Origin of the sequence: Myxococcus sp. AB025B (genome assembly GCF_006518215.1) — a bacterium.
Lineage (GTDB): Bacteria > Myxococcota > Myxococcia > Myxococcales > Myxococcaceae > Myxococcus > Myxococcus fulvus.
The window spans coordinates 1-47,284 of record NZ_SRLW01000034.1; the positions used below are offsets into that span (position 1 = coordinate 1).

At 69.1% G+C, this 47,284-nt stretch carries 35 protein-coding genes and 1 pseudogene; 18 read left to right on the plus strand and 18 right to left on the minus strand.

Going from position 1 to position 47,284, the window contains the following annotated elements; all coding sequences use genetic code 11:
• The 3 genes and pseudogenes from FL311_RS08030 to FL311_RS08040 form a co-directional block, all read right to left on the minus strand.
• Positions 1 to 473 (minus strand): annotated as a pseudogene (locus FL311_RS08030) (sodium:proton exchanger); the annotation flags it as partial.
• 32 nt (positions 474 to 505) lie between these two features.
• On the minus strand, positions 506 to 844 hold the full coding sequence (locus FL311_RS08035; RefSeq protein WP_141324347.1) for a hypothetical protein: 339 nt from the start codon (positions 842 to 844) through the stop codon (positions 506 to 508).
• Positions 845 to 882: 38 nt separating this feature from the next.
• Entirely contained in the window at positions 883 to 1,332 is a 450-nt protein-coding gene (locus tag FL311_RS08040) for a general stress protein (RefSeq protein ID WP_141324348.1), read from the minus strand.
• Positions 1,333 to 1,644: 312 nt separating this feature from the next.
• On the opposite strand from FL311_RS08040, the gene FL311_RS08045 reads away from it, so the two are divergent.
• Positions 1,645 to 2,427, plus strand: a complete 783-nt coding sequence (locus FL311_RS08045; RefSeq protein ID WP_228556748.1) for a TVP38/TMEM64 family protein — start codon at positions 1,645 to 1,647, stop codon at positions 2,425 to 2,427.
• 55 nt (positions 2,428 to 2,482) lie between these two features.
• Here FL311_RS08045 and FL311_RS08050 read toward each other — a convergent pair whose 3' ends face one another.
• The 3 genes from FL311_RS08050 to FL311_RS08060 all read right to left on the minus strand — a co-directional run bounded on the left by FL311_RS08050 (position 2,483) and on the right by FL311_RS08060 (position 5,566).
• The gene (locus FL311_RS08050; protein ID WP_141324349.1) at positions 2,483 to 3,694 is read right to left on the minus strand and encodes a proprotein convertase P-domain-containing protein; all 1,212 of its coding nucleotides are present in this window, start codon (positions 3,692 to 3,694) and stop codon (positions 2,483 to 2,485) included.
• A 60-nt stretch (positions 3,695 to 3,754) separates the two neighbouring features.
• The gene (locus FL311_RS08055; protein ID WP_141324350.1) at positions 3,755 to 4,492 is read right to left on the minus strand and encodes a hypothetical protein; all 738 of its coding nucleotides are present in this window, start codon (positions 4,490 to 4,492) and stop codon (positions 3,755 to 3,757) included.
• A 129-nt stretch (positions 4,493 to 4,621) separates the two neighbouring features.
• Positions 4,622 to 5,566: a patatin-like phospholipase family protein gene (locus FL311_RS08060; protein ID WP_141324351.1), complete on the minus strand. Its 945-nt coding sequence runs from the start codon at positions 5,564 to 5,566 to the stop codon at positions 4,622 to 4,624.
• A gap of 287 nt (positions 5,567 to 5,853) precedes the next feature.
• Between FL311_RS08060 and FL311_RS08065 the strand changes: the two genes are divergently transcribed.
• The 6 genes from FL311_RS08065 (at position 5,854) to FL311_RS08090 (ending at position 16,274) form a co-directional block, all read left to right on the plus strand.
• Positions 5,854 to 8,736, plus strand: coding sequence for a carboxypeptidase regulatory-like domain-containing protein (locus tag FL311_RS08065; RefSeq protein WP_141324352.1), 2,883 nt, complete (start codon positions 5,854 to 5,856; stop codon positions 8,734 to 8,736).
• 316 nt (positions 8,737 to 9,052) lie between these two features.
• Entirely contained in the window at positions 9,053 to 12,322 is a 3,270-nt protein-coding gene (gene fdh / locus FL311_RS08070; RefSeq protein WP_255510324.1) for a formate dehydrogenase, read from the plus strand.
• Between the two features lie 3 nt (positions 12,323 to 12,325).
• On the plus strand, positions 12,326 to 13,123 hold the full coding sequence (locus FL311_RS08075) for a 4Fe-4S dicluster domain-containing protein (protein WP_141324353.1): 798 nt from the start codon (positions 12,326 to 12,328) through the stop codon (positions 13,121 to 13,123).
• The gene (gene nrfD / locus FL311_RS08080; RefSeq protein WP_141324354.1) at positions 13,120 to 14,274 is read left to right on the plus strand and encodes an NrfD/PsrC family molybdoenzyme membrane anchor subunit; all 1,155 of its coding nucleotides are present in this window, start codon (positions 13,120 to 13,122) and stop codon (positions 14,272 to 14,274) included. Before FL311_RS08075 ends, nrfD begins: the two co-directional genes overlap by 4 nt.
• 111 nt (positions 14,275 to 14,385) lie before the next feature.
• On the plus strand, positions 14,386 to 15,492 hold the full coding sequence (locus tag FL311_RS08085) for an isopenicillin N synthase family oxygenase (RefSeq protein WP_141324355.1): 1,107 nt from the start codon (positions 14,386 to 14,388) through the stop codon (positions 15,490 to 15,492).
• 347 nt (positions 15,493 to 15,839) lie between these two features.
• A complete protein-coding gene (locus FL311_RS08090; protein WP_141324356.1) occupies positions 15,840 to 16,274 on the plus strand; it encodes a hypothetical protein in 435 nt (144 codons plus the stop codon).
• Positions 16,275 to 16,419: 145 nt separating this feature from the next.
• Here the strand turns inward: FL311_RS08090 and FL311_RS08095 are convergent, their stop codons facing one another.
• Genes FL311_RS08095 through FL311_RS08105 form a run of 3 tightly spaced genes read right to left on the minus strand, consistent with a single transcriptional unit; the run spans position 16,420 to position 21,236 of the window.
• Entirely contained in the window at positions 16,420 to 18,432 is a 2,013-nt protein-coding gene (locus FL311_RS08095) for an acetyl/propionyl/methylcrotonyl-CoA carboxylase subunit alpha (RefSeq protein WP_141324357.1), read from the minus strand.
• Positions 18,433 to 18,441: 9 nt separating this feature from the next.
• Positions 18,442 to 20,049, minus strand: a complete 1,608-nt coding sequence (locus FL311_RS08100; protein ID WP_141324358.1) for a carboxyl transferase domain-containing protein — start codon at positions 20,047 to 20,049, stop codon at positions 18,442 to 18,444.
• 11 nt (positions 20,050 to 20,060) lie between these two features.
• Positions 20,061 to 21,236 (minus strand): isovaleryl-CoA dehydrogenase, encoded by a 1,176-nt coding sequence (locus tag FL311_RS08105; RefSeq protein ID WP_141324359.1) that lies wholly within the window; start codon positions 21,234 to 21,236, stop codon positions 20,061 to 20,063.
• 168 nt (positions 21,237 to 21,404) lie between these two features.
• On the opposite strand from FL311_RS08105, the gene FL311_RS08110 reads away from it, so the two are divergent.
• The gene (locus tag FL311_RS08110; protein WP_141324360.1) at positions 21,405 to 22,397 is read left to right on the plus strand and encodes an AraC family transcriptional regulator; all 993 of its coding nucleotides are present in this window, start codon (positions 21,405 to 21,407) and stop codon (positions 22,395 to 22,397) included.
• Between the two features lie 4 nt (positions 22,398 to 22,401).
• On the opposite strand, the gene FL311_RS08115 is transcribed toward FL311_RS08110, so the two are convergent.
• Positions 22,402 to 23,196, minus strand: a complete 795-nt coding sequence (locus FL311_RS08115) for a LytTR family DNA-binding domain-containing protein (protein ID WP_141324361.1) — start codon at positions 23,194 to 23,196, stop codon at positions 22,402 to 22,404.
• Entirely contained in the window at positions 23,189 to 24,244 is a 1,056-nt protein-coding gene (locus tag FL311_RS08120; RefSeq protein WP_194869109.1) for a sensor histidine kinase, read from the minus strand. Before FL311_RS08120 ends, FL311_RS08115 begins: the two co-directional genes overlap by 8 nt.
• A 218-nt stretch (positions 24,245 to 24,462) precedes the next feature.
• On the opposite strand from FL311_RS08120, the gene FL311_RS08125 reads away from it, so the two are divergent.
• From FL311_RS08125 to FL311_RS08140, 4 genes are all read left to right on the plus strand, one after another.
• Entirely contained in the window at positions 24,463 to 26,286 is a 1,824-nt protein-coding gene (locus FL311_RS08125) for an ATP-dependent endonuclease (RefSeq protein ID WP_194869110.1), read from the plus strand.
• 105 nt (positions 26,287 to 26,391) lie between these two features.
• Entirely contained in the window at positions 26,392 to 26,895 is a 504-nt protein-coding gene (locus FL311_RS08130; RefSeq protein WP_141324364.1) for a hypothetical protein, read from the plus strand.
• A gap of 317 nt (positions 26,896 to 27,212) precedes the next feature.
• Positions 27,213 to 27,659: a CsgG/HfaB family protein gene (locus FL311_RS08135; RefSeq protein ID WP_141324365.1), complete on the plus strand. Its 447-nt coding sequence runs from the start codon at positions 27,213 to 27,215 to the stop codon at positions 27,657 to 27,659.
• On the plus strand, positions 27,656 to 29,098 hold the full coding sequence (locus tag FL311_RS08140; RefSeq protein WP_141324366.1) for a FlgO family outer membrane protein: 1,443 nt from the start codon (positions 27,656 to 27,658) through the stop codon (positions 29,096 to 29,098). The genes FL311_RS08135 and FL311_RS08140 overlap by 4 nt, the downstream gene beginning before the upstream one ends.
• 3 nt (positions 29,099 to 29,101) lie before the next feature.
• On the opposite strand, the gene FL311_RS08145 is transcribed toward FL311_RS08140, so the two are convergent.
• Both FL311_RS08145 and FL311_RS08150 read right to left on the minus strand, forming a co-directional pair.
• On the minus strand, positions 29,102 to 29,464 hold the full coding sequence (locus FL311_RS08145) for a hypothetical protein (RefSeq protein ID WP_141324367.1): 363 nt from the start codon (positions 29,462 to 29,464) through the stop codon (positions 29,102 to 29,104).
• 3 nt (positions 29,465 to 29,467) lie between these two features.
• Positions 29,468 to 30,964, minus strand: a complete 1,497-nt coding sequence (locus tag FL311_RS08150) for an SBBP repeat-containing protein (RefSeq protein WP_141324368.1) — start codon at positions 30,962 to 30,964, stop codon at positions 29,468 to 29,470.
• 255 nt (positions 30,965 to 31,219) lie between these two features.
• Between FL311_RS08150 and FL311_RS08155 the strand changes: the two genes are divergently transcribed.
• Positions 31,220 to 32,485 carry an MFS transporter gene (locus tag FL311_RS08155; RefSeq protein WP_141324369.1) on the plus strand — a complete coding sequence of 422 codons (1,266 nt, stop codon included), beginning with the start codon at positions 31,220 to 31,222 and terminating at the stop codon, positions 32,483 to 32,485.
• 10 nt (positions 32,486 to 32,495) lie between these two features.
• Here the strand turns inward: FL311_RS08155 and FL311_RS08160 are convergent, their stop codons facing one another.
• A complete protein-coding gene (locus FL311_RS08160; RefSeq protein WP_194869111.1) occupies positions 32,496 to 33,854 on the minus strand; it encodes a cytochrome P450 in 1,359 nt (452 codons plus the stop codon).
• Between the two features lie 132 nt (positions 33,855 to 33,986).
• Here FL311_RS08160 and FL311_RS08165 point away from each other — a divergent pair, with 132 nt between their 5' ends.
• Positions 33,987 to 37,490 carry a pyruvate carboxylase gene (locus tag FL311_RS08165; RefSeq protein WP_141324371.1) on the plus strand — a complete coding sequence of 1,168 codons (3,504 nt, stop codon included), beginning with the start codon at positions 33,987 to 33,989 and terminating at the stop codon, positions 37,488 to 37,490.
• Positions 37,491 to 37,555: 65 nt separating this feature from the next.
• Positions 37,556 to 40,357 carry a M20/M25/M40 family metallo-hydrolase gene (locus FL311_RS08170; RefSeq protein WP_141324372.1) on the plus strand — a complete coding sequence of 934 codons (2,802 nt, stop codon included), beginning with the start codon at positions 37,556 to 37,558 and terminating at the stop codon, positions 40,355 to 40,357.
• 188 nt (positions 40,358 to 40,545) lie between these two features.
• Here the strand turns inward: FL311_RS08170 and FL311_RS08175 are convergent, their stop codons facing one another.
• Together FL311_RS08175 and FL311_RS08180 are read right to left on the minus strand one after the other, a co-directional pair.
• Positions 40,546 to 41,574 (minus strand): hypothetical protein, encoded by a 1,029-nt coding sequence (locus tag FL311_RS08175; protein WP_141324373.1) that lies wholly within the window; start codon positions 41,572 to 41,574, stop codon positions 40,546 to 40,548.
• A 101-nt stretch (positions 41,575 to 41,675) separates the two neighbouring features.
• Complete coding sequence (locus FL311_RS08180; RefSeq protein ID WP_141324374.1) at positions 41,676 to 42,518, minus strand: helix-turn-helix domain-containing protein; 843 nt, start codon at positions 42,516 to 42,518, stop codon at positions 41,676 to 41,678.
• Positions 42,519 to 42,602: 84 nt separating this feature from the next.
• On the opposite strand from FL311_RS08180, the gene FL311_RS08185 reads away from it, so the two are divergent.
• Positions 42,603 to 43,586, plus strand: a complete 984-nt coding sequence (locus FL311_RS08185; protein WP_141324375.1) for a PD40 domain-containing protein — start codon at positions 42,603 to 42,605, stop codon at positions 43,584 to 43,586.
• Between the two features lie 2 nt (positions 43,587 to 43,588).
• On the opposite strand, the gene FL311_RS08190 is transcribed toward FL311_RS08185, so the two are convergent.
• On the minus strand, positions 43,589 to 44,548 hold the full coding sequence (locus FL311_RS08190; protein ID WP_141324376.1) for an AraC family transcriptional regulator: 960 nt from the start codon (positions 44,546 to 44,548) through the stop codon (positions 43,589 to 43,591).
• A gap of 157 nt (positions 44,549 to 44,705) precedes the next feature.
• Here FL311_RS08190 and FL311_RS08195 point away from each other — a divergent pair, with 157 nt between their 5' ends.
• Together FL311_RS08195 and FL311_RS08200 are read left to right on the plus strand one after the other, a co-directional pair.
• A complete protein-coding gene (locus tag FL311_RS08195; protein WP_141324377.1) occupies positions 44,706 to 45,575 on the plus strand; it encodes an NAD(P)H-binding protein in 870 nt (289 codons plus the stop codon).
• Between the two features lie 5 nt (positions 45,576 to 45,580).
• Positions 45,581 to 46,060 carry a DUF1772 domain-containing protein gene (locus FL311_RS08200; RefSeq protein ID WP_141324378.1) on the plus strand — a complete coding sequence of 160 codons (480 nt, stop codon included), beginning with the start codon at positions 45,581 to 45,583 and terminating at the stop codon, positions 46,058 to 46,060.
• Between the two features lie 4 nt (positions 46,061 to 46,064).
• On the opposite strand, the gene FL311_RS08205 is transcribed toward FL311_RS08200, so the two are convergent.
• Positions 46,065 to 47,284 (minus strand): N-acetylmuramoyl-L-alanine amidase (locus FL311_RS08205; protein WP_141324379.1); only part of this gene is annotated, 1,220 nt, incomplete at its 5' end.

The following is a 47,284-nucleotide window of genomic DNA, read 5'->3' on the forward strand; positions in this document are numbered from 1 at the left end:
CGGTCCATCCGCCCGCCCCGGTACGCCAGCACCGCGAAGTGTCCGGAGGACAGGCTCGCCGCCGCACCCAGGAGCGACGCCGCGCCCACCGCCGCCACCACGGACGGCCGCGACGTCAGCATCAACGGCACCACCAGCGGCACCGCCACGAACAGGAACGCCGTGCCCGAGTGCGCCAGCGCCGCCGCGTACACCGGCCGGGGCAACAGCCGCAGCAGCCGGGGCTCCAGGTTCAACCCCAGGATGACGCCCGCGGTGCCCAGCCCCAGCGCCATCACCGGGCGCATCAGCTGCACGTCCTCCGCGGACAGCACCCCCGCCGCCGAGGGCCCCAACACCACGCCGAACAACAGGAACAGGAAGCCCCCCGCCGCCAGCCGCGCCAGCGCGGGGAAACGCCCCGGGTCCAACGCCGGACTCGATGCGAGCAGGGAGAGCGCCGCGATGGCGAGGAAGACGAGCAGCGCTTGCACGGGGCTTGCTTACACCGGCCGCGCCCCGCTCGTCACGAGCGCCGGTGGGTGGGTGCGGCGATCACCGGCAGGGCCACCAGCCGACCCATCGGGGGATCATCCGCGTCCATCTCCAGCTGGACCCGCTGGATCAGCCGCTCCATCTCCTCGGCCGACACGCCAGGCAGGGTGCTCACCAGCAACACCCGGTCCTCGTCCGCTCCGAGGGCCAGACTGCGAAGCCCCGCGAACACGGGGACTTCGGCGGACAGCGCCGCGGCCGCGCTGCGAGCTCGGACCACCAGCGGCTCCGGGATTCCAAACTCCCGGAGCCGACGGATGGCTCGCTCGGTGCCTTCCACCTGCTCGAGGAACGTGATGACCAGGTACACGCGGGCCGTCTTACCGGGTCCGCGTGCCGTTGGCCACGCTACTCGTTCTGGCCGGGGCCCGCCGTCTCACCGGAGGGAGCCGCCGGAGGCGTGGAGCCCTCCTGCTGCGGCGCGGAGCCCTCCGGCGTCGCCGCCATCGCGGCCCGGGCCGCGCGCTTGCCCTCCTCGATGAGCTTCTTCACCTTCTGCCCACCCTTGCGGCCAATCTCCTCGTAGAAGTTCGGCCCTCGGGTGGCCTTGACCCGGTCGCCACCCTTCTTGCCGATCTCCTCGTAGAACTTGGCGCCGCGCTCGGCCTTCACCGTCTCGCCGCCCTTGCGGCCAATCTCCTCGTAGAACGAGCGACCTCGCTCCGCCTTCACCGTCGCTCCGCCCTTGCGACCGATGGTCTCGTAGAACTCGCGACCTCGCTCGTTCCGGACCGTCTCGCCACCCTTACGGCCCGCCTCGGCCACCGTCATGCTGCCCTTGTTGTCCTTGTCCGACATTGCGCCCTCTCCTCTCTTGGCTGCCTGCCCCCATCCCTCACCGCGATTGCCCCTTGCCTGAAACCTTGGGACGGAAGCGCCCCGATGCAAGCAAGCTCCGTACACCGCCAGCCGTTCTCGCCTGACCCACCACACCAAAACCCCAATGATTCCGGTGGGTTCGTCAAGCTCGCCCTGCTTACTTTCCCGGCGGAGGCATGCCCGGCAGGACGCTCTCTTGTTGAAAACAATTCCCTCCGCATTGCCGATTCCCGAACCGACACTCACTTTCATGCCCGCGGCGCGCGTTCTCGTGCCGCGGGGAGGCGTTGCGTGGCGCAGGGTGCGAAGACATGGCTTCGGGTCCTGGCCCCGATGCTCGTGTCCGTGGGTGGACTGTTGACGCTCCGGCTCCTGGGGCCGGACTTCATCGACCAGCGACATCTCTCGGAGCTGCTGGCCCCACTGGGTGATGCGGCGCCTTTGGCATACATCGCCTTCCTCGCCGTACGTCCCCTGACGTTGCTGCCCGGGCAGCTCATGACCGCCGTGGGCGGGATGATGTTCGGGACGCTCGCAGCGACCCTCTATTCACTAACGGGCAGCTTCCTGGCCGCCATGTTGCTCTTCGTGCTGGCACGAAAGCTGGGGACCCGGCCGATGAGGCGCCTGGCCGGCGGCAAGTACCCGGCGCTCGTGCGCGCGGCGAAGCGCAACGATTTCCTCTTCTCATTCACCATGTGCATCAACCCGCTGTGCCCCACCGACGTGATGCTGGCCGCGGCCGCCGCCAGTGGCGCGCGGTTCTGGCCCTCGGTGGCCGGCGTGATGCTCGGCACCATTCCCGGCACCTTCCTCACCGCGCAGTTCGGCAGCGGGCTGGCCCAGGGACGCACGGTGATGACCGCGGTGTCCGCCGCGGGCCTGGTCCTGTCGTTGGTGTTGGGCGTGTTCATCGGCCGTCGCTTCTACAAGGAGCTCAATGAGGCTCCGGAAGTCCCTTCACCGCCATCTGATGCGCGAGGGGATTCGACGGTTCCCGAGCTGCGGAGCGCGACGGCCGCGGCGGTGCCTGCCGCTCAGGCCAAGAGCGGCGGCGTCCCTGCCACGTATTGAGTGGAGGCGCGCGCGGGCGCGGACACCCGCGCGGCCCCGGACGTTCCCTCCGACCTCAGTCCCAGCGGCTGGTGAGCTTCACGGACCACGAGCGGAGCGTGCCGCTGCCCTGCCCCGTGGGGTTGGAGATGCGCAGGAGCCACTTGCCGTTGATGGTGCCGTCGCGCGGGATGCCCCGCGTCACGGGGATGCGCGCCGGGGGCACGCCCTCGTTGGGGCCGTCCCACAGCAGGGCCGTCTCACCCCCCGGGTCCTCGAGCGTCAGCACCAGCTTCGACGGCTGGGCGTGCACCAGGTCCAGCTCCACGGTGATGTCCTCGGGCACGGTCGCGAGCCCCACCACGCCCACCGTGGACACCCAGGGCGTCGTCGTCGAGGACGGCAGCGACAGGTCCGCGTGGTTCGTGAAGGTGCCCGCCATCCACGACGGACGGCAGAGCCCGTCCTCCGCGCCGGACTGGGGCCCCGAGCACGTCAGGCCCGCGGCGCACGGGCGCAGCACGGAGCAGCTGTCGCCGTCACCCGGCACGTACGCCGTGTTGCGGCAGCGGCCGTAGGCGATGGGACCGCCGAAGGCCAGGCCCGTGCACGACAGGCCCGCCTGACACGTGTTCGGCCCGGTGCACGGGTCACCTTCCGGCGCGAGCGCGACGTGGTTCTTCAGCGACTGGAGCCCCGCGCCATCCATGAACGGCAGGCGGGACAGCTCCACCAGGTGGTCGATGCGGCGCGCGTCGATGATGGCCTGTGCCTGGGCCGCGCTCAGGCCCACGGTGCCCTGCAGGACGTTGAGTGGCGCCGTGTTCGCGGCGGCGAGGACCCGGCGGGCCTCGGCGAGGTTGAACGCGATGCCGTGGAAGATGCCGACCTGCTCGTCCAGCGGCATCTCCACCCGGCCGGTGCCCCGGACATAGGCCTCCAGCGCCTCCAGCGCGGCCGGGCCCACCTGCGGAACCGCGTCCACCTGGGCGATGGAGACGAAGTGGCGATCATCCGCCGTGGACTCGATGCCGTCCGGCCCGTTGCGGTACGCGACCAGGCTCTGCGCGGTGAGCGCGTTGAGCGGCACCTCGTTGTCCAGCACGGCCACCGTCGTCGAGCGGCTGTTGAGGAACGCCAGCACGCCCGTGGACGCCGGAGTCCCCGTCATCAGGGCCTGCGCGCGCGTCATCAGCACCGCGGCGGGCTTCTCTTCGGCGGGGGTTCCACAGCCCAACAGCATGGGAAGAATGGAAAGCGGCAGATACCGCATCAAGTTGAAGGTCATGGGAACCGTGTACATCAGGTGTCCGACGTAATCTTCAACAGAGACGTCACGAGTCGCCCGTCACTCGCCCCTGCAGGTCGGCTTCAATTGGTTGGCGCAGAGGAAGGCGCCCGCGGCGGCGGTGAAGGTGGTGGCGGCGATCCACCCGTTCGCGGGGAGCTGGAACAGGGCCATGGCCGCTCCGACTCCGGCCAGCGTCAGGAAGACGCGTCGCGCGCGTGCCTGGCCTCCGCGCCGCCGGCCCGCGGTCACCGTGTAGACGAAGGCCGCCGCGCCCGCGACGAACTGGGCGAACAGGAACCGGTAGGCCGAGTTCCGCACGAGCTCCGCATGGAGCTCCAAGAGGGTGGGCGGCGCCGGGGGCTCGCCGGACAGGGCCCGGAGCGTCGCATGGAAGCGGACGACGAGCGCGTTCTCCGAGCCCATGGTCAGGAGGAAGACCTGAACGAGGATGACCATGAACAACGTCACGAGGAGGACGAGCCAGGGGACCGCGAAGCGCTGCCGCTGCCATTGGCGCAGGGCGTCGAGCTCCTCGGGTGTCAGCGTGAGCGCATCGGGGTAGCCCAGGCTCAGCAGCGCCTGGGTGGCGGCGATGGTCGACGGCATCGTCGGCGTGCCGAGCCCCGCGAGGGCATGGGACTCCAGATAGGAGCGCACCAGCGTCGCGCCGCGCTGGGGGTCGGGCGCGGAGGGCAACTGGAGCAGCAGCGTGTTGATGTCCTCGGCCAGCAGCCCTCGCTCCTCCTCCGACGCGCCTTGCGCCCGACGGACCAGGACTTCGAGGCGCTCGGTCACGGAGTCCTCCGCGCCAGGTCCGGTCACCGCCACACGCTGAAGCTGACCCACCGTGTTCCTCCCGCGCCCCGGTTGCGGCAGGGCGGGAGGCATCGTAGCGCCCCTCCCCCACATTCGGGAAACGCCGGCTCAGGAATGGAGGATGGGCTCCAACTGGGCGGCGATGCGCGGCGGCATGCGCTCCCCGGGGCCCACGCCCGTCGGCCGCATCACCGCGCGGGCCCGGTCCTCGCCGTGGCGCAGGCGCATGCGAATCATCTCTGGCGAGAAGTCGAGCGTGTCGCCCAGGGGCGCGGTGGGCTCGATGACGGTGATGCGGCAATAGACATACGGCTTGCCGTCCGGGGCGCGGAGCGACGTCCCCTGCTCATGGGCCTGTCTCACCATGTCATTGATGCGCACGAAGACATCCACGTCGTTCATCAGGATTTCGTTGAGGGTGATGTCCGTGAGGCTCCGGCGGGCCACGTCCAGGATGTTGGCGGGATGGCGGACGGGCTCCAGTCGTGAGGAAGAACAGGCGATGACGACGATCTCCGTGGGCGCGTACCCGAGCGCGTCGCCCAGCGGCGTCACGTTGCGCAGGCCTCCGTCGACGATGGCCTGGGGGCCGATGGGCTCCCAGATGACGGGCATGGTCGCGCTCTGCCAGACGGCGGAGAGGAAGTCGCTCGCGTCGCTCGACACCAGCTCGTATTGCCCCGAGGTGAGCGACACGCGGCCCACGTGGGCGGGGATGGCGAAGGGCCGTCCGGCGAGGTTGCGCTCGACCAGGTCTCTCAAGGGCGTGTTGTCATAGATGCCCAGCTTGTTGAGCAGGCCGATGCGCAGGGCGACGACGAGCCAGGGGAAGCGTCGGAACACGTCCGACTCGCGGAGGTTCATCCAGAGGTCCGTCAGGCGCTCGTACTCGCGCTGGGCGATGACGGCGCCATTCAGCGCGCCCACCGAGACGCCGAAGACGCGCTCCCAGCGGAAGCCGTGCACCTCACGCAGCACCCGCTCGGCGCCCACCTGGAAGGCGCCCTTGCCTCCACCACCAGACAGCACGAGCGTCGCGGGACGGTCCGACATGGGGCTACCTCGCTGGGGACGGAGGGAAGCGGGAGATAGGCACCCTGGCGGAGGCCCGGTATCGCCCGAGGGCCCAGGCCCGCTGTCCTCCCCTGGGCCCTTCCCGCGCCGACTCAGCCTTTCGGCGGCCCGCACCGCGCGCATGAAGCGCTGGAGCTTGTCGGCCCCTCGTCGGATGCCGTCTTCGTCGAGTCACGAGCGCTCGGAGTTGCCGCAACGTCACGGCGAACCGCCGAGGGACTGGCACTCCCCGTCCGTCTGGCGAGAGAATGAGCGCGGGAGGGACGATGAGTCGAAAGACTGTCTTCGCGGTGGCGATCGGCCTGGCGCTCGTGGGTGTGCTCTTCATCTGGCGCGCGGCGTCGACAGAGGGGGGAGACACCTCGATTCCCCACGCGTCCGACTCCGCCTCTCGTGGTGAGTCGGCCAAGGCGAAGCCTGCGTCACCCTCCACCTCCCGAGGGACCGTGGCCCAGGCTCCGGCGACAGGGACACCTCCGGTCGCCGAAGCGATGCGCGAGGAGGAAGGGGCCGTCCAGGTCGAAGTCCACGGAAGCTCGCGGCCCGTCGAGGGAGCGCAGGTATCGCTCTACTTCCAGGGGCCGCGTTCACCTGAGACAGGCCGCCCCACGTGGTTCGTCGCGGGGCGAGGAACCACGGACGCCACGGGCATTCTGCGACTCTCCGCGAGGCCCGGTCCGTACCTCGTCACCGCGAAGGCGCGGGGGTTCGCCACCGCGAGGCTGTCGCTCACCCGTCCTCGTGGCGAGGCACTCACGCCCGTACGCCTCACCCTTGGCGAGGGGGTGACCTTGTCGGGCTCGGTCGTCGAGCGCGCCTCGAAGGCCCCCGTCCCTCTCGCGAGGCTCACGCTCACGCCGCGCACGGTGCTGGCCTCCGCCTCCGTCGCGACCACCTCCGTTCCGGAGGAGGAACGTCACGAAGCCTCGGCCGACGAGCGCGGCCTCTTCCGCTGCGAAGGACTCACGCCCGGCGAATACCAGCTCGAGGTCACGGCGCCCGCCCACTCGACCCGGCGCATCGCTCGGGTCCAGGCTCCGGCCTCCGGACTCGTCGTCGAGCTCGATGGCTCGGCTTTCATCGAGGGATTCGTCGAGCTGCCGGAGGGCAAGCCCGCGGCGGGGGCTCGCGTCACGGCCACGGGCATGGGCGAGACGTTCGAGACGGAAACCAGCGCGGGCGGTGGTTTTTCGCTCGATGTGCCCCCGGGCGTCTATCAGGTGTCGGCGCGGCTGGATGCGCTGACGGGCACCGCGCGGGAGCGCGCGGTCGTTGGCGCGGGGATGACCCTCCATGACGTCCGCATCCGACTGGGCGCCGCTGCGTCTCTCACGGGAATCGTGCGCGGCAAGGGCACCTCCGTGCCCATCGCGGGAGCCACGGTGTCCATCGCCCCGGGCGCCATGGTGGCGACCTTCGACGCCGCCCCCGCCGAGGTCGCGAGCGCCACGAGCGGCGCGGACGGACGCTTCGATGCGGGGAACCTCGCACCGGGTTCCTACTCGGTGACGGTCCGGGCGAAGGGCTTCCGCGCCCTGCGGCGGGAAGGCATCACGGTGCTCGCGGGCCAGCGCTTCGAGTTGTTGGCCGAGCTGGACGCCAATGGTCGCATCGAGGGCACGGTCGTCGACGACAGCGAGCAACCTCTCGCGGGAATCCAGGTCACCCCCGAGCGTCGCTGGCGGATGATGCCCATGGAAGGCGTGCTCACGACGGTGACGGATGCACGGGGTGCCTTCGTGCTCGAGGACGTCCCGCCGGGTGACGTCTTCGTCGCCGCGCGCCGGCCGGGCAGTCAGCTCCATGTCCGCGAGCGCGTGGCGGTGAGCCCCGGCCAGACGCACCAGGTGAAGCTCAAGCTGGGGGGCGAAGGCACGCTCGAGGGAACCGTGAAGCTCGCGGACGGGCGCGTGCCCACGTCGGCCGTGACGGTCTTCGCGCAGCTCGCGGACACGGCGCGCACGGAGGCACATCAGATCCCCACCGCGGCGGACGGCACCTGGAGCATGCGAGTGCGAGCCGGGCGCTACCGCGTCGCCGCATGGCTCGTCGACGTGGGCAACCAGAACAGCGACCAGGAGAAGGTCGTGGACCTGAAGGCGGGCGCGACCGAGCGCGTGGACCTGCAGGTCCGCGAGGCGGAGCGTCCCCTCTCCGTCACGGTGCTGGAACCCAATGGCGCGCCGAGTGTCTTGGCCACGGTCATGGGGGCGGAGGCGGGCAAGAACGAGATCTTCCTCGAGGACTCCACGGATGCCTCGGGACAGGTGACGCTGGTCGCCGACTCACTGGGCACCCAGCCGCTGCACATCTGGGCCACGAATGGCGGACGCCGGGGCGACCTGCCCTCCGTGCCGGCCACGCAGAGGAACTTGGTCATCCAGCTCCAGCCCGGAGGACGGCTCACGGGGGCGGTCCGCTCGGCGGGAGGCCGGAGCATCGAGGGCTTCCGCCTGGTGGTCTCCGCGACGAAGAGCGAGGACGACTTCCTCTCGCGACAGGAGCTGGAGCTCGCGGGAGATCGCTTCGTGGTCGAGGACGTCAACCCAGGCGCCGTGACGGTGTCCGTGACGCTGCCCGACGGTCGCGCGGGCAAGGCGGACACGATGAGCGTCGCGGGCCAGACGACCCAGGTCGACGTCGTGGTGGAGGCGGGCGGCGCCATCTCGGGCCGGCTGGTCGACAAGGCGGGCAAGCCCATTGCCCAGGCGTTCGTAGACGTGGATGGCCTGACCTCGGCGCCCACGGGCGCGGATGGTCGCTTCCGGGTGGAGGATGTCGCGCCAGGCCAGCACCGGCTCATCGCCTGGAGCGAGAAGACGGAGCGCGCGGAGAAGAAGCTCACGCTGGCGGTGGGAAAGAGCCAGGACGTGGGCGACTGGAAGCTCGGCCCTCCGCGCATCGAGCCGGGGCGGCTGGGCATCTTCTTCGGGATGGCCGGAGACGACGTCCTGGTGCGCGGCGTGCTCGAGAGCATGCACGGCGATGCGCTTCGCGTGGGAGACATCGTCCAGTCCATCGATGGAGCCACGGTGCTGACGGCGGGAGAGGCCCGTGAGCGCGAGCTGGGGGCGCCGGGCAGCCCCGCCATCCTGATCATCCGGCGCGACACGAGGACCTATCCCGTCACCCTCTCCCGAGCCCCCTGAGACGGCTGTGCGTAGCGAGCCGTCTCCGTCCCGCCAATCAACGGCTTCGCGTTGTTGTGCTTGGAGATACCGGACGAAGCTCCCCGCGAACCGCTCGACCCAGGCCTCGCTCCTGCCCGCGGTCATCCGACCCCACAGCTCGACCCAGGCGACCGCCAAGTTGAGACAGCCATTCACCTGAAGACAGCTCACCCGCGGAACCGTCCGGCCCTTGACGGGTGCGGGGGGGCCTCGCCTCTCTCTGCCCCCGTTTTATGCGCGCCCGGCCCCATCATCCGGACACGCGCCGGCATGACGCCGACTCGGGAGGTCCACCGTGGGAATCCTCGACCTGCTGTTCCGCTGGCCCGTGCTGCGTCAAATCGCGCGCGGCGACGTCAAGGCGCTCGGCGAGACGGCCATGACGGAGCGCAGCCGGACGTTGGAGCCCCGCACCGCTCGCGCGGACCGCGTCGTCAAATCCGTCTGCCCCTACTGCGCCGTGGGTTGTGGCCAGGACATCTACGTCAAGGACGAGCGCATCATCGACATCGAGGGTGACCCCGACTCGCCCATCTCCCGGGGCCGCCTGTGCCCCAAGGGCTCCGCCACCTTCCAGCTCGTCACCGGCACCCACCGCGTCCAGCACGTGCTCTACCGTCGCCCCGGCGGCACCGGGTGGGAACGCCTCCCGCTGGAGCAGGCCATGGACATGGTCGCCGAGCGCGTGAAGCGCACCCGCGACGAGACCTGGGAGGACACCGACGTCAACGGCTTCAGCGTCCAGCGCACGCTGGGCCTCGCGCACCTGGGCGGCGCCACGCTCGACAACGAGGAGAACTACCTCCTCAAGAAGCTCTTCACCGCCCTCGGCATCGTCCAGGTGGAGAATCAAGCCCGCATATGACACTCGTCCACGGTGCCCGGTCTGGGCATCACGCTGGGACGTGGCGGGGCCACGACCTTCCAACAAGACCTGCGGAACTCTGACTGCATCCTCATCCAGGGCTCCAACATGGCCGAGTGTCACCCGGTGGGCTTCCAGTGGGTGATGGAGGCCAAGGCCCGGGGTGCGACGGTCATCCACGTCGACCCTCGCTACACGCGCACCAGCGCGGTGGCGAACCAGCACGTGCCCATCCGTGTCGGCTCGGACATCGCGTTCCTGGGAGGGCTCGTGCGCTACGTGCTCGAGCACGAGCGCTACTTCAAGGAGTACGTCGTCCACTACACCAACGCCGCCAACCTGGTGCGCGAGGACTTCCAGGACACGGAGGACCTGGACGGGCTCTTCAGCGGCTTCCTGCCGAAGGAGAACAAGTACGACATCAGCTCCTGGAGCTACGAGGGCGTCGAGGGCCCCACCCCCGCGTCCGGCCACAAGGAGCTCTACGCGGAGCCCGGCGCGGGTGAAGGCGAGACGCACGCCACCCTCATCACCGAGGCCACCAAGGATCCCACGCTCCAGCACCCGCGCTGCGTGTTCCAGGTCCTCCGGCGCCACTTCCAGCGCTACACCCCGGCCATCGTCGCCAAGGTCTGCGGCGTCCCCGAGGAGCAGTTCCAGAAGGTCGCCCAGACGCTCTGCGACAACTCCGGCCGCGAGCGCACCACGGCCTTCTGCTACGCGGTGGGCTGGACGCAGCACTCGGTGGGCGTGCAGTACATCCGCACCGCGACCATCCTCCAGCTCCTCTTGGGCAACATCGGCCGGCCCGGCGGCGGCATCCTCGCGCTGCGCGGGCACTCGTCCATCCAGGGCTCCACGGACATCCCCACCCTGTTCAACCTGCTGCCCGGCTACCTGCCCATGCCGAGCGCCACGCAGTCCCCTGCCCTGGCCGACTACCTGGCGTCCCACACGTCCAGCACGGGCTGGTGGAACAACTTCCCCAATTACGTCGTCTCGCTCTTGAAGGCCTGGTTCGGGGACGCGGCGACCGAGGAGAACGAGTTCGGCTTCCGGCACCTGCCCCGGCTCACCGGCAATCACTCGCACATGCAGACCGTGGTCGACATGGCCGAGGGCCGCATCAAGGGCTACTTCGTCATGGGTGAGAACCCCGCGGTGGGCTCCATGAACGGGGCGCTCCAGCGCAAGGGCCTGCGCCAGCTCGAGTGGCTGGTGGTGCGCGACTTCACGCTCATCGAGACGGCCGAGTTCTGGCGCACGGCCCCCGAGGTCCAACGCGGCGACGTGAAGACGGAGGACATCCGCACGGAGGTCTTCTTCTTCCCGGCCGCCGCGCACACGGAGAAGGACGGCTCCTTCACCAACACGCAGCGGATGCTCCAGTGGCACCACGCCGCGGTGGAGCCGCGCGAGGACGTGCGCAGCGAGCTGCACTTCGCCTTCCACCTGGGCCGCAGGCTCAAGCGGCTGTACGCGGCCTCGGGGGCGCCCAAGGACCAGGCCCTGCGCCAGCTGACGTGGGACTACCCGACCCGCGGCGCACTCGAGGAACCGAGCGCGGAGGCGGTGCTCCGGGAGATCAACGGCTACACCGTGACGGATGGCCAGCCCGTGAGCGGCTTCACCGCGCTGAAGGACGACGGCTCCACCGCGTGCGGATGTTGGATCTACTCCGGAGCCTACGCGGAGGGCGTGAACCAGCCGGCGCGCCGCAAGCCAGGGCACGAGCAGACCTGGGTGGCGTCCGAGTGGGGCTGGGCGTGGCCTGCCAATCGCCGCATCCTCTACAACCGCGCCTCCGCGGACCCACAGGGCCGTCCCTGGAGCGAGCGCAAGAAGTACGTCTGGTGGGACCAGACGCAGCGGAAGTGGACCGGCGAGGACGTCCCCGACTGCATCGCGGACCGACCTCCGGACCATCGCCCTGCTCCCGGCGCCAAGGGCATCGAGTCCCTGGCGGGAGATGACCCATTCATCATGCAGGCCGACGGCAAGGCCTGGCTCTTCGCGCCGAGCGGGATGCTCGACGGCCCCCTGCCCACGCACTACGAGCCCATGGAGTCGCCGGTGAAGAACGCGCTCTACGGGCAGCAGTGCAATCCGACGCGGCTGGAGTGGCACCGCAAGGGCAACCCCTACCACCGCGCGTGGGGCGACCCGCGCTATCCCTTCATCCTCACCACGTACCGGCTCACCGAGCACCACACGGCGGGCGGCATGAGTCGCTGGCTGTCCTGGCTCAGCGAGCTCCAACCGGAACAGTTCTGCGAGGTCTCCGTGGAGCTGGCGCGCGAGCGGGGGCTGAGCAACGGCGGCTGGGCCACGCTGCGCACGGCGCGCGGCGACCTCGAGTGCCGGGTGCTCGTCACCGAGCGGTTGCGTCCGCTGAAGCTCAACGGCACGTCGGTGCACCAGGTGGGCATCCCGTACCACTGGGGCGTGACGGGCCGCTCGCGCGCGGATGGAGCCAATGAGCTGCTGGGCTTCGTCGCCGACCCCAACGTGGACATCCAGGAGTCGAAGGCGCTCACCTGCGACCTCGTCGCGGGCCGCCACGCCACGCGGGCCCGGGCGGCGACGGGCGCCACGCCTCCCGCCCTGCCCTCGGACCTGGCGCCGCACCGCCGTGACAGCCTCGCCACGGGCGAGGTCGACCATGTCCCCTGGCAGGAGAAGAAGGACGAGGAGCGATAGCGCATGAGTCGCAAGGGCTTCTTCACCGATTCGACGGTGTGCATCGGGTGCAAGGCCTGTGAGGTGGCTTGCAAGCAATGGAACCAGCTTCCCGATGACGGCTTCCACTTCACCGGGATGTCGTATGACCAGACCGGGGACCTGGGCTGCTCGACCTGGCGGCACGTGGCCTTCGTGGAGCGTCCGGTGCCGCTGCCGGGCCAATCGACGGGCGTGGGCGACTTCTCGTGGTTGATGGTGTCGGACGTCTGCAAGCACTGTCAGCGCGCGGGCTGTCTGGAGGCGTGTCCCACGGGCGCCATCGTCCGCACCGAGTTCGACACCGTCTACGTCCAGCCGGATGTCTGCAATGGCTGCGGCTACTGCGTGGTGGGTTGTCCCTTCGGCGTCATCGACCGGAGACCGGATGACGGTCGGGCCTGGAAGTGCACCCTCTGCTACGACCGGATTGGCGAGGGCATGACGCCCGCCTGCGCGAAGGCGTGTCCCACGGAGTCCATCGTCTACGGGGACCTCGACGTGCTGCACGAGCGCGCGGACAACCGGCTGCGTGAGCTGCATTCACAGGGCATCATCAGCGCCTATCTCTACGGGAAGGACGCGACGAACCAGCCGGGGACGGGCGGGCTCAATGCCTTCTTCCTGCTCGTGGATCGCCCGGAGGTCTACAACCTGCCGCCCGACCCCGTCGTCCCGACGATGAAGGCCGGACAGGCCTGGGGCGCGGTGGCCGTGGGGGCGCTGGGGATGGCGGCCATGGCCGTGGGCGCGGTGCTGCTCGGTCGTCGAGGGGACTCATGAGCGCGCATGACGCCGACGAGACCTTCCTGGACAGGCTCCAGCGGCGCTCGGATGGCCGCAACGTGAACCCGGACCTGGGGACGCTGCTCGGCGAGGGCGCGCAGCAGCGGGTGATGGACCTGGACCGCGCCAATCCGGCCCATGGGTTCCAGGCCCGCGTCCCATCCCACTTCGTCGCCGAGACCGCGGAGGCGCCGAGCTACCACGGGCTGGCCGTCATCAAGCAGCCGGTGTGGATCGCCACCGTGCCCGCGTATCTCTTCGTGGGCGGTGTCGCGGGCGCGGCGAGCCTGCTGGGGCTGGCCATCGACGTGCTCGGCGACACGTCCATGGAGCCGCTCGCGCGGCGCTGCCGGCTGTTGGGGACCGCGGGGGACATGGTCAGCGCGGGGTTGCTGATCGCCGACCTCGGCCGCCCGACGCGCTTCTTGAACATGCTCCGGGTGTTCCGGCCCACGTCACCGATGAGCGTGGGCTCGTGGGTGCTGGCGCTGTCGGGAGCACTCAACACGGTGGGACTGGTGTTGGGGCGCTCGCGAGGTGTGCTCGGTGTCACGGGCAAGGTCGCGGGGTATTCGGCCGCGATGCTGGGCATGCCGCTGGCGGGTTACACGGCGGTGCTGCTGAACAACACGGCGGTGCCGCTGTGGCAGTCCACGCGGCGCACCCTGCCGTTGTTCTTCATGGCGTCGGCGAGCGCGAGCGCGGGGAGCCTGTTGTCCCTGGCGCCGCACACGGAGCGGGAAGCGGACGTGCTGCGGCCGTATCGCCTCGCGGGCAAGGCCGCGGAGGTGGTGATGGCGCACGCCGTGGAGCTCGACGCTCGCCGTGCCCCGGAGGTCGCCCGGCCACTGTCCGAGGGCCTCTCGGGGGCGCTCTGGAAGACCTCCCGGGCCTGCTCGGTGGCGGGGTTGGTGGTGGATGCCCTCCCGGGGCGGCAGCGCTGGAAACAGGTGGCGGCGGACGTGCTGACGACGGTGGGGGCGGTGGCCGCGCGCTTCGCGGTGTTCCATGGCGGGCAGGCGTCCGCGAGGAATCCGCAGGCGACGTTCAAGCCGCAGCGACAGGGCCATGGGGCGGCGGAGGTGACGGGCCACGCGGTGGCCTCGGATGGGAAGCCCTGGAGCTTCCCGCTGCCCGTAGTGCGGTGAGTGCGCGCCCTGGTGGTTCGGCCCTGTCTGGGGAGGGGCGCTGATACCAGGGGTAGTGGCACCCACGAGGCCCTCCCTTTTGGTCGCCAGGAGCGATAAACCTGGGGAACCATGGCCGAGACCTCTTCGCTGAACATCCCCACTGTCGACCTTGCAGACCTTGCCTCGGGCGAGGCGAGCCGCATCGAGCGCGCCGCTGCGGCGCTGCGTGAGGCGTTCGGCGTCTTCGGTCTCGTGTACATCAAGAACCACGGCGTCGACACGCAGGCGCTCCATCGCTACTACGACGCCTTCGCGGCCTTCATCGCGCGCTCGGCGGAGGCGAAGAAGCCCTACGGCCGCGCGGAGCTCTGGTACCAGCGGGGCTGGACGCCGCCGAACACCGAGGTGGCCGTCGCCGGCAATGGTCAGCCGGACTTCAAGGAGTGCTACTTCGTCGCGCCCTACCCCAACGACGAGGTGGCGGCGATGGAGTTCCCGGAGCTGTATCCGGAGAACGTCTGGCCCCCCGACGCGCCGGAGTACTTCCAGGAAGGCATCGTGACGTTGGGGCGCTCGCTCCACGAGGCGGGCCTCAAGCTGCTGCGAGGCTCGGCGGTGGCGCTGGGGCTGCCCGAGGACACCTTCACCGCGCTCTGCGAGCGGGCGCCGCACATCACCCGGGCGCTGCAGTACCTGCCCTTGCGGCCGGAGCAGGTGAACACGGACATCGTCTGGGGCGAGGAGCACACGGACTTCAACCTGCTCACGCTGCTGCCCGGTGGCCGGTTCCTGAACCCCGAGGGCAAGCCGGCGCCGAGCCCGGATGACAAGAGCGGGCTGTATCTGCGCACGCGCGCGACGGCCGAGGACCCGCAGGGCATCAAGGTGCGAGGCACCGCGCCCGCGGGCTGCATCGTGGCGCAGGTGGGACAGCAGCTGGAGATCCTCACGGGCGGCACGTTCCTGGCGACGCCCCACGTGATCACGGCGCCCGGAGTCGCCGGCTGGCAGCGGCAGTCCGCCGCGCACTTCGTGCATGTGCACACCAGCGCGGTGCTGTTCCCGCTGGAGAAGTTCCGCACGCCATCGGCCATCCGCAGCTACGCGCCGCCGGTGCTCGCGGGGACGTATGACATCAAGACGCTCGTGGACATCGGCCTCGCGCCGCCGAGCGCGCTCGACAAGCTGGGCTATCGCCACTACGACCGGCTCAACCGCCAGCGCGCGGGCGAGTAGCTCCGCGGCGAACCCAAAGACAGATGTGTCTGTCATTAAATTGATAGACATGTCTGCCTTTGTCTTGGATTGTTCTCCTCTCACGCGGGCCTACCTGATGGTTCGTGCATGTAGGCACGAACCCCGGCCCCTGTATGTCCGCTGCTCGAGAGGGCTGGAAAATGGCTGAAGGGCTGTTCATGTAGGCATTGGCCTCCAGGAACCTGTTCGCGGGAGTGACGGACCCTCGAAAAACCGCTGATGGTTTGTTCATGTAGGCATTGCACATCCAGTACGGGCCATCCCAGCCAAGGCTCGCAGCGGAAAATCACTGAACATCATGGCAGTAGGCTTCAGGAGGTATCGAGATGCAAAGCGGACGTACGACGAGCGTGATGGTGGCGCTCAGTCTGGGGCTGGTGATGGCGGCGGGATGCGCGAAGAAGCCTGAGGTCCCCGGCTCTCCGGAGGATGTCTATCGGCGCTTCGCGCTCGCGAACCTCACGGGCAGTGAGCAGGCCATCCGCCCCCTCATCATCGACCATCCGGACGCGGCGATCCTGTGGTCGGAAGGGGCCTACCCCGCGGACGTGGCGGAGGAGCTCGGCAAGCACTACCGCGAGATGAAGATCGTCCGCATCGAGGAGAAGTTCGAGTGGGTCCTCATGAAGGGCTCCGACTCTCCCATCCCGATGGAGCTCCGTCGCATCGACGGGGTGTGGCGACTCGACGCGTCGCCGATCATCGACTTCCGCCAGCGGGCGGCCGCCCAGCGCGGCTCCGACTCCAGCCAGCTCCCGTGAAAAACCCCTGAGAGTCTGTTCAGGGTGGGCACGTGCCGCGACGCCAGGCGGCGGCGAGAATCCGGCGCCGGGCCACGACACGAGCCTCACTCCACGACGAAGCAAAGGCAGCGTCGGGGAACCCACGACGCTGCCCCACCCCGCTTCAGGCCACCTTCTCCTCGATGACCGCCAGCTCCGTCCCCTCGCTCACCTGCTCACCGGGGTGATGACGGAAGCTCGCGAGCACGCCATCGCGCGGGGCGGAGATGGTGATCTCCATCTTCATCGCCTCCATCACCAGCAGCGGTGTGCCCTTGGAGACCTTCGCCCCCACCTCGGCCAGGTGCGCGATGACCTTGCCGGGCATTGGCGCGCGCAGCCCGCCCTCCGCCTCCGGGGCCGTCGCCTCGACGTCGAGCGGATCGAACGACTCCAGCTCCCACCGCCGGCCCCGAGCGAACACGCTCCAGCGCGCCCCCACCGGGACCACCGTCGCGTGCACCGTCCCCTCGGGCGACGCCAGCGTCACCGCGTCCCGTTCGCCCACCGTGAACCGCACCGGCACCCGCGCCGCGCTGTCCTGCCCCCCCGGCGCGGACACCCGCATCACATACGTGCCAGGGCCAGAGGCCTCCGCGCGAATCTCCCGCACCACGTCCCCGTGACGCAGCGTCACCAGGAACGGAGCCACCGCGCCCAGCCGGAAGCCGTCCAGCTGCGCCCACGGCGAGCCCGGCTCCGCCTTCGCGGCCTCGTCGCGCGCCCGCGAGAGCACCGCCACCGCGCCCAGCCTCCAGATGTCGTCGGGAATCTCACCCTTGGGCGGCTGCAGCGCCTCGCGCTCACGCTCGATGAGGCTCGTGTCCAGGTTCGCCTGGGAGAACGACGCCGTCCTCACCAGGCGGCCCAGGAACTCCACGTTGTTCGCCACGCCGACGACCTGGTAGCGCTCCAGCGCCTCGCGCAGCTGCCGCAGCGCCGCCTCCCGGTCCTCGCCCCAGACGATCAGCTTCGCGATCATCGGGTCGTAGTGCGTGGAGATCTCATCCCCCTGCTCCACCCCCGTGTCCACGCGCACGTGCCGCGACGTCTCCGGCGGCACCAGGTGCACCAGCCGCCCCACGGACGGGCTGAAGCCCGCGTCCGGGTTCTCCGCGTAGATGCGCGCCTCCATCGCGTGGCCCCGGATGGACAGCTCCGCCTGCGTCTTCGGCAGCCGCTCCCCGGAGGCGACACGGAGCTGCCACTCCACCAGGTCCAGGCCGGTGATCTCCTCGGTGACGGGGTGCTCCACCTGGAGACGCGTGTTCATCTCCATGAAGTAGAAGTTCCCCGCGGGGTCCGCGATGAACTCCACCGTGCCGGCGCCCACGTAGTTCACCGCCTTGGCGGCGAGGATGGCCGTCTCGCCCATCTTCGCGCGCAGGGCCTCCGTCATCCCCGGCGCCGGCGCCTCCTCGAGCACCTTCTGGTGACGCCGCTGCACCGAGCAGTCCCGCTCGAACAGGTGCACGTAGTTGCCGTGCGTGTCACCGAACACCTGCACCTCGATGTGCCGCGGCCGCTCGACGTACTTCTCGATGAGCACCAGGTCCGAGCCGAACGCCCCCAGCGCCTCGCGCCGACACGACGCCAGCTGCGCCTCCAGGTCCTCCGCGCGGTCCACCCGGCGCATGCCCTTGCCGCCGCCACCCGCGCTCGCCTTGATGAGCACCGGGAAGCCGATGCGCTGGGCCTCCGCCTTGAGCCGCTCCACGCCCTGCTCGTCGCCGTGGTAGCCCGGCGTCGTCGGCACCTTCGCCTTCTCCATCAGCGCCTTGGACGCGGACTTGGAGCCCATCGCCCGGATGGACTCGGCGTTCGGCCCCACGAAGACGATGCCCGCCGCCGCGCAGGCCTCGGCGAGCACGGGGTTCTCCGAGAGGAAGCCGTAGCCCGGGTGGATGGCCTGGGCGCCCGTCTTCTTCGCCGCGTCGATGAGCTTCTCCACCACCAGATACGACTCGCGCGCGGCGGGAGGCCCCAGCCGGACGGCCTCGTCCGCCAGCCGGACGTGACGGGCGCCCGCGTCGGCGTCCGAATAGACGGCCACCGTGCGGATACCGAGCCGACGCGCCGTGCGGATGATGCGGCAGGCAATCTCGCCGCGATTCGCGATGAGCAGACTTTCGAACATGGTCGAGTCCTACATCCGGAAGACGCCGAATCGAGTCTCCTGAATCGGAGCATTCAACACGGTCGAGAGTGAAAGGCCGAGCACGCGACGACTCTGCGAGGGGTCGATGACCCCGTCGTCCCACAGTCGCGCGGTGGCGTAATACGGGTGCCCCTGCTCCTCGTACTGCGCGCGGATGGGCGCCTTGAACTCCTCCTCCGCCTCCTTCGCCCACGTGCCGCCCTGGCCCTCGATTCCGTCCCGCTTCACCGTGGCCAGCACCGACGCCGCCTGCTCGCCGCCCATCACGCTGATGCGCGCGTTGGGCCACATCCACAGGAAGCGCGGCGAGTACGCCCGGCCGCACATGCCGTAGTTGCCGGCCCCGAAGCTGCCGCCAATCAGCATCGTCACCTTGGGCACCCGCGCGGTGGCCACGGCCGTCACCATCTTCGCGCCGTCCTTCGCGATGCCCGCGTTCTCCACCTTCCGGCCCACCATGAAGCCGGTGATGTTCTGCAGGAACACCAGGGGGATGCCGCGCTGCGAGCACAGCTCGATGAAGTGCGCGCCCTTCTGCGCCGACTCGCCGAACAGGATGCCGTTGTTGGCGATGATGCCGACCGGGATGCCGTAGAGGTGCGCGAAGCCCGTCACCAGCGTGGTGCCGTAACGCGCCTTGAACTCGTCCAGCCGCGAGCCGTCCACCAGCCGGGCAATCACCTCGCGCACGTCGTAGCGCTTGCGCGCGTCGAACGGGATGATGCCGCCCAGCTCGCTCGGGTCGTAGAGCGGCTCCTCGGAGCGCTCCAGCGCCACCGTCTGCGGCCGCGTGCGGTTCAGGTTCGCGACGATGCGGCGCGCGAGGAACAGCGCGTGCGCGTCGTTCTCCGCCAGGTGGTCCGCCACGCCGGAGATGCGCGTGTGCACGTCACCGCCGCCCAGGTCCTCGTTGGTGACGACCTCGCCGGTGGCCGCCTTCACCAGCGGCGGGCCGCCCAGGAAGATGGTGCCCTGGTTCTTGACGATGATGGTCTCGTCGCTCATCGCCGGCACGTACGCGCCGCCCGCCGTGCACGAGCCCATCACCACGGCGATCTGCGGGATGCCCGCCGCGCTCATCTGCGCCTGGTTGAAGAAGATGCGGCCGAAGTGCTCCCGGTCCGGGAACACGTCGTCCTGGCGCGGCAGGTACGCGCCGCCGGAGTCCACCAGGTACACGCACGGCAGGCGGTTCTCCTGGGCGATCTCCTGCGCGCGCAGGTGCTTCTTCACCGTCATCGGGTAGTACGTGCCACCCTTCACCGTCGCGTCGTTCGCGACGATCATGCACTCCTGGCCCTGGACGCGGCCGATGCCGGCGATCATCCCCGCGGACGGGGACTCACCGCCGTACATGTTCCAGGCCGCCAACTGGCCGATCTCCAGGAAGGGCGAGCCGGGGTCCAGCAGGCGCTCGACCCTGTCCCGAGGCAGCAGCTTGCCTCGGGAGACATGGCGCTGGCGGGAGCTCTCGCCGCCGCCCTTGGCCGTCAGCGCCACCTTCTCGCGCAGGTCGCCGACCAGCTTCTGCATCGCCTCCGCGTTCGCGCGGAAGTCGGCGGAGCGGGTATCCGTGGTTGATTTGAGGATGGCCATGGTGGTGTTCCCTATGCGGTCTCGGCGAACAGCTCGCGCCCGATGAGCATGCGGCGGATCTCCGACGTCCCGGCGCCGATCTCATAGAGCTTGGCGTCGCGCCACAAGCGCGCCGTGGGGTACTCGTTGACGTAGCCGTTGCCGCCGAGGATCTGGATGGCCTGTCCCGCCATCCACGTCGCCTTCTCCGCGGAATAGAGGATGGCGCCCGCGGCGTCCTTGCGCAGCGTCCTGGCGTGGTCCGCCTTGTCGCAGGCCTGGCCCACCGCGTAGACGTACGCGCGGCACGCCGACCACGACGTGTACATGTCCGCGAGCTTCGCCTGGATGAGCTGGAACTGGCCGATGCTCTCCCCGAACTGCTTGCGCTCGTGGACATACGGCAGCACCACGTCGATGCAGGAGCCCATGATGCCCAGGGGCCCACCGGCGAGCACCGCGCGCTCGTAGTCGAGCCCCGACATGAGCACCTTCACGCCCGCGCCCACGCCGCCGAGCACGTTCTCCTCCGGCACCTCGCAGTCCTCGAAGAAGACCGGGTACGTGTTGGAGCCGCGCATGCCCAGCTTGTCCAGCTTGGTGCCGAAGCTCAGCCCCTTGGTGCCGCCCTCGACGATGAAGGCGGTGATGCCCTTGGGGCCCAGCGCCTCGTCCGTCTTGGCGTAGACCACCAGCACCTTCGCGTTGGCGCCGTTGGTGATCCACATCTTGGAGCCGTTGAGGACGTACTTGTCCCCGCGCTTCTCGGCCTTGAGCTTCATGCTGACGACGTCCGAGCCCGCGTCCGGCTCGCTCATCGCCAGCGCGCCCACGTGCTCGCCGCTGATGAGGCCGGGCAGGTACTTGCGCCGCTGGGCGTCGGTGCCGTTGCGGTAGACCTGGTTCACGCACAGGTTCGAGTGCGCGCCGTAGGACAGGCCCACGGACGCGGACGCGCGGGAGATCTCCTCCATGGCGACGATGTGGGCCAGGTAGCCGAGGCCCGCTCCGCCATACTCCTCGCTCACCGTCATGCCGAGGACGCCCAGGGCCCCCAGCTTCGTCCAGAGGTCCTCCGGGAACAGGTTCTCCCGGTCGATGTCGGCCGCCCGGGGGGCAATCTCCTTGGCGGCGAAGGCGCGCACGGTGTTGCGCAACATCTCGACGGATTCACCGAGCGCGAAGCCCAGCTCTGCGAAGTGAGCCATGAAGTCGTTTCCCAACCAGCGTCTCGAGGTGGCTGGCGGACATTAGGTACGAGGGAGGGCTCGCGTGCGCCAGGGTGGTTGCAAATCGTGCCAACCCGGCCATGCTGCTCGTCGATGCCCCGACGCCTCCAGCGCTCCCCTGAACCCCTGCCGCGCGCGGAGACGCCCATGGCGTTCGTCCGCGCCATCGTGCTCGCGTACGAGAAGTACGGGGTGGACCCGCACGACGCACTGCGAAAGGCGGAGATCACCCGCGCGCAGCTCGGCCGGGTGTCCGCGCGCATCAACGCCGGGCAGTTCGAGACGCTGTCGGCCACGGCGATGCAGGAGCTGGATGACGAGGCCCTGGGGTGGTTCACCCGCCGGCTCCCCTGGGGGACGTACGGGATGCTCTGCCGGGCCTCGCTCAGCTCGCCGACGCTGGGCATCGCGCTGCAGCGCTGGTGTCGCCACCACCGGCTGCTGACCGAGGACGTCCTGCTCTCACTCGAGGTGGAGGGCACGACGGCGCGGCTCATCATCGAGGAGCGGCACGAGCTGGGCGCGATGCGCGAGTTCTGTCTGCTCAGCAGCCTGCGCTACGTGCACGGGTACGCCTGTTGGCTGGTCAACTCACAGCTGCCCCTGCGCGAGGTGACGTTCCCCTTCGCGACGCCGGCGCACCAGTCCGTGTACCCGCTCCTGTTCCCGGGGCCGGTGCGCTTTTCGGCCACCCGCGCCAGCATGAGCTTCGACGTGGGCTACCTGGAGCTGGCGGCCAAGCGTGACGAGCAGGCCCTGCGGGCGATGCTCAAGCGGGCGCTGCCGCTGACGGTGCGGCAGTACCGGAGGGACCGGCGGCTGGTCGAGCGGGTGCGCTCGCAGTTGAGCGACCCTCGTGCTTCGGGGACCACCGCGCAGCACGTGGCGTCCGCGCTGCACGTGTCGGTGCGCTCGCTGCATCGACAGCTGGCGCTCGACGGGACGTCGCTGCAGAACCTCAAGGACGACGTGCGGCGGCGCCACGCGCTGGAGCTGCTCGGGCGCTCCTCGGTGCCCATCAAACACGTGGCGCTGGACGTGGGGTACGCGGACGAGAAGATCTTCTCGCGGGCGTTCAAGCAGTGGACCGGAGAGTCGCCGAGCGAGTACCGCCAGCGGCTCCAGCGCGCGGGCGAGTGAGGTCTCAGAACGACTGGCGCAGCACGGCCTCCACCGCGGCCTTGCGTCCAGGGCTCAGGCGCAGCCGGGTGCCGTCGCGCAGGATGACGACCCAGCCCTTGTCCACGTCGGGCTCCAGCTCCTTGATGCGACTGACGTTCACCAACGTGGACCGGTGGACGCGCACGAAGCACTTCGGGTCCAGCCACTGCTCCACCCGGTTGAGCGTCTCGCGCAGCATGGGGCTCTTCGCGCCGGAGTGCAGCACGACGTAGTTGCCCTCCGCCTCGCACCAGTCCAGCTCGGCGACGGGCACGACGAGCACCTTGCCGTCTGTCTTCACCGCGATGCGCTCCAGGTACTGGCCGGTGTCCACGGGCGGCTCGTGGGCCGGTTTGTAGCCGGACAGCAATGACGACAGTCGCTCCAGGAGCGCCCGCTCCCGTCCCTGCTCACGCTGCTTGCGGGCGCGCGTGAGTGCCTCCTGGAAGCGGGCCGCGCTGAAGGGCTTGAGGAGGTAGTCGAGGGCATTCGCCTCGAAGGCGCGCACGGCGTGCTGGTCGAAGGCGGTGACAAAGATGACGGGCGGCATCAGCTCGGGCCCGACTTCGCGCAGGACGTCGAAGCCGTCGACCTCGGGCATCTGGACGTCGAGGAACACCAGGTCCGGCCTCTCTCGGAGGATGACGTCCACCGCGTCGCCGCCGCTCTCGCATTCCCAGAGCGCCGTGACGTCGGGGGCGCGGGACAAGAGGTGGCGCACGTTGTCGCGGGCCAGCGGCTCGTCGTCCACCACCAGCACCCGCCAGCCCTCACCCATGTGCTGCCCTCCCCTGTTGTGACGGCCCCGCCGTGGGCACCTGGAACGGAAGCTCCAGCCGGGCCAGTGCGCCACCGCCCGGTGCGTCCTCGAGGGTCACACCATAGCCTTCGCCATGGAGTTGCTGGATACGCTCACGTGTATTCGCCACGCCGATTCCCGTTCCGGAGGGGCTCCCCGTATCGAGCCCGGGACCATCGTCGCGGACCTCGAGCACCAGCCGTTCGCCCCGTCTCTGGCTGCGCACCCAGATGTTCCCTCGGGCCGCGCGGCGTGAGGTGCCGTGCTTGATGGCGTTCTCGACCAGGGGTTGAAGGACGAGCATGGGCACGCGTGCCCCCAGCGTCTCCGGCTCCGCTTCCAGGTGGAAGCGCAGGCGACTGCCGAAGCGGAGCTGCTCGATGCCGAGATAGCGGCGGACCAGCTCCAGCTCGTCGGACAGCGTGATGCCCTGCTCGTTGCGTCCGCCCAGGCTGGCTCGCAGCAGCGAGCCCAGCTCCACGAGCGCGTCCTCGGCCTCCGCGTTCCGCGTCTGTCGAACGAGAGAGACGACGGCGTTCAACGTGTTGAAGAGGAAGTGCGGGTCGAGCTGCGCCCGGAGCGCCTCCAGCCGCGCCTCCGCCAGACGTGCCGCGAGCCGCGACTCACCCAGCTCCCGCTCACCGGCCCGACGGTACGCGCCCAGCGTCGCCCAGGCCGCGAGGAACAGCAGGTACTCGAAGGACCCGAGCACGCCTCGCTCCAGCAGGAGTCTGCGGAACCCGTCGGTGAACGTGAGCCCGTGAGTCGACCACGACTCAAGCACCGAGAACGCCAGAGAGAGCAGCACCGAATGGGCCAGGACGAAGCCGCCACCCAGCGCGATGAGCCATCCCCCGGTCCGAGCTTCGAGCGGCGCCTCCCGCGACACCCGACGGAACGTCGCCAGCAGGAGTGGCGCGAGCAGGGCCCAGACACTGTAGGGAATCAGGGCCAGCACCAGCGCTGAGACGAAGCCTTGCTGGTCACGAACCTGAGCGGTCAGCGCTTGCGGCAGGGCAGCGCTCAATCCGCCCCCCACCCCCAAAAACCAGTAATGGTCAACACGACCAAGCCCCAGCTGCGTCAATCCAAAGCCGGAGTGCATTGATCTCTCCACGTCCTTCGCCTCCTAAAGACGCCCAGCGGGGATGCCGAGTAGGATGACATGATCGAAATCACGCCAGCACAGGAATGCGCCCTGCCCGGAGTCCTCCAACCACACCGCAACACGCCCAACGAAAAAAAATGCACATCAAGCAACTTACTATTCAGAACTACAAGAGCTTTATGCAGGCAAGCATCACGTTCAAGCCAGGGGTAAATATTATCACAGGTCGAAACAACTCTGGGAAAACAGCCCTTCTCGAAGCGGCAAGCCTTGTTCCTAGGAACAAGCCGCATCGTAGCATTCGCACGGGCACTGCTCGGCCCAATTCGGCCTTTCTCGCAACAATTGCCCTCAGCATTGGCGACATTGAAAGAGTCATCAAGGCATCTCGCACGGGCGAGCAATTTCAGCTCCCCATTCTACAACAGGCTGACGGAATCGCGCTCAATCCTGCTACTCTATGGCACACCGCACTAGAACGAGGTTACTGGGAAATCCAGGCCGAATTTAAACACAGAAAAACCTCAGAAACGTCAGGACAGAACATTCAGAGACCAATGGCCACCAGTCAGGGCTATATCACACTGCACTGCGACAAGACTACGGGGGAGGTGGCGCTATTAGGATCGACGGCGACGCCCGTCAACAATCTGGGGGCAACGCTGATTCAAGAATTTACGAGGAGCACATATGCGTTCAAGGCAGAGCGCCTAAATATCGGATGTTACGGTTTTGGAACCAGTATCGATCTCAGTCCCGACGCAAGTAATCTCCCTGAAGTTCTCCATGTTCTCCAGAGTGAGAATCCGTCGCGATTCGAGCGCTACAATAAGCTCATTCAACGAATCTTCCCCCAAGTCAGGGCCGTCAGGTCTCGACCAGTCGCGAACAACCAACTTGAGATTGTTATTTGGCCGATTGATCCTGCCACCGAACGCTCGGACCTCGCGATTCCGCTGACGGAGAGTGGCACCGGAATCGGCCAGGCACTAGCCATTCTCTATGTGATTATTTCGTCCCAAAGCCCAAGAACAATAATCATTGACGAGCCAAACAGCTTCCTTCATCCAGGTGCCTCTCGGACACTCTTGGAAATACTTCGCGAACACCCACAGCATCAATACATAATCTCAACCCACTCCCCTGAAACGATATCCGCCAGCGAGCCGACAACCATCCATATTATTAAGAATACCGATGGCATCTCAGATGTGGTTGCCATCGACCCCGCGAAAGTCGGAGACCTTCAGTCCTTGCTTCTGGAGACTGGGAGTAGGCTGTCTGACATCTTTGGCGCAGACAACGTCCTTTGGGTTGAAGGCCCCACGGAACAAGCGTGCTTTCCAAAAATCATCAGAGGAATATTGCGTCGCCCCATCTCAGGAGTCAGCGTTCTTGGCGTCCTGCAAACAGGTGACTTTGAGAGCAAGACAAATGCCTCCAATGCCTTTAGGATCTACAGCAGATTGACCGGTCAAGGAAATGCACTACTTCCACCCGCCATCGCCTTTGTTTTTGACAGAGAGCTTCGCTCTGAGCAAGATAGAGCAGGACTCATGAAGCTCGGCAAGGATCGAATTTTCTTCCTGTCGCGACGAACCTACGAGAACTACCTGCTTCACGCTGGGGCCATAGCAGCCATTCTGACCTCTGAAGCCTCGCTTGAAATTAGTCAACTGGAGCCAGGGAAGATACAGGAGTTTCTTGACGCCCACATCGCCGACAAAAAATACTACCAGCACTCTGCCAACAAAGACCCTGTTGCCGACGTGGACGCTCCGCTATTGCTTCAAGATTTATTTTATGCCTTCTCCGAAGACAAGCTGCGCTACAACAAGATTCAGCATTCCATTGCACTGACGGACTGGCTTATTGAAAACCATCCCGAACAGCTCCGAGAAATCTCTGACTTGATTGGAAAAATCTTGGATACACACCCTTCGAGCAAGGCTTCCTCCTAGCGCCCTGAGTGCGATAAGCAGGCCTAAACTCTGAAACCCACTGACTAAATTTGGGCTACGCTGGGAGAGACCAGTTCTCGTCGCGGCACAGTCCAAGGAGAACGCATGCATCGCAGCCTGTCGCTCACCTGTATGGCGCTGTTCCTGATGGTGTCCCCGCTCGCCGCGCATGCCCAGACGGCGCCCCCGGGCTACGCGCTGGAGCTGGACGAGCAGTTCACGCCTGGGGACATCCAGGACCTGGAGATGCAGGGCTACAGCCGCTGTCTCGGCCAGTGCCAGGGATGGACGCGAGTCTTCACCTTCGGCTGGGAGTTCGAGGACGCGCCCACGGTGGAGATGGCCGCGCGCGCCATCCAGGCGATGCCGGGCTTCAATCCCAACCTCGTCAGCGCCGGCACGATCACGTACGAGCAGTTCGCGACCCGGCTCTACTACCCCTTCCAGCCGCTGGCGGACGCCTACCTGAACAACTGGTGGGACGGTGAGGAGGCGGTCTTCGTCGCCGCCTACCAGCACTATCGTCTCCCCCGGTACTACCAGGCCTACGTCATCCTCTTCGCCCATTCGGGGACGGTGCTGGTCTACGAGCAGGCCGACTTCGAGTAGCCGCTGAACACGCGAGGCCTGTCATGACCCGCGTGCGGGCCTCGCGTGGATGACGGAGCGTTCGGCTATGCTCCTCCGACTCCGTGAACACGACGCCCCCGGGCTCCGCGCCCGATGACTCCCGCTCCCACGTTCCTGGAACCCCTCCTGGACGGGCTCGCACGCTGCATGTGACGAAGGCACCCGCGCCCCGCGGTGGGTTCGCGCGGAACACGGGAACCGCCCTGCTCATCGCCGTGGGACTCGCCCTCCCGGGAGTCACGGCCTTCCTGCTCCGCCCGCGGCCCCCGACTACCCCGAGCGAACCATCGCCCTCCGTGGCGAGCCCCGTCGCACGCACGGGCCCGGTGAGCATCTGCGTCCTGAAGTTCCGTGACGTCAACGAGGACACGTCACTCGAGCTCGCCCTCGCCGAGTCCGTCATCACCGACATCGGCGCCCATCCCGGACTTCGCCTCGTCGAGCGCGAGCAGCTCGACCTCCCGATGAAGGAACAGGACTTCCACCAGTCGGACCGCGTGGACCCGGAGACACGCGCGCAGCTGGGCCGCCTCATCGGCGCCGAGGTCGTCGTGCTCGGCAGCATCCAGCGCTCCGGTCCCCTGCTCCGCGTCGCCGCCCGGTTCGTCCACGTGGAGACCGGGGAGGTGCTCGACACCGCGCGCGTCGAAGGCCCCGCACAGCAACCCTTCGAGGTTCAGGACGCCCTCACCGCGAGAGTGCGCGCGCTGCTTCCGACGCTGGGCGCGAGGCTTCGCCCATGAGCCCGGCTCGCGCGCTCCTGCTCTTCCTCCTCTGCGCCCAGACCGCACTCGCGGCCACCCCACCCAAGGCTCCACCCGGTCCCGCCGCGGTGATGCCGTTCCGCAACCTCAACGGCGACACGGCCATGGACTGGCTCGCGCGCGGCATGACGGAGACGTTGATCTCCGACCTGCGCGCCAGCGGACGCGTCCAGGTCGTCGAGCGCGAGCAGCTCGAGGCGGCGCTCGCCGAGCTGAACGCCCAGGAGCGACAACAGCTCACCGAATCCTCGGCGGTCCGCGTGGGCCGGCTCGTCGGCGCCCGGACCCTGGTGCTCGGCAGCATCCAACGCGCGGAGAATCAGGTCCGCATCAACGCGCGCTTCATCGACGTGGAGACGGGCGTCGTCCTCGACACCGCCAAGGTCACCGGTCCCCTGGAGCGCATCTTCGCCCTCCAGGACGAGGTCTGTGGCCGGCTGCTCCGTGAGCCCGTGAAGCCACGCGCGGGACGCCCTTCGGGCAAGGCCGCCGTGCTCGCGCTCGAGACCTACGGGCGCGCCTTGGCCACCACCTCGCCCGATGAGCGCGCCTGGCTGCTGCGAGCCACGCTGGCCGGCTCGCCTGACTTCGCCTACGCCCAGGAGGAGCTGTCCCGGATGGACCAGCGCCTGGCCGAGCTCGCGCGCAAGGCCGCGCCCGAGGTGAAGGACGAAGAGGCTCGCTTGCGTGGCGTCATGGAGGACCCGAAGCTCCCCGCTGACGAGCGCTCGGCCGCGGCGCTCCAGCTCCTCAACCTGACCCGCGCGCGAGGACGCTGGCGCACGATGATCCGTGACGCGGAGCGCATCCTCGCGCTCGACCTGCCCGCGCAACTCGGTCGCCGTCCGTCCGAGGAGGCCTCGCTCTACCGCTTCCAGGCCTTCGGATACCTCGACGACTGGGCGGCCCAACGTGTCGCGGGCGAGGACTTCCTGCGCCGCTGGCCACTCAGCCCCCTGGCGGCCTATGTGGACCTGATGCTGCGCACCACCGCGAGCAACGTGGCGGACGGCCAGCGAGCCTTCGAGAAGATGCGCGCCGACCTCGCCACGGAGGAACAGGCCGTGGCCCTGCGCATCACGGCGCTCGAGAAGAAAGGCCAGCCCACGCAGGAGGAGCACCGCAAGCTCGCGCTCCGCCGGTGCCTGGAGCACAACAACCACCCGCGCTTCCGCGTCCAGGCCCTGGCTCCGTGCCGCACGTACTACGAGACCTGGAGCGCCAGCGCGACGACCCCCGCGCAGAAGAACGACCTGCGCTACGCGAGGGAGGCGGAGCTGACCTCCCTCGTCGGCCTGCGCCGTTACGCCGAGGCCCGTGAGCGCCTCGCCGCCTTCCGCCAGGAGGACCCCGACGGCGAGCGCATCAGCCGCGCCCGCGCCGTGGTGCTCAACATCGGCGCCCACGAAGAGGAGTGAGCCTCAAGGCACGACCGCGGGCAGCTTCGTCACGAACCCGTCCGGATTGCCCAGGAGCGTGTTGCCCTCGTAGTTCCCCTCCAGGTAGCCGCCCAGGTACAGGTTGTCGTCCTCATCCAGGACGACGCCCATCGGGTACACGGGCTTCTCCACGCCGCCGAGCACCGCCGGCGCCGTCTGGCGGATCCACTGGATGGCGCCCGCCGTGTCCATCTTGAAGACGAACGGATGTCCCGCGCCTCCCGCCGTGTCCGTGGGCGAGCTGACGTCCCCGTGGCCCGTCCCCGCCACATAGAGGGAGTTGTCGAACGGGTTGCTGAAGAGGCTCCAGGCGAAGTTGCCCGCGCCGGAGTCCAGCTCCTTCACCCATTACCGCGTGCCAGCCGGGCTGTAGCGCGCGACGAAGGTCGACACCTGGGGCGTGCCCACCGGCAGCCCATCCATGCCGCCACCGCTGTACCCCGTCACGTAGAGCTGGCCGTTCACATCCACGGCCGCGTCCCGGAGGATCGCGTTCGTGGCCGGCGCCCCCAACAGCCGCGTCCACTGCTTCACGCCATCCGCGTCGTACTTGACGATGAACGTGTCCTCCGGACCGGTGCGCACCTGTCCATCCAGGTTGCCCGTGGTGATGCCCGCGACGTAGACGTTGCCCGAGTCATCCGCGGCGGCCCGACTGGCGCGCGTGCGCTGCCCCGCGACGCCGAACTGCCGCGTCCACAGCAGGGTGCCCGCCGCGTTGAACTTGCTGACGAACCCATCCGCGATGCCCGTCTTCGTGTTTCCCGGCAGCGCTCCGTCCGTCTGCCCCACCAGGAACGCGTTGTCGACGTGGTCGAGGGACACGCCTAGCCCCTCCGTCCCAGCCCCGGGGGCGCCCACCTGCCGCGTCCAGCCGTGCACCCCCGTGTAGCGGTAGCGCAGCAGGAACGCGTCCTTGGTCCCCAGCAGCGGCGCCCCCTGCAGCGAGCCGCTCGTGTACCCGGCGACGTAGATCTCCTCGAACTGCCGGTTGCGCGCCACGCTCTCGCCCACGACGATGCCGTTCGGCACGCCCAGCTGCCTGTGGAAGCTGACGTTCCCATTCCAGTCCCTCGCGGTGAGGAACGCGTCCATGCCACCCACCAGCGGCGAGCCATGCAGCCCCACGTTGGTCATGCCCGTGACGTAGGTCCGCGCCGCCGGGTCGCCCGCCAGGTCGTGGATGCGGGTGAAGCCGCCCGTGGCACCGGAGGTGTTCGTCCACAGGTCATCCACCGACGGGAAGGCCCGGCACTCGTACATCTCCATCAGGTTGAGCGAGATGGTCTCGATGCCCGCGCGGGCGTCGTTGTCGTCCGTCACGTTCAGCCGGTACTTCTTGTACGCACCCGGGGAGGCCACGTCGAACTGACGCCGCTCGACGCCCGCCCAGCCCGTCTGCGCCGAGCGCGTATCCAGCACCACCCACGCGCTGCCGTTCCAACCCTCGAACGTCCAGTCACGCGGCGCCCGCGAGGTGATGCCGCCGTTGTTGTAGCTGAGCGCGTAGCGCCGCACGATGCGCGGCAGCCCCGGGAACTCGTAGGCCAACCACGCGGGCGCGACGTTCTTCGTGGACAGCCAGAAGGCGCTCGTGTTGTCGAACGCCTTCCACGCCTCGTAGATCGTGGGGTTCGACGTCCATCCCCCGGAGCTGGTGACGATGCCCGAGGGGCTGGTCGCGCTCGTCATCACCGGCAGGATGTTGACGCAGTTGTCGAGGGCCTGCGCCACGCTCGTCAGCTCCTCCTGGGGCCCGTCGGCAGGTGGCTCCCCACCCTGGCAGCCCCCCAGCGCCAGCGCGCCGAACAACGCCCACCCCGCTACCGCGTTCACGCCTCTCATGGTGTCTCTCCTTCGACCCGCCACGGGCCCCGTCGATGGGGCTCCGGTGGTCCACGGAGATACCGGCCCCCCGGGAAACGGCCGGGAGGAGAGTGACGAAACCGCCCCCAGGCGGGACGAAACCGCCCCCGCCGGGGATGAGACCTGAATCAAAGTTCATATTTTCCAGCCCCTTGCAAGCGGGCCGCTTTTGCACGCGCTGCGTCGAAAGAATCGGCCTTGCCGCAGGGCGACCCAACCCATTGAATGGTGCTCATGAAATTCCTGCGTGAGCTGCGCTCGGTCCTGAACCTGACGGTGCTGGTGGCGGGGCTCGGCTACTTCGTCGACCTCTTCGACATCACGTTGTTCGGCGTGGTGCGCGCCGCCTCGCTCCGCGACATCGGCATCACCAGCCCGGAGGAGGTGCTGTCGAAGGGCATCCTCATCTACAACTGCCAGATGGTGGGGATGATGGTGGGCGGCCTGCTGTGGGGCGTGCTCGCCGACAAGCGCGGACGGCTCTCCGTCATGTTCGGCTCCATCCTGCTGTACTCGTTCGCCAACCTGGCCAACGCCTTCGCCTGGGACGTGACGAGCTACGCGGTGTTCCGCTTCCTGGGCGGCGTGGGGCTCGCGGGCGAGCTGGGCGCGGCCATCACCCTGGTCGCCGAGTCGCTCCCCAAGGAGAAGCGTGGCCTGGGCACCACCATCGTCGCGACGCTCGGCATGCTCGGCATCGTCGCCGCGGCCTTCGTGGGGCAGCACCTCAACTGGAAGGTGGCCTACTTCACCGGCGGCATCATGGGCATCGCGCTGCTGTTCGCCCGCTTCAAGGTCTCCGAGTCGGAGCTGTTCACCAAGAAGACGGACCCGTCGCGCGCCAACCCGCTGCTCTTGCTGCAGGGCAACCGCTTCCTCAAGTACATCTGCTGCATCCTCATCGGCGTGCCCATCTACTTCACCACGGGCATCCTCTTCACCTTCGCGCCGGAGCTCACCGCGGGCCTCAACGTCCAGGGCACCGTGACGGCCGGCAACGCCATCCTCTACGGCTCCATCGGTCTGACGATTGGCGACCTGCTCGCGGGCCTCTTCAGCCAGTGGCTCAAGAGCCGCAAGCGCGCCGTGGCGCTCAACCTGGTCGGCGGCTTCCTGCTGATGCTCGTCTACGGGCTGGTGCCCGGGCTCACCAGCACCCTGGTCTACATCTTGAGCTTCCTCATCGGCATCATGGTGGGCTACTGGGCGGTGCTGGTGACCATGGCCGCCGAGCAGTTCGGCACCAACATCCGCGGCACGGTGGCCACGACGGTGCCCAACTTCGTCCGCGGCTCCGCCGCCATCGCCGCCAGTGGCTTCGCCGTCCTGAAGGGCCACATCAGCGTGCCCGCCGCCGCCCTCACCGTGGGCAGCATCTGCTTCGGCCTGGCCCTGCTGGCCCTCACCCGCATCGAGGAGACCTTCCACCGCGACCTCGACTACGAGGAGGCCGGCCCCGACGCGGCCACCGCGCCGAGCGCCGGCCCCCAGGCCTCCTGAAGAGGCCGCTTCAGCCCTGGCGCGCGCGCACCCGCACGGGCATGCCGCGCTTGGGGACGAAGGTCAGCCGCGTCTGCCACTCCACCGGCGTGCGGCCCAGGTACTCCACGTCGCAGCGCTGCAGCAGCAAGGCCAGCGTCTGCACCGTGTCCACCTGGGACATGTGCTGGCCCACGCAGATGCGCTGCCCCGCTCCGAAGGGCACGTAGGCGCACTTGTGCTGCCCCACCTGCCGCTCCGGCAGGAAGCGGTCCGGGTCGAACGTCTCCGCGTCCTTCCAGTGGTCCGGGTGCCGGTGGATGGCGTACGGGCACATGAGCAGCTGCGTCCCCTTCGGGAGCATCACGCCGCCGACCTCCACGTCCTCCGCCGTCTCGCGCAGGATGGTCCACGCCGGGGGGCTCAGCCGGTTGATCTCCTGCACCACCCGCGTGGTGTACGGGAGCTTCGCCACGTCTTCGTATTTCGGCGCCTCGTCGCCGCACACCTCCCGCACCTCCTCGCGGATGCGGCGCACCACGTCCGGGTACTGGGTGCACGCGTGCACCGCCCAGGTGAGCGACGTGGCAATCATCTCGAAGCTCGCGCCGAAGAGGTTCACGATCTCGTCGCGCACCTCCTTGTCGTTCATCGACTCGCCGGTCTCCCGCGCGCGCGACTCCACCAGCATGGACAGCAGCGTGATGTCGCCGTCGCGGGTGCCGCGCTCCCGGCGCTTGCTCAGCCGGCCGTAGATCCACCCGTTGATGAGCCACAGCGCCATGCCCATGCGCGGGGCCTTCGGGTCGAAGCGGGGCAGGAGCTTGTAGAACAGCACGCCCCACGGCGTGTGGCGCCGGCCGAACACGTCGATGGCGTCCATGATGCGCGCGAAGTGCTCCTCGCGGGGGTTCTCGTCGAAGCACGTGCGCCACATCACCCCGAACATCAGGCGCGCGGCCTCCGTGTACATGTCGAAGGACTCCCCCTTCGCGCCCAGCGCCATCCACCGCTCCACCCCCTTGTGCAGCTCGTCCGAGAACAGCCCGGACCACAGGCGCACCTTCTCCTTGCTGAACAGCGGCTGGACCATGTGCCGCTGGCGCTTCCAGTGGTCCCCCCGGCTCACCGTCAACCCATTGCCGTTGAAGGGGTTCTCGATGCGCGGCTTGGGGAACAGCTGCGGCTCGTCGATGAGCACCCGCTTGACGTCCACGGGGTTTCGCAGGAACGCGATGGGGGTGCCGTAGACCCGGACGAGGGACACGTCGCCGTACTCGGCATGGAGCTTGTTCGCGAGCGCCAGGGGCTCGTTCAGCATGGGGAAGAAGCTCCCCAGGACGGGCAGTCCCCGGGGGCCCGCCACGCGGCGCCCGGAGGATGAGTTCACGGAGGTGTCCATGGCCCGATTTGCGCCGGTCACCTCCGGGCCGTCAAGGTGGCCCCACTGACTTGAACCCGACGTCCGCCCTCGGACCGGTTGCACCGGGCCCCCAGCCGCCCTATCCCCTGGACCCAAGCCATGGCTCCCTCTTCCATCCGACCCATCCAGAAAGTGCTGTGCGCCAACCGCGGCGAGATCGCCATCCGCGTGTTCCGGGCCTGCAACGAGCTCGGCATCCGCACCGTCGCCATCTACAGCGACGAGGACCGGACCCACGAGCACCGCCACAAGGCGGACGAGGCCTACCTGGTGGGCCGAGGCAAGCGCCCCGTGGAGGCCTACCTGGGCATCGATGAAATCCTCGACGTGGCCGAGCGCGCCGGCGTGGACGCCATCCACCCCGGCTACGGCTTCCTGTCGGAGAACGCTGGGTTCGCCGAGGCCTGCGAGCGCCGGGGCATCCGCTTCATCGGCCCCACCTCCGCCGTCGTGCGGACCATGGGCGACAAGGTCGCCGCCAAGCAGCTGGCGAAGCAGGTCGGCGTGCCCACCGTGCCGGGCACCACGCTGGAGGGCGACGACGCGAGTGTGCTCGCCCAGGCGCGCCGGTTCTTCCAGGAGCACGGCGGCCCGGTGCTGGTGAAGGCCGCCCACGGCGGCGGCGGGCGCGGCATGCGCGTGGTGCGCGAGGAGAAGGAGCTGGAGGCGGCGCTCACGTCCGCGCGCTCCGAGGCCCAGAGCGCCTTCGGCTCCTCGGCGGTGTTCCTGGAGAAGTTCCTGGAGCGCGTGCGCCACATCGAGGTGCAACTGCTCGGGGACCTCCATGGCGGCCTGGTCCACCTGCACGAGCGCGACTGCTCGGTGCAGCGCCGGCACCAGAAGGTCATCGAGATCGCCCCCGCGCCCAACCTGGCCCCCGCCCTGCGAAGCGCCATCTGCGACGCGGCGGTGCGGCTGGCGCGCGAGGCGGGCTACAGCAGCGCGGGCACCGCGGAGTTCCTCGTCTCCGACAGCCACTTCTACTTCATCGAGTGCAACGCGCGGCTCCAGGTGGAGCACACCGTCACCGAGCAGGTGACGGGCGTGGACCTGGTGCAGAGCCAGATCCGCATCGCGGAGGGCTACGCGCTCGGCTCACCCGAGGTGGGCATCACCTCGCAGGCGTCGCTCCAGCCGCGCGGCTACGCGGTGCAGCTGCGCGTCACCACGGAGGACCCGTCCAACAACTTCATGCCGGACGCGGGCATCATCACCGCGTGGCGCGCGGCCACCGGCTTCGGCATCCGCCTGGACGGCTCCAACGGCTACACCAACGCGCACATCTCGCCGTTCTACGACTCCATGCTGGTCAAGGTCATCGCCTACGCGCCCACGTTCGAGGGCGCGGTGATGAAGGGCCAGCGCGCGCTGCGCGAGTTCCGCATCCGCGGCGTGAAGACCAACCTGCCCTTCCTGGAGAACGTGCTGCGCCACCCCGCCTTCCAGGCCGGTGAGACGTACACGCGCTTCATCGACGAGACGCCGGAGCTGTTCCAGCTCACGCCCCGGAGGGATCGCGCCAGCAAGCTGCTCACGTACCTGGCCGAGGTCATCGTCAACGGCCACCCCACCATCAAGAAGCACCAGCGGCTCAAGCCCACCCAGTTCATGGAGCCCCGCGTGCCGGTGGCGCCGCCCGGCCCCGTGCCGAAGGGCACCGCGCAGATCCTCGCGGAGAAGGGCCCCCGGGGGCTGGCCGAGTGGGTGCTCGCGCAGAAGCGCGTGCTCCTGACGGACACCACCATGCGGGACGCGCACCAGTCGCTGCTGGCCACGCGCATGCGCACGCGCGACATCCTGCGCGTGGCGCCGGCCACCGCGCACCTGGCCTCGGAGCTGTTCAGCCTGGAGAGCTGGGGCGGCGCCACGTTCGACACGTCGTACCGCTTCCTCAACGAGGACCCGTGGGCGCGGCTGCGCTCGCTCAAGGCCGCCGCGCCCAACCTGCTCCTCCAGATGCTGCTGCGCGGCGCCAACGCCGTGGGCTACACCAGCTATCCGAACAACGTGGTGGAGGCCTTCATCGACGAGGCGGCCGAGGCGGGCGTGGACGTCTTCCGCATCTTCGACAGCCTCAATGATCTGGGCAGCATGGAGGTGTCCATCCAGCGCGTGCTCAAGACGGGCAAGGTGGCGGAGGTGGCCATCTGCTACACGGGCGACGTCGCCAACCCCAAGCGCAAGAAGTACACGCTGGACTACTACGCGGACCTGGCCAGGCGCATCGAGGACTCGGGCGCCCACTTCCTGTGCATCAAGGACATGGCGGGCCTCTTGCGCCCCCGCGCCGCGGCCATGCTGATGGACCGCCTGCGCGAGGTGACGAAGCTGCCCATCCACCTGCACATGCACGACACCGCGGGCAACGGCGTCGCCAGCTACCTGGAGGCGATTGAACACGGCGTGCACATCGTCGACGTGGCGCTGGGCAGCATGGCGGGCCTCACCAGCCAGCCCAGCCTCAACGCGCTGGTCAGCGCCCTGCGCGGCCACCCGCGCGAGACGGGCCTTGCCAACGCGCGGCTGCAGCCGCTCGCCAACTACTGGGAGGACGTGCGCGAGTACTACGCCCCCTTCGAGAGCGGCCTCAAGAGCACGACGAGCGAGGTCTACTACCACGAGATTCCGGGCGGTCAGTACTCCAACCTCCGACCGCAGGTGGCGGAGATGGGGCTCTTGAGCCGGTGGAACGACGTGAAGGACGCGTTCGCGCTGGTCAACGTGCTGGTGGGCGACATCCCCAAGGTGACGCCGTCGTCGAAGATGGTGGGCGACTTCGCCATCTTCCTCCTGAAGAACGACCTGATGGTGCGCGCGGCCACGCTCGCGGAGGTCGCCACGCTCACCCACCAGAAGCTCATCGCCGAGGCGCCCCGGCTCGACTTCCCCTCCAGCGTCGTGGGCTACTTCCGCGGCGAATTGGGCCAGCCGCCCAACGGCTTCCCCGAGGACCTGCGCGCCGCGGTGCTCAAGGGCCTGCCGCGCGTGGAGGGCCGCCCGTCGGCGAGCATGCCCGCGCTGGACCTGGAGGCGCTGCGCGCGGAGCTGGCGAAGAAGACGGGCCAGCCCATCTCCCACGCGGACGCCATCTCCAGCGCGCTCTATCCGCGCGTGATGGCCGGCTACCTGGACGACGCGGGCCGGTTCGAGGACGTGTCCATCCTCGACACGCCGAACTACTTCTACGGCATGGAGGTCGGTCAGGAGATCTGGGTGGACCTGGAGCCGGGCAAGACGCTGGTCATCAGCCTGTCCGCGGTGGGCGAACCGGACGAGGACGGCCTGCGCACCGTCTACTTCGCGCTCAACGGCCACAACCGCACGGTGCAGGTGCGCGACCGGAGCCGCGCCGCGCGCGTGGAGGCGCGTCGGCAGGCGGACCGCGCCAACCCCAACCACGTCGCCGCGAGCATGCCGGGCACCGTCATCGCGGTGCACGTGAAGGCCGGGGCCAGCGTGGAGTCCGGCGCGCCGCTCGTCACGCTGGAGGCGATGAAGATGGAGACGGTGGTGCGCGCGCCTCGCGCGGGCACCATCGCGGAGGTGGCCACCACGCTGAAGGCCGCGGTCCAGGGCGGTGACCTGCTCGCGGTGCTCCAGTAGGGACGCTTCACGAAACCGGGGCGGGACGTTGAGTGTGGGCGCGGCCTTTGACATGGTCGCGCCCCATGAAGCGTTCACTCCTGTCCTTATTGGCACTGACGTCGTGCGCCACCTCCTCGAGCACCACGGCACCGGGCTCGGACTCCACCGCGTCGCAGGTTCCCGCGTTGCCGGAAGAGGTCCGGCTGGCGGACCTGCGGCAGATGACGTTCGGCGGCGAGAACGCGGAGGCGTACTGGTCCTTCGACGGCAAGCAGCTCTCGCTCCAGGCCCGTCACGAGGGCATGGGGTGCGACCGCATCTACCGCATGGAGGTGGACCCGGCGAGCGGCGCGGCCGCCAAGGTGTCCCCCGTCTCCAGCGGCGAGGGCGCCACCACGTGCGCGCACTTCCTGCCCGGGGACCAGGAGGTCATCTACGCGTCCACGCACCTGGGCGGCGCCGCGTGCCCTCCCAAGCCGGACCACTCGATGGGCTACGTCTGGGCCCTCTACGACTCGTACGACGTCTTCAAGTCGAACGCGGATGGCTCGGGCCTGACGCGGTTGACCCAGACGCCGGGCTACGACGCCGAGGGCACCGTCTGCGCGAAGGACGGCTCCATCCTCTTCACCTCCGTGCGGGATGGAGACCTGGAGCTGTACCGGATGGACCGCGACGGGAAGAACGTGAAGCGGCTGACGCACACGCCCGGCTACGACGGGGGCGCGTTCTTCAACGCGGACTGCTCCAAGATCGTCTGGCGCGCGTCGCGGCCGGCGCCGGGCAAGGCGCTCGACGACTACAAGTCCCTGCTTGAGAACGGGCTGGTGCGGCCGACGAAGCTGGAGCTGTACGTGGCCAACGCGGACGGCTCCGAGGCCAGGCAGATCACCTGGCTGAACGGCGCCGCCTTCGCGCCCTTCTTCCACCCCAACGGCCGGCGCATCCTGTTTTCGTCCAACCACGGCGACCCGAAGGGCCGTGAGTTCGACATCTGGGCGGTGGACATCGATGGCTCGAACCTGGAGCGCATCACCCACGCGCCGGGCTTCGATGGCTTCCCGATGTTCTCGCCGGACGGCAAGTGGCTGGCATTCTCCAGCAACCGCGCCACCGCGCCGGGCAAGAGCGACACCAACCTGTTCATCGCCCGGTGGGTGGAGGACGCGAAGCCCGTGTCCACCACCGCGTCCGCCGCGGACCGCGTCCATCAGGACGTCACCTGGCTGGCCGCGTCCGAGCGCGAGGGCCGTGGCATCGGCACGGATGGCATCGAGGCCGCCGGCGGCTACATCGAGAAGCGCTTCCAGGAGCTGGGCCTGAAGCCCGCGGGGGACTCGGACTCCTTCCGTCAGGCGTTCCCCGTCGTCACCGCGGTGAAGCCCGTCGTCGGCACCGAGGTGCGCATCGGCAAGACGGCGCTCACGGGCGATGCGTTCAGCGTGCTCGGCTTCTCCGCGCAGCAGCAGGCGCGGGGCGCGCTGGTGTTCGCCAACTACGGCATCGTGGAGCCGTCGCTCTCCGTGGACGACTACGCGAAGCTGTCGGTGAAGGGGAAGCTCGTCGTGGTGCGGCGCTTCGTCCCGGACACGGCGGCGTTCGCCGACACGGACAAGCAGCGGCGCTTCGGCGACCTCCGCTACAAGGCGTGGCAGGCGGCGCAGCGGGGCGCGAAGGCGCTCATCGTGGTGGACTGGCCGCAGGCTCCGACGCCCACGCCCAAGGAGTGGCAGATGCCGCCCGAGGCGACCCTGCCCGCGCTGCACCCCGAGGGTCCTGGCGACGCGGGGCTGCCGGTCGTCGTGGTGAAGCGCGCGGCGCTGGAGCCGGTGTGGGCCTCGCTCACCAAGGGCCAGCGCGTGGACGCGGCGGTCGGCGTGAAGCTGGAGGTCGAGCAGCGCTCGGCGTTCAACGTCGCGGGACTGCTGGAGGCTGGCGAGGGCAAGGTGCCCGGCGTCATCGTGGTGGGCGCGCACTATGACCACCTGGGCTTCGGGGGCCGTGGCTCGCTGACGCCGGACCGGCACGAGCCGCACGTCGGCGCGGACGACAACGCCTCGGGCGTCGCGGGCCTGCTGGAGATCGCCCGCACGCTGAAGGAGCGCCGCGCCGAGCTGAAGCGCGACGTGCTGTTCCTGGCCTTCTCGGGTGAGGAGTCGGGCCTGCTGGGCTCCACGCACTTCACCCGCCAGCTGGGCGACGCGGGCATGAAGCAGGTGGCCGCGATGCTGAACCTGGACATGGTGGGCCGGCTGCGCTCGGGCGGGCTCTCCGTGCTGGGCGCCGAGTCCGCGAGCGAGTGGGCCCCGCTGCTCACCCGCGCGTGCGCCGAGGCGCGCGTGACGTGCAACCCGAGCGGTGATGGCTACGGCCCCAGCGACCACTCGCCCTTCTACGCGTCGGGCGTCCCGGTGCTGCACTTCTTCACCGGGACGCACACGGACTACCACAAGCCCTCCGACACGGTGGAGGGGCTCAACGCCGTGGGCACCGCGCAGGTGGCGCAGGTCGCCTCCAGGGTCGCGCTGGGCCTGGATGGCGCCACCACGCTGACGTACCGCAAGGTCCCCTCCCCCACGCCGCGCGGAGACCTGCGCAGCTTCAACGCGTCGCTCGGCACGGTGCCGGACTACGCGGGCCCGCCGAACGGGCTGAAGGGCATGTTGCTGGCGGGCGTGCGCGCGGGGGGCGCGGCGGACCAGGCCGGCATGCTGCGCGGCGACGTCCTGGTGAAGCTGGGCAAGCACGTCATCGGCGGCGTGGAGGACCTGATGTTCGTCCTCAACGCCTCCAAGCCCGGAGAGACGGTGGAGGCCCGCGTGATTCGCGACGGCAAGGAGCTGCCGCTCGAGGTCACGTTCCAGGAGAGCAAGCGCCCTCGCTGAGTCCTCGCGTCACGCGTCGATGAAGGGCCCACGGGCCCGGGCCACGTCCGTGAAAGGACGTCCCGGGCCCCTGTCGTTCCGGGGGCTCAGCAGCCCACGTTGCCCCAGCAGTACGGGACGATGCCCAGCTCGAACTCCACGCCGCCCAGGGGCGCGAAGGCGAAGTTCCAGGGGTTTCCTGAAATATCTCAGGCCAGCAGGAGCTCGCGGATGGCCTCGGCGACCAGCCCCTTCGCCTTGTTCGCGGCCTGCTCCAGCGAGTCCCGGATGCGGCCGAGCGTGGCGGACTCCACGCCCTCCAGCGCGGTGAGCGCCGCCGTGTCCTTCTCCGAGGCCTCCGAGGTGAGCAGCGTCGACAGCAGCGTGGCGGCCTCCAGCGGAGGCGCGCCGACCCGCAGCAGCGCCACCGCGGCGCTGGCGGCCACACGAGGGCTCTCGTCCAGCAGATGCCTGCGCAGCATGGCCACCGTCGCGAGCGAGGACAGTCGCCCCAGTCCGAGCAACGACACGGACTCCAACCGGATGGGCGCCTGCGGGTCCTCGGCCGACTTCAGCAGCACGGGCTCCAGCGCGGCCAGCTCGGGCGCGGCCTGGCCCTCGCGGCGGTCGTCCTCCAGCAGGCTGCGCAGGGACATCAGCGCCAGGTACTGACGCGTGCCCTCGGCGCGCCCCACCTGGTCCACGAGCGCGGGCACGGCCAGCCGCGGCGCCGCGGGTGCGAGCGAACCGAGCGACTCGAGCGCGGCCCCGGCCACCGGCTCCACATCCTCCAACGCGGTCAGCAGGCGCGGCAGCAGCGACACGGCGGACTCGCCCACGCGGCCCACGACGCCAGCGGCCACGCGTCGGACGGAGGGCTGCTCGTGCCCCAGCGCCTGCTCCAGCGCACTCAATGGCAGGGGTGCCATGCGGTACAGGTTCGCCACGAGCAGCGCGGCGTCGTCCAGCGCGGGCGCCTCGGCATCCATGCGGGACACCGCGGACAGCACCGCCTCCATCGCGGGCTGCGTCAGGGACACGGGCGGTGGCCACCAGGTCGTCTGGAGCAGGTGGAGGATGGGGGCGTGGGCCTTCGTCGCCTCCGGACGCTCCAGCTCCTTCAGGAGCAGCCGCGCGACCCGCTCACGGACCTGATGATCCTCCGCGCAGAGCGCGTCGCCCAGCGTCTCCAGAGCCTCCGACACGCCTCGCGGGTCCGAGGAGGAAAGGCGGGACACGGACTCATCCAACGACGGGGCACGGTTCGCCACGGGTCCTCACATCTCGAAGGGTGCCCGGGAATCATCCCGCCGGTGCCGATGGATTCCAAGGCGGGGATTCACCCGCGTTCAAGTGCACGCACCCGGTAGGCCCGAGGTGAAATACCGAACGCTCGCGTGAAGCTCATCGTGAAATGGGACAGGTCACCGAAGCCGGATTCCAGTGCGATGTCCGTGACCCGGGTCCGACTTGCCCTGAGTAGATTCGCCGCCAGGCGCAACCGCATGGCGATGACCCACTGCCGGGGCGTCTGTCCCGTCACCGCTCGGAACACGCGCAGGAAGTGGAAGCGCGTCAGCCCCGCGATGCTCGCCAGTGTCTCCAGCGAGCAGTCGTCCGAGACATGGTCCTCGAGGTAGCGCAGCACACGCGCCACGCTCCGGGCCTGTCGCTCGGAGAGCTCCACCCGTGTCGCGGTGGGCGCACCGCCCAGGCGCAGCGCGACGTCCAGCACGGACAGCACCACCTCGCGCAGCTCCTCCGCGTCGCCCGGAGCCAGGGCCTGCCGCGCCAGGAGGACCGCCTCCAGCGACCCGAGCGAACCAGGGACGCTCGTCCGCTCGAAGGGGCGCGTGTCCTCCGCCCGGGACCCCAGGAGGGCCTCGTCCAGCATCGCGTCCGAGTACTCGATGACGAGCGAGCGATCTCCGCCGTCAACGACGTGGCGGAACTCATACGGCGCCGCGCGATTTCCGAGCAGCAGAGAGCCCGGTCCCACCACCGCGTCCCCTTCGGGGCCTCGCGCGTGGAAGGCTCCGGACAGCACGACGCTGACGCAGACCCGCGCGTGCGCGCCTTCGACGACGGGACTGTGGCAGCCCGCGCGACAGACGCAGTCGCTGACGTCGAACGCCTCGCCCTCCCCCAGCACGTGGTAGCCGGGGGCGCGCTCGGGGAGCACGGCAACATTCCCAAAGTTTCGCGTCATGGGCCGATGCTACTCCGACCTCCGAGGGACGGAATCGTCGTTCAGGAGGAGTGGCACATGGTGGGGTCGATGCGCGGCGTGCTGGTGACGTTGGGATTGCTGGGCCTGGGGTGCGGCGCGCACCCAGGCGGTGCGCGGGTGACAGGCGCGAAGCGCGCGGACACCTGCACGCCGGAGCTCTACGGCGCGGGCCTCTTCACCACCGGCGCCTGGGACTTCTTCATGGCCTTCTCGCCGGACCAACGGCGCGTGCTCTTCGGCCGCGCGGATGATGCCTTCGAGCGCTTCACGATGTACGAGACGCGGCTCGACGCCAAGGGACGCTGGTCGCGGCCGGAGCTCCCGCGCTTCGCCAGGGAATGGAGCAACGCGGACCCGCATCTGTCGCCGGACGGGCGCACGGTGTTCTTCATCTCGGACCGCCCCGAGCCGGGCGAGCCCGGGCCTCGTGCCAGCTACGACATCTGGTCCGCGTCCCTGGGCGCCGATGGTGAGTGGGAGGACGCACGCCGGCTGCCCGCGCCCGTCAACGACAAGAGCCGTGACGAGTGGTCTCCGGCGGTCGCCGCGAACGGCAACCTCTACTTCGGCGGAGACCTCCAGGGTACGCACGGAGGCAGCGACCTGTGGGTCTCCCGCCAGGTCGACGGGGCCTACCAGCCGCCGGAGAACCTGGGGGCCGCCATCAACTCCTCGATGCACGAGCTGGAGCCGTGGATCGCCCCCGACGAGAGCTACCTCATCTTCAGCGCCCTGCGACGACCCGATGGCCTGGGCCGATATGACCTGTTCCTAAGCCGCAAGGTCGACGGCAAGTGGGAGCCCGCGCGGCGGCTGTGCGCGGGCATCAACACGCGCGACAGCGAGTACAACCACAGCGTGTCGCCGGACGGGAAGTGGCTCTACTTCAGCAGCACGCGGCCGTTCTCCGGAGACGTGGGCGAGCGCTTCGACACGCCCAGGGATGACGCCAGCCTCCAGGGCATCGGCAATGGCACCGGGGACATGTACCGAATCCCGATGAGCGCCATCGGCCTCTGACGTCAGGCCCGGAGCGTGGGCGAGCCCGTCCTCCGGACCGCGCCGGGAGACACGCCCATGAAGCGCTTGAAGGCGCGACTGAACGCGGCCTCGGACTGATAGCCCATGCGCGTGGCGAGCTCGCCCAGTCCGGGGCGCTCGTCCTTGAGCGCCGAGTGCGCGACGTACATCCGCCACCGCGCAAGGTAGTGCATGGGCGGCTCGCCGACCCGCTGGGTGAAGCGCGCGGAGAACGCGGAGCGGGACATCGCCACGCTCGACGCCAGCGAGGCCACCGTCCACGGACGCGAGGGCTCGCGGTGGATGAGCGCGAGCGCGCGGCCCACATCCGGGTCCTGAAGCGCGCCCAACCACCCTGACTTCGCCTGGGAGTCCTGCGCCATCCACTCGCGCAGGGCCTGCACCACGAGCACGTCCGCGAGCCGCGTGATGACCGTCTCACCACCGGGCCGAAGTTCCTGGGCCTCCGCGGCCATGAAGCGCAGCGTGCTCTGGAGCCAGTCCATGCGCGGTGAGTTGGACGGCTCCACCAGGATGATGCCCGGCAACAGGGACATGAGGTGTCGCGCGGCGGGATGGTCGAGCCGGACGGCGCCGCAGATGAGCGTCGTGGGAGCGCCACCACCGCCGTGCCGGAGAATGGAGTAGCGCTCGCTCACCAGCTCCTCGGAGAGCTCCTCGAGCCTGCGCGCGGGGCCGCCGCGCTCGTGCACCAATCGATGTCCCGCGCCATGCGGCACGAGCGCGAACGTGCCCGGCTGGAGCAGCCGCGCCTCCACGCCTTCGACCTCGAGCCAGCACTGTCCCGTGGTGACGACGTGGAACATGAGGCTCCCCTCCGTCGCGGGAAGGTCGAGCCCCCACGGTGCCGTCAGCTCCGAGCGGCAATAGAACGTGCCGCTCATCCGCAGGAAGTGCAACGCCTCGCCCAGCGCGTCGACCGGGGGTCTGAGTTCCGCCATGCCCTGACGATGCGCCCTGCCCTCCTCCAAGTCCAGTCTGTCCTGGACGGATGAGCATGAACCAGCGACTTGGCGTCATTGAGAGTCCTGCCTCCAGACCCGATATTGGACTCCAGGCAAGCCAATGCCGTGGGGGCCTCGGGCCTCGGGAGAACACATGCTGACCGTGATGGGAGCGACCGGGAACACCGGCAAGAAGGTGGTGGAGCTGTTGCTGGAGGCGGGCCAGGACGTGCTGGCCCTGGGACGCTCGGAGGAGCGCCTGGGCGAGCTGGCGGCGAAAGGCGCCCAGGTGCTCGCGGGGGATTCGGAGGACGCGGCGTACCTGACGCGAGCCTTCCGTGGCGCCCAGGCCGTCTACACGCTGCTCCCGACGGACCGCGAGTCCGCGAGCTACCACGAAGCCCAGCGCCGCAAGGGCGAGGCCATCGTCCAGGCGCTGCGTGACAGCGGCGTGCGGCACGTCGTCGCGCTGAGCAGCCTGGGCGCGGACCTGGCCGCGGGCACGGGCCTGCTCGCCACGCTGCATGCGCAGGAGCAGCGGCTCCGGACGCTGAAGGACGCGCACGTGCTGCTGCTGCGTCCGGTGTCCTTCTTCGAGAACCTCCTCGACGCGCTGCCCGTCATCGAGCACGAGGGCGTCAACGCGGACTCCGTCACGCCGGACCTCGCTCTCCCGATGATTGCGTCACGCGACATCGCGGAGGTCGCTGCCCGAGCGCTCGTTCGACGCGACTGGACGGGCGTCGTCATCCGCGAGCTGCTCGGTCCAAAGGACATGAGCTACCGCGAGGCCACCCGCATCCTCGGAGACCGACTGGGTCGCCCCGGCCTCGACTACGTGCAGCTCCCGCCCGAGGGAATGCGCCAGGCGCTCATGCAGGCCGGAATCTCCGAGACGTTCGCCGGGCTCTATGTCGAGATGACGCGCGCCTTCAACGAGGGGCGCATCCAGCCTCGCGCGGGCAGGACTCCCGACAACACGACCCCGACGCGGTTCGAGGACTTCGTCGCCACGCTCCGGTGAACGCCATGCTCGAAACCCTGCTGCCCCTCCTGACGTGGGCGTCCCTGCTCGGCTGCGGCCTGATGGCGGGCGTGTTCTTCGCCTTCTCCACCTTCGTGATGAAGGGCCTGGCGCGAGTGCCTCCGGCGACGGGCATCGCCGCCATGCAAGGCATCAACACCGCCGTGATGCCGAGCGTGTTCCTGGGGGTGTTCATGGCCACGGCCCTCGTCTGCGCGGGGCTGGTGGTGTCCTCGGTGTTCACCTGGGCCCAGCCGGCCGCGCGCCTGCGACTGCTGGGCGGCCTGCTCTACCTGGTGGGCTGCTTCGGGGTGACGGCCGGGTTCAACGTCCCGCGCAACGACGCGCTGGCGAGGCTCTCCGCGGACAGCGCGGAGGCTCCGGCGTACTGGGCGCGCTACCAGTCGGAGTGGACGGCCTGGAATCACGTGCGGACCCTGGCGTGCCTGGGTGCGCTGGTGAGCCTGGTGCTGTCGCGGGACTGAGGCGTCAGTCCACCTTCGCCACGCGGTTGCGGTCGCCGAGGAACTCCTCCACGCCGTGGGCAATCGCCTTGGCGACGTCCGTCTGGTACGCGCCGGAGGCCAGCCGCTTCTCCTCGTCCGGGTTGGACAGGAACGCGGTCTCCACGAGGATGGCCGGCATCTTCACGCCGAGCAGCACGTAGAACAGCGCCTCCTTGTGGCCCAGGCCCTTGATGCCCGAGTACTTCCCGGACAGCTCCGTCACCAGGCTGCGCTGCACCTGGTTCGCCAGCCGCGAGGACTCCTCGGTGTTCGCCTTGGTCGCCAGGTCCGCGAGGATGAACTGCAAATCACTGATGCCCTTCTCGGACGACGCATTCTCCCGCGCGGCCAGGCGGATGGAGTAGCGGTCCGCGGACGTGTTCAGCGTGTACGTCTCGATGCCGCGCAGCTTCCGGCTGACCGCCGCGTTGCAGTGGACGGAGATGAACAAATCACCGCGCTCGGTGTTGGCGAACTTCGCGCGGTCCTCCAGGCGGATGAAGCGATCATCCTCACGCGTCAGCACCACCTCCAGGCCCTTCTCGCGGAGGTGGTCCGCCAGCTTGAGGGAGATGGACAGGGCCACGTCCTTCTCTCGCGTCCCCTCCTTGCCGATGGCGCCCGTGTCGTGTCCGCCGTGGCCGGGGTCGATGATGACGCGTCGGACCTTCAGCCCGAGCTGCTCCGCCAGCGTCAGCTCCGCGCGGCGCGACTGCTTCGCCACGGCCTTGAGACGGGCCTGCGCGACCTCGTCGTCGACGGGACGGGTGATGGGCCTGGGAGGCTCGACGGGACTCTTCTGCTCGGCCTTCGGGGCCTCGGCGACCTTGACGGGCTCGGGCTCCGGGCGGCGCTCCTGCGCGCGAGGCGTCTCCGACTTCGCCGAGGCGACCTCCACCTGCGCGGACTGCGATGCCGGCTCGGCCGGCTTCGTCACCGCGGCGGCCTTCGTCGTCTCCACCGGCTTCTGGGTCTCCTTGGAGGCCAGCGCCGAGGCGACGGCGGCGTCGAGGCCGCCCTTGCTCTCACCGGACGGCTCACCGCCCACGGGGGTGGTGGGGTCCAGGCGCGGGATGATTGGAGACGGCTCGCGGGCGAGCTTCTCGATGGCGCCGATGAGCGCGGACGAGGGCTTCTCCGCCGACGTCTCGACGTGGGCCACGGCGGTGCCCTTGTCCTCCTTCACGGGGACGGGCGTGGGGG

Coding starts and splice junctions, on each gene's coding strand:
- FL311_RS08040 (WP_141324348.1), bottom strand. CDS start 1,332: ATGTCGGACAAGGACAACAAGGGCAGCATGACGGTGGCCGAGGCGGGC.
- FL311_RS08050 (WP_141324349.1), bottom strand. CDS start 3,694: ATGACCTTCAACTTGATGCGGTATCTGCCGCTTTCCATTCTTCCCATG.
- FL311_RS08060 (WP_141324351.1), bottom strand. CDS start 5,566: ATGTCGGACCGTCCCGCGACGCTCGTGCTGTCTGGTGGTGGAGGCAAG.
- FL311_RS08065 (WP_141324352.1), top strand. CDS start 5,854: ATGAGTCGAAAGACTGTCTTCGCGGTGGCGATCGGCCTGGCGCTCGTG.
- FL311_RS08075 (WP_141324353.1), top strand. CDS start 12,326: ATGAGTCGCAAGGGCTTCTTCACCGATTCGACGGTGTGCATCGGGTGC.
- nrfD (WP_141324354.1), top strand. CDS start 13,120: ATGAGCGCGCATGACGCCGACGAGACCTTCCTGGACAGGCTCCAGCGG.
- FL311_RS08085 (WP_141324355.1), top strand. CDS start 14,386: ATGGCCGAGACCTCTTCGCTGAACATCCCCACTGTCGACCTTGCAGAC.
- FL311_RS08090 (WP_141324356.1), top strand. CDS start 15,840: ATGCAAAGCGGACGTACGACGAGCGTGATGGTGGCGCTCAGTCTGGGG.
- FL311_RS08095 (WP_141324357.1), bottom strand. CDS start 18,432: ATGTTCGAAAGTCTGCTCATCGCGAATCGCGGCGAGATTGCCTGCCGC.
- FL311_RS08100 (WP_141324358.1), bottom strand. CDS start 20,049: ATGGCCATCCTCAAATCAACCACGGATACCCGCTCCGCCGACTTCCGC.
- FL311_RS08105 (WP_141324359.1), bottom strand. CDS start 21,236: ATGGCTCACTTCGCAGAGCTGGGCTTCGCGCTCGGTGAATCCGTCGAG.
- FL311_RS08110 (WP_141324360.1), top strand. CDS start 21,405: ATGGCGTTCGTCCGCGCCATCGTGCTCGCGTACGAGAAGTACGGGGTG.
- FL311_RS08115 (WP_141324361.1), bottom strand. CDS start 23,196: ATGGGTGAGGGCTGGCGGGTGCTGGTGGTGGACGACGAGCCGCTGGCC.
- FL311_RS08125 (WP_194869110.1), top strand. CDS start 24,463: ATGCACATCAAGCAACTTACTATTCAGAACTACAAGAGCTTTATGCAG.
- FL311_RS08130 (WP_141324364.1), top strand. CDS start 26,392: ATGCATCGCAGCCTGTCGCTCACCTGTATGGCGCTGTTCCTGATGGTG.
- FL311_RS08140 (WP_141324366.1), top strand. CDS start 27,656: ATGAGCCCGGCTCGCGCGCTCCTGCTCTTCCTCCTCTGCGCCCAGACC.
- FL311_RS08150 (WP_141324368.1), bottom strand. CDS start 30,964: ATGAGAGGCGTGAACGCGGTAGCGGGGTGGGCGTTGTTCGGCGCGCTG.
- FL311_RS08155 (WP_141324369.1), top strand. CDS start 31,220: ATGAAATTCCTGCGTGAGCTGCGCTCGGTCCTGAACCTGACGGTGCTG.
- FL311_RS08165 (WP_141324371.1), top strand. CDS start 33,987: ATGGCTCCCTCTTCCATCCGACCCATCCAGAAAGTGCTGTGCGCCAAC.
- FL311_RS08170 (WP_141324372.1), top strand. CDS start 37,556: ATGAAGCGTTCACTCCTGTCCTTATTGGCACTGACGTCGTGCGCCACC.
- FL311_RS08185 (WP_141324375.1), top strand. CDS start 42,603: ATGGTGGGGTCGATGCGCGGCGTGCTGGTGACGTTGGGATTGCTGGGC.
- FL311_RS08190 (WP_141324376.1), bottom strand. CDS start 44,548: ATGGCGGAACTCAGACCCCCGGTCGACGCGCTGGGCGAGGCGTTGCAC.
- FL311_RS08195 (WP_141324377.1), top strand. CDS start 44,706: ATGCTGACCGTGATGGGAGCGACCGGGAACACCGGCAAGAAGGTGGTG.
- FL311_RS08200 (WP_141324378.1), top strand. CDS start 45,581: ATGCTCGAAACCCTGCTGCCCCTCCTGACGTGGGCGTCCCTGCTCGGC.